This is a genomic window from Lysinibacillus sp. JNUCC-52 (genome assembly GCF_015999545.1).
Lineage (GTDB): Bacteria > Bacillota > Bacilli > Bacillales_A > Planococcaceae > Lysinibacillus.
On sequence record NZ_CP065546.1, the window covers coordinates 516,731 to 571,552 of the forward strand.

Consider the following 54,822-nt stretch of genomic DNA (forward strand, 5'->3'; position numbering starts at 1 on the left):
ATTCTATTTCTTCATCTTTTTCACCGAACGTTTTAATATCCATAATTCACCTCACTTTCTATTAGAACGAGAGCTGACTGGAAAAGCAGAAAATTTTATTTATCACATGAAAAGATTAAAAAGAGTGGAATCCTCATTCTTCGTTGATATTCACTTTCACTGCTAAATTTCTCGACTTTTGGTTTTCCTTCTCGAATATCATTAATTTTGAATCCAGCTAGCTTTAAAAGTTGAAAATATTCTTCAACTGTCCGATGATACTTAACAACTTTTTTATCAACCCAAGGTTCTACTCTTTTGCCACTATAAAAATAATCATCTACAATCCAATCTGTCTTAGTAGTTGAAGCTGCTGCACTTTTTATTGATGAAGTTAATACTGGATGCTGAACACTAAAAATAAATTTTCCGTTCGAAGCTAAGGATTTATGAATTTCCATAAAGATACTCTTTAAATCTGCTATATAATGTAGAGCTAATCGTGAAACAACTAAATTATAATGTTCTTTTGGAAAATCCCATGCTTCCATTGAAGAAAGATACACATTCCCCTTTGTTTCATTAAGATTTTTAGTAGCTTCTTTTACCATATTTTCAGAGCCTTCAACACCGTCATATTGGATACATCCTTTTTGTAAAAGTTCAACACCAAACTGAGCGTCACCGCATCCTAAATCTAACACCGTTTTCCCTTTTACATCACTCATAAGTTCTAACATTATCGGGTTTTCGATCATATTGTTCGGGCTTTCTACACGATTTCTTCTTGTTAAGTATTCGTTGAAAAATGTTGCATCGTCGTAAGCTGCTACACCAATGTATTCCATGCGATTCACTCCTTGTAGATTTTCACTAATCATCATACCTTACAATAGGTAAATATTGTTTAATAAATCAAAAATAAAAAGAGCACAAATTAGTCCTCGCTAATATGTGCCCCACTATTTTATTTCGCTAATGATTTTGCTTCTCTTTATCCTTTCTAATTTTCATCATTATTAAGGTCATAATAAAACCAACAAAAATGACAATCCAATTATCAATAGCAGAAAAAGAAAATATTTTTGAAATGATAAAAAATACAACAAAATATGTGGTAATTATAAATGAACCATGCTCTGTAATAAATGAACCGAAATCTTTTCTTTTTTTCATAAGAAAAAACTCCCACATCCTTTATTTACAAACCAACATTTTAAATCATTTGTCACTAAACTTCTATGTTAATATTCATGTAATTTTGGGTAAAATAATCCCTATTTCCATAATCATTTTTATAAATCTTATATATTACTTCTTTAGTATCAATTATTTTATCTTTATATATTAATTGGAATATCCATTTTCCCTCAATTAAAAGTGGTGTGATTTTTAACGCTGCATAATAAATTCGTCTACCATTAACTTTATTTTTCTTTAGGCACTCAAAATCCAAAAAATGCAATTCTCCTTTTGGGTTTATTATTTGAAAAAGAATTATAGAATCCTCAGTAATATTTTTCAAGTTTACCTTATAACAAATGGCTATGTCTAAATTTGAAAAAACACTGGTTTTGTCAATAATATCAAAAGTATTTATTTGAAAATCTTTACCTGTGTTAGATGATTCTATTTCTATATACTTTACTTTGTTATCTAATTTAATTTCAGCTTTAGAAAACAGCATATTATTAACTTTGTAGATAGAATTACAATTAGGATCACAAATGCAAAAACTTTTATTTATAATAAATGCATACAAATCAAGATTCTTTTCTATTTTTTGATGCATAGACAAAGGTATCATCCATTGTAACCCATTTTCACTAATAAGCTCCAATTTTTGTTTATTATTCTTTTGGTCTAGATATACTAATAATACAGAATCTAATTTTATTAGACTATTATATTTAATATCCATTTCCTTAGTCCCTTGTAATTTAAATTATCTATGAAAGTAACAAGTTGAATTACATTCAACTTGTTACTTATTCTTACTATTTAGATCCTCGAATTACATCGTTATAAATATTAGTAGCTGATCTAAGACCAAATTCTAAAAGCATACCAGTCCCAGCACCTTTTACAGCACTTTTAAGTCCGCCGCTAAATAACCCTTTTATGGCACCTCCGGCAGTTCCATAAGGTGTTTCAATATTTCCATAGACAGTTTGTTGAGCTGCCTTATTAATCGCTTTTCCATAATCAACAAATACGTTTCCTATTTTTTTCGCCGCACTATTAAATGTTTGCCCGACCTTTGAGTTATTTAATGCCTCTCCTAGCTTTACCCGTATTATATGCGTCTGTACGAATTGCCATTGAAATCACACTCCATTTTAAAATTTATAATTTCCAACAGATTTTAAATTAAATGAGTTGAATGTACCTAGTGATTTTAAAATAAAATGCAAAGCATATATTACATAACTTCTTGAATCAAAAAAATTTTCCACGTGGTATTAATTATGTTAATACTCCATAAAAAAACTTGTCAATACTTTTTTCTCAATTTTTTAATGGCAAGTATCTAAATTTTATAAAATTTTTGAAGATAGGTATATAGCAGAAAGTTACTCACTATCTTAAAAAATAGGGGAGTTCCGTTATAAAAAGTTATTCATCTCATCATTCAAATAAAAAACTATCTCCCCCCACTAACATTAATGATTTCACCTAATATATAATTCGAAGCATCGGATGCAAGAAAAGCTATTGTTTCTGCAATTTCAATTGGTTGTGCTACTCTTTTAATAGGTATAGTTGCAGACATGCGAGAAAGTCGATCCTCATTTGGCGCAAACTTTTCATGGAAAGGCGTTTCAACCATCCCTGGGGCTATGCCATTGACAATGATTCCGTATTCGATTAGTTCTTTGGCCATGCCAATCGTCATTGTATTTAATGCCCCCTTGGAAGCAGCGTAATGAATGCTTTCACCAGCACCTCCAATGCGAGCAGCAGTTGAAGATATATTGATTATCTTGCCTTCTTTTCTTGGAATCATATGTGTTAATACGGCTTGTGAACATAAAAGAACACTATTGATGTTTAGTCTGTATGTTTCTTCCCACAATTCTTCACTTGCATCCATAAACGTACTTTGTCGGATACCACCAGCCGCATTATTAATTAGAATATCAATTTTCCCAAAGGATGCCAGAGCCTGTTCCACCATTGCATTCACTTGCTCTTTAATTGTGACATCAGCTTGAATAATGATCGCATCTCCACCATTTTTTTGAATGCGCTGTACTGTTTCTATAGCACCTTTTTTATTCGAAAGATAGTTAACAATAATTTTTGCACCTTTTGATGAAAGTAACTCCGCCGCAGCCCGTCCAATTCCCGAGCTTGCCCCTGTTATTAAAACTACTTTTCCATGTAAACTTTCCATAGTTTCCCCCTAATATTTGTTATGAATATAACTTAGCATTTTAAATTTCATTTGTAAGGAATTTTATCTAATAAAACTTATATGTAACAAAAATTAAATTACAATTTTCAAAAAAATAGAATTGATTACTAGTGATACTAAAAGACGGAAAAAATTAATCTTTTCACCTACGATACCACCTATTCCACATTATCGTAGTACGCACGTTAGGAATTCTTTCTGACTTTTAGCGTTATTTAACAGGACGGAAAAAAGCACCCAAATTGGGTGCCCTTTGTAAGTATTTAGTTTTCATTAAACATTTAAACTGGGATTGGACATGCCTTTCCAGGAACACATGTTGGAGGCTTAGAAGGATACCCTCCGCTGCTACCTCCTCCTTGATCGTTTGTCGCACTTGCACTCGCACCAAATGATAAAGTTGCTACTAGAAGCGTTGCAGCAGCCACAGACCATATTGTCTTTTTCTTTTTCATTATTACATTCACTCCTTCATCAATTTTTTGTACTACAATTACTATATTAGACATTATTTGTAAAAATCCTTCTAGTTTTTTAAATTTTTTTAATTTAAGGGACAAATCTTTTACACCACTCTGGATATTTAAAATTCTCACTAATTTAATACAATTTATTGCATAAAACACTCAACCTCTGAGAGGCATCGAGAATCAATCATCTGTACCGTTGCCCAACTCGTTTACTCTCACGACGCATAATAAAAAACCCTCCACAGGTGCTTGTGGAGGGTAAATATTATTAATTTAATTCTAAAACAAAAAGATTAATAAAAATTAATTTGTTACATTAAGTTTCATCACTTTAGTTACGCCATTTATTGTGAATTTAATATCAAATGTTCCTTCTGTTACTAGAGTCTTAGTACCAAACTTCATCATGAACCAAAATGGTTGATCTGGATATGTCATAATATTTACGTTTGGAATTGTGATTGTTTGACCATTATTTGAAATCATTCCTGCTGTTAAATTAATTCCTGAGCCATTATTTGAAAATGCATATTTGTCATTAATATCAGCAGTAAATGCTCCGTCTAAATCAATAGTAACCGTTGCATTAATAATCGGTTTTTCAGTACGTACTGTTGGCCATAAACTATTTAAAGCTCCATTATTTATATTCGTCCCTAGTGGGAATGAATATGAGGTACTTCCTATATTATCCTCTAAAGAAAAGGATAATCCCAATACTTGTGGTGTTGCTAGACTTAATACTGGATTTCCTGATGGTACCCCAGATTGTGCTACTGGTGTTACTTCAAAGAAGATATATTTATCTACATCTGCTCCCGTTAAAGTATACATATTAGCATTCGCACCACTAATTGCTACCTTATTTGTCCCAGTCACATCATCCGCAGTGTACCATTGATAAGTTGAAGTGCCTTCTAAATCATTTTCTTTGTCAGTATAATCATAGTTTCCTATTAAAACTTGTCCTTCTTTCGCTGTTCCACTAATATTTACATTTGATACTTTTGGTGCTTCATTACTTACACTATTCTCGCCTTATGCACTTTGGCGCTTTATAACGAGCCTTCACCGTACGTGCGACTTTCATCGCATACGGCGATCCGTCAACAATAATTTTTAACTTATTTCCCCGTCAACATCTTAAATATATTTAGAATATAAATCAATAGTATTCTGACAAGGTAAAGAATTCTTAACCTTACTCTAGAAGTCCAGTTTACTTACAATTAAATTTAAATGGATTATAGTTTTTAGGTTCAATTGAAATACTATAGGGGTACAAATTAAATTTGTACCCCTCATACCTTGCTATATAAGCATGTATCACTCTATCGAAATATATTATGTTCATAGAGATAATCATAAGAAAGATCGACGAATAAGTATTCGTGTTCATTGATGGCAATGGAAAACGTTCGCGTAATTTCCCCTGTTTCAATATCTCGATACAGTTCTGAAATTTCCCCATTTTGATCATTACGCATTTTAATAATCGTTTGTAGGAAATACGGCCGCCAGCTCCAATTTTTATTAATTGCATTTGGCTGTAGTTCCCATTTCCCTTCGTAACGCATGACGTTTGGTGTTAATTGGAAACCATCCTCATTGCAAATATATAATCGGAATGAATAATGATCTAAAAGCTCTGCTAAATGCTCTAATTGTGAGATATTATCGCTAGAAGGTTTGATACGATGAACAATTGCCTCTAGCTCCTCTCTTAATTTCTTTAACTCAAAATATTGTGCCTCAAGCATTTTCTTTTCCGAAGTAATAAATTGCTGACATTCTTCTTTAAAACGTTCCTTTAATATATCTTTCTCTACAAATGTCCTTGCAGCATTAGCTAAATAAGAACCTTGATAGAAGCGTCCTCCATTTTTCCAAGCGAATTGCAATTGATATACTGTGCCAATTCCTTCAAACAATAGGTTTGCACCTATCTTATATGCCAAACTTCCAATTGCAGAAATCATATCGGATTGAGCAGACCATGAATCATAATTTAAATCGCGTATATTTACCTTTAAAATTTGCGGTGATAATAATGCGATATGCTCTAAATGACTTTCAGCTCCTACTTCCTGTACAGCAATTTTCACACCAAAAGTTGTGAAATAACGTAGTGCATGGTGTAATTTATTGATATCACCTAAAAACCGATGCTCGGAAACCACCAGTACGATGCGGTGTAGGTCTTCTTCATCTATATATTGTTGAATAATATTAAAGTGACTTTCACCGAAATCTTGCATTAACAAATTCGGGTTACTCGGAATATAAATATCAATGTCGGCTGCTATTGTATCTATTTGGGTTAGCGCTGCGTGTAAAATTTTATGTTCCATATCAATACGATATTCTTCTGGAATATCTTCATTATTAACAAAGTCCTTTAAGTTGATTTGCTGTCCTTCTATTTGTAACTGACCGGAAATTTCGTAGGCAATCACCGTATGCGCATCAGCGCTAAATATAGGTTGAAAATACCCATGTATTTGATCTAAATTAGTTAACACTTCAATTGCGTCCATTGTCGAAACCTCCATACTTGAATAATTTATTATTATTCAAAAATAACATTACATCTACAGTTCATTTTATGAAAAAGCTCTCTGACTGTATAATAGTGTGTTTATAGGAATTTCGCAACTTCACCTGCATATTTTTTTGGCTAAATGCCAATCACTTTATATGGTCACTAATTCTTTTTCTCGCTGTTTTGGTACGACAAGTTCTGGCAGACGCACCCAGCTTAATCCTAGTGTACCCTCTCCTGCATGCACACCAACACAAGCACTTAATGGCAGAACTTGAAAAGTAATAAGAGGATAAGCTTTCTCTAAAGCTGATTTCCAACTAATTGCGCCTTCTTCATTATTGCAGTGGATAACTGCTACTTCTGGGATAATACTTGATTCTAAATCCTTACTTAGAAGGGTTTCCACATATGCTTTTGCCTTTGTTGCTGCACGTACTTTTTCTTTCATAACAACTTTTCCATTTTCAAAGGAAATCACGACTTTTATATTTAAAAGATGGCTCAAAAACGCCTGTGTTCCTGAAACGCGACCACTTTTATGCAATTGTGATAAGCTTGCCGGGATAAAAGATAGCTCACTATGATCAGCTAGTTCATTAATCTTTTCAACGATTTGATCTGGTTCGAAACCATCACGTTCTAATTGCTGACCTAGTTCAATCATTTTCATCATTGGAAATGAGCCGATTTTTGAATCGACTGGATAGACGTCAAATTGTGCTTGTTGTGCTGCTGTGAAAGCGCTTAAATAAGTGCCCGACAAATGTTGCGAAGTATGAATAGCAATAGCACAGGCATAGCCCTGCTGCTTTAACGATTTATATAACGCTACCACTTCACCAATGGCAGGTTGTGATGTCTTTGGATGTGTTTTAGTCGTTCGAAGTTTGTCATAAAATTCATCATGTGTCATATCAACAGTTTCTCGTAATACCCCTTCATCAAAAACAATATTAAGTGGTAAAACGTGAATTTGATTGTCCTGTATGAATTTTTCATCTAACAATGCTGCTGTATCTGTAACCCATGCTATTTTCTTATTCATTAAATGCTGTGCTCCTCGTCTATTGTAAAATATTATTATCCTTATAGCTTATGCAACTATACATAGACAGAACCGTGATGAATAGTGACATTTATCATAATCAGAAAATTTATTTACATCGTTCGACATCATTCCGACAATATTCGCAATAAAAAAACAGCATTCCAAAAGCATGAAGAGTGAGCACACTTTTAGAATACTGCTATTTGTTAAGATTCATTCATAAAGAAATATAAAATTACAGCTAATACCATCAATGATAAAAGTACTGCAATCGTAACCCGTAGTGGTGAAATCGGTGCATTTCCTCCGACACGACCTGTTTGACCATTCACCATGAATCTAAAAATTTTATCTTTATATCGGAAAGAAGAAAGCCAAATTGGCAACATTAAATATTTATATGTAATGTCATCATGTGTTGTAGAGAAGCGCACATTGGAAACAACATCTGCAAACTTTTCTAGACGAATTTTTGAAGTGATTTGTGCCTGTAAGTGATTATGAATTTCTCTCTTTGCTTGACTCCAACCATCCTGTAATCCAATGCTATATCGTTCTGATAGAAAACCTGCCACATATTCTGGCTTATAGGATTTATTATTTAGTAAGTTAAAGGGTTCAATTTTACGCATCATTTGACGATCATAACGAGTCGTTGCACTAATTAAATGATCATCAATAAACTCCTGGTAAAAACCACTTGTAGAATACCAATCTGTTACAGTCTTTTGATTGCCATCTTTGTCAGTAACCGTACGATGTTTGCCATAGCTTGCTGAGTAACGAGAGCTTGTTTTAGTATCAAATGTCCAATAAGGTAGATACACACCTTTAAATGAATCTGGCTTTGCACTTATTTTAGCTGCTTTCGGCGTAAACCATCTTCCTTTAATCCATTTTTGAAAATTTTCGCCCGCTTGTTTGTCTGTTATTTCGAAAGCACAGACGCCATTAGGTGCAAGTGTGTTTTCAGCACTTGCTTCCATTACTTGATTGGAACCGCAATACGGACAGCTATCCGCCACTTGTAATGCATCGTAAATTGTTTCTGCTGCACAAGCTTTACAAATAACGGTTTTTTTCTCTACGCCCCAGTTAAAGTTCCCTCGTTCCTCAGCTTTAGCAAAATCCATTTCCTGCGCCACTTTTTCTTGTTCCATTTCAGGTGTCGCAATCTCTGTTTCAAAGCCACAGTAAGGACAAGTTAACTTGCCCGTAGATGGGTTAAATTCAATTGATGCACTGCATGATGGACATTCAGCATCGAATTCTAGCTTTGCCTCTTTGACGTTTTCCGCTTCTTGCGTCGTCATCATCAGTCATCTCCTTACTTCATATCATTATCATCAAAAATATCGCCACATTCAGGACAAAATTTTGGAGGAGTTGCAGGGTTTTCTGGTTCCCAACCACATTTATCACATGCATATTGCAATGCTCCTGTTGGTTTTTTTGCTCCACATTCACTACAGAATTTTCCTTTATTGCTCATGCCACAAGCACATGTCCAGCCCACTTCTACGGGCTTTGATGTTCCACAATTTGAACAAAATTTACTTGTATTGTCTTGCCCACATGTACATGTCCAAGCATTTGATGGACTTGCTTGTACATTTGTAGTTGCTTGTGTCTGCTTATTTTGCTCACTCATTTGAAATAGCTGACTTGCATTGACGCCACCTGATTGTGTTGCCATGTTCATGCCCATGAACCCTGCCATCGCTCCACCATCGTTGTGTGCAGCTGCTATCATTGCTTCAGCCTGTGCTCCTGTTAAATGAGCCGCGGCCATACCTGGATCACGCATGACTGCATTACGCTGTAGTTGTTTAATCATCGCTTCATCTTCTTCAGATGCTTTTAATGAACTAATTCCAAAAGATACGACTGCTAAACCGCGTGTTGCTAGCCATTTTTCTGATAGCACTTTGTTAAGGGCATCGGCTAGAGCCACTGTATGTGCAGGTATTTCACTATAACGTACGCCACTTGCAGAAATATGAGCAAATGCTGGTTGTAGGGCGGTCATAAGCTCTGTCTTCAATTGACTATCAATTGAATCACGAGTATATTCGCTCTCCACATTACCACAGACATTTGTATAAAATAATAATGGGTCTACTATTTTATAGGAATACTCGCCATGACAACGAATGGCAATATCAATATCTAGACCGATATTGCGATCAATGACACGGAAAGGAATCGGTGCAGGTGTTCCGTACTTATTACCAACGATTTCTTTCTTATTAAAATAATACACACGCTGATCTTTTCCTGGCTCGCCACCAAATGTGAAACGCTTTCCAATTTGCTTGAATGTCTCTGTGATATTTGATGAAAGGTCATCGCCATACATAATAGTTGGCTCAGTAGATGTGTCATAAACATACTCGCCAGATTCGGAAGAAAACTCCACCACTTTGCCCTGCTCAACAATCATCATACATTGACCTTCATTGATTGCAATGATAGAACCATTACTTATAATATTGCTTTGTCCTTTATTTGAGCCACGTTTAGATGTGCGTTTTACACCTTTAGTAACAAGAACATCTGCTGATAAAGACTCACAGTAGAAATATTCTCGCCATTGATCTTCTAATACACCTGTTAAGGCACCAATACCTGCTTTTAATAAACCCATTTCATTTCCCACCTTTAATTAAATACTTCAAACTATTTTATCATTAAAATTATTGAACTCACTATTGTATTACGCAGGAAAGGACAATTTGTTTCAAAATTTTTGCTTTAGCATGGAAAGACCTCTATAACAGGCTGCTAGTAAAACTAATTATTTCCCTACTGAAAAACCGTCAAAATATTTTCCTCCGAATGGCTCAAGTACATTGTTCACTAATTGGATAATGTGTTGTTTATTGCCTGTTTTATAAAATATATCGAATGCCTGAATAAAATGAAGTGTGAATGCCTCATCATGTTGTAGTAATGCACGTACTACCCATTTCGAATGACCGATCCATTGGCGGTTTGTTCTTAATACAAATTCGCTTACTAATTCAGCAAGAGCATTCGCAATAAATAATTCTTCTGCTTTATTGGAACAACCTATAAAATCATCTAGTGCATCGGTGATAAAATATTGCTTTATTTTAACTGTTTGTTCAGTCCATTCTTCTGGGCCTTTATCTAAAAGTAGTTTCGCTTCATTTTTAATGCCATCGAGAATACCGTTATCTTTTAAAACGATACCTTCTGAAACCATTCTTGGCATGGATGGTCTTGCTCTTTTATAATCTTCGTGAAAATACTGCTTATAAGATGTTAAATTATGTACAAACACTTCTATAGCCCAACCGAACGCTACTATAGATTCTCGATAAGAGGCCATTCGAGTATGATCAAAGACAACAATATCTAAGTCAGATGTTTCTGTTGCTTCGCCTCGAACGACACTTCCAGCTAATAACGCCCCATCGCAATGTGGGAAATATTGTGCAATAAACTGCTGCGCTGCCTCGATTGCATTGCCCTTTTTTAAATCATTCACTTTTACCACCTCAGCTTATTAAATGCTATACGAAACATTCTACATTTAAGATCATATTCCTTTAAAAAAGGCCAAACTAATAATTACCTCTTCTTTAGAATAATATTGTAATTAATAACAAATTGTTTAAATGATGTATAATAAAGATGGAACCTATTTAGCCTAAAGTTACTGTGGTATGGTTAATTTTCCAACGGGAAGGAGCTATAACATGAAGCAACAAGAAATTTTAACGATTACGAATTTGACAAAGAGTTATGGTAGTAAGGAAATATTAAAAGGAATCGACTTACGTGTTTCAAGAGGAGAAATTATTGGTTATATTGGTCCAAACGGTGCTGGTAAAAGTACTACTGTTAAAATTATTTTAGGAATCGAAGGCGAATATGCTGGAGAAATTAAGCTATTTGGAGAAGATATAAGGCAAAATAATATTGAATATAAACGTAATGTTGGTTATGTACCAGAAATAGCCGATGTTTATGATAATTTAACTGGTTATGAATATTTGACGTTTATCGGCCAGCTTTATGGATTAAATTTTGATTTCGCTGCCGCAAAATCAAAAACGCTAATGGAATTGTTTGGTGTTGGAGAAGCCTATCATGCTAGAATATCCTCTTATTCAAAAGGCATGAGACAGAAGCTATTAATTATCGCTAGCCTTATACATAATCCCGATTTACTGTTCTTGGATGAACCTATTAATGGCTTGGATGCGAATAGTGTCATGATCTTTAAGGAGATTTTAACGCAACTAGCAGGCCAAGGTAAAACAATATTTTATTCCTCTCATATCATGGATGTTGTCGAAAAAATTAGTAGTCGCATCATTTTATTGAATGATGGCAAAATCGCTGCAGACGGAACATTTGCCCAACTACAAACCGCTAATACAGCAGGAACTTTAGAAGGGATTTTTAATCAGCTTACAGGTTTCCATAATCATAAGGAAATTGGTGAACAATTCGTATCGGTAGTTCAGGAGGTGTAGATATGAAAGATTTCAAAATCCTGCAACTGCTTGATAAATTGCATTTTATTTTTCGTAAAATGGGTATTGATTATCAGATGATGAGGCAAATCCTCCATATTAAATTAACAATGGATGAACGAAAAGTACCAACTATTTTCAACCAAAACAAAAAAGATCAGAAAAATAGTTACATCAAGTCTTTATGGATTTATGCACTATACGGTCTTGTTTTAATTCCATTTATCGTCTTTGGCCAAAACTATCATTTTCAGATGAGCATTGCTTTTGGCATGATTATTTTTATTATTATGACAACATTAATTTCAGACTTTTCTTCTGTATTGCTGGATGTACGTGATCGAAGCATCCTCTCAACGAAGCCTATCACCGCTAAAACAGTGAACGCCGCCAAATGTATGCATATACTCATCTATTTAACGTATTTAACAATTGCCTTAACAGCGATTCCGCTTGTAGTCGGCCTATTTACACAAGGAATAGTATTCTTTCTATTAACTGTGCTAGAACTTATTTTCATTAATATTTTCATTGTCGTTTTAACATCGATTTTATATATTGTAATTTTAAGATTTTTTGATGGAGAAAAACTAAAGGATATCATCAATTATGTACAAATCGGTTTATCGTTAGTATTAATGATTGGATATCAAGTGCTAATTAGATCCTTTGAATTTGTCGATTTTAATATTGTCGTAACGTTTAATTGGTGGAGTATTTTCATCATTCCGATGTGGTTTGCTGCACCGTATGAGCTAATTCTTAATGGGAATCACTCATTATTTACTATTGTAGGCACAATTTTCTCTGTCATTATACCACTCATATCAATATGGCTGTATATAAAGCTAATCCCAACATTTGAACGGAATCTACAAAAGTTATTAGGAACAAGCAAAGCAAAAAAAGAAAAGAAAAGTCGCCTAAAAGATTATTTATTAACAATCATTTGCCGAACAACGGAGGAAAGAGCCTTTTACCGCTTCGCCTCCCTTATGATGAAACAAGAGCGAGAATTTAAATTGAAGGTCTACCCATCTTTAGGCTTTTCTTTCGTCATTCCTTTTATTTTTATATTTAATGTAATTCGTTCAGAAGATGCTGATTTTTCTGTCAGTATAAGTTATTTAAATATTTATTTTAGTATGCTAATTATCCCGTCAGCTGTGATTATGCTAGGCCATTCAGCAAAATTTAAAGCAGCGTGGATATATAAAGTCTTCCCAATTAAAGACTATACAGACTTACAAAAAGGTAGTCTAAAAGCTTTTCTACTAAAGTTATATATTCCATTGTATATTGTCCTCAGCATAGTATTTTGCTTTATTTATGGTTTGCGAATCATTCCAGATTTAATGACTGTTTTAGTAGCAAGCTGCTTATATACAATAATTTGTTATGTAGGCTTTGGAAGCAAGATTCCTTTTACGAAGCCCATTGATGAAATCGGTGATGGTCAGAGCTGGAAATCCCTAGTATTATTTATTCCATTAGCTATACTAGCGGGGCTACACTATTTCATGGCTACACGCATACACTATGGCACAATTATTTATTTAATTTTACTTCTTATCACGAATTATATTTCTTGGAAGCTTATATTTAAACGCTCAAAGTATCAGTAAAGAGTACTTCCAATACGCAATATTGTATTCCTAAATAATAAAACCCCCTTGCATGTTTCCACTAATGCAAGCGGGTATTTTAAATGTAGTAGTATCCTTTTAAAATAGTCCTTTGTTATGCTACTTTACAACTCATAACTCATTACGATTAATTCCCCTTTTATCCCCATCACTCTTTCACCTTTATCGATATAACCACACTTCTTGTAAAGTCCTTGTGCAGCTTCATTCTTTACATTTACTGCTAATACAATTTCATTTATTCCACTAAAGTGCTCTTTCACAAACTCAGGTAATAGCATTAAAGCCTTTTTGGCATAACCTTTCCCTTGATGACGATTATCTGTTGAAAAAGCTCTTATTAAAATCGCATTTTCATTATTAGAATATGGCTTTACACCCTCATTTCGATGTAAGACAAAGAAAACAACAAGCTTTCCTTCATCAATTGCTAAAATTGAATGACGATTGGCATCCGCTTTCGCAAGTTCAAGACATTCCTGTGGTGTTCCCGTAAATTTAAGTTGTTCTTCAGTTAATTGATACTGTTCAATTAATTGCATAAAGTTGTCTTCAAATATGTATAATTGCATAGTTTCTCCCCCTCAGCTAGAACGTTTGTTCTAATTGTATCAATGTTATAGGTAACATTCAAGATAATTATGGTACAGAAACCAATTTCCTGTGCCATCTATTTAGAAGAAATTAGTTTTGCAACTAACAAAAGACAGCACCAGTTGTTCTGATACTGCCTTTTGTAAATGATATTTTTATTAAATGTTTATACGTACGCTTCTATTTCGTTTCAACAGCAATTTCTTTATATTTCGCATCCCAAGCGGGGTCAATTTTACTTAAAGAAACTGGGCGTAATGTTTCTTTGTGCGCTAGAATATGTACGGATTGTGCTGTAGCAGCAATCGTGCCATCTTCATGTAAAATTTCATAACCATATGTTGTACGTAGTCGATCATGCTTTTCTACCCAAGTACGAACAGTTGCTACTTGGCCATAGTGCATCGCTGCCTTATAAGAAATCGATAAATCCATCACTGGCGATACATAACCGTCTTTTTCTAGTGCTGCGTACTCAAATCCTACATCGCTCACTAACTGTGTACGTCCAATCTCCATCCAAATGATGTAGTTTGCGTGGTAGACGACGCCCATTTGGTCTGTCTCCGCATATCGAATCTCAATCTGTTTTTCACTCACAAACATTTTCTTCACCTCGTCCTACATTATAGCGTAAAAATGCTGAATTGGCGGGGTTTAAGCACTAGAGATGAAAAATAAACAAAAATTTAAATTTACAAAATTTAGAAATATAATTTTTATTTTTATTTAGGTAAAAAATGGTAGTATCCGTTTTCACCCTATGTACCCCACTTATTTGGGGTACAAATTGGGGTACATTGGGGTACACAAAATAAATAACTACACTGGGCAGGTGCTAAGGTTAAATACAAAAAAGTCACTCATTATCTTTCTAATGAGTGGCTTTCTTTATTGCTAACTTTTTCTTTTGTCAACATTTCATCTTCACCAGTTATAATGTTTCTTAATTTTAATAATTGGTTAATTACTACATCTAAACTTTCTACTTTATTAAAGCCAAGTGTTACAGGAGCATCATTTAAACTTAACATTTCACTCGTTTCTAATTCTGCACCAATTGGTAAGGGATCAATTCTACTAAATTGAATGGCCCCTGTTTTTAGCTTCTTATTTCCAACTATCCGAACACCTACATCTCCATCTCCAAATAATATTTGAACAGAACTAGTTTTTAGTATTGGCATTATAATTCTCCTTTAGGTAGTTAAATATCAAATTTTCCACTTGTGTTTTTAATGCTTGTTTTGCGTACCTAAGTACTACATCTTCTCCAGGCGTTTTAATAACAACATCACTAAAATATTGATCTATATGAATCCACTTCACTACTACGATTTTTTGTTTAGCTAACATTCGTTTTTGATTGAAATAATCACTTCTTATATCTTTTAATAGGTCATCAACTATTTTTATATATACCTCTGACATTTTAAGGTTTTTTAGTTTATCGTAATCATTCTGCAACGATTTTACTGCCATATCTAAAAGGATAAATTCATGTACATTTCTGCGCTCATCTGGCTTAATCATCAATATCTACCAGTGACGCTTTTTGTATCATATCAAAGGTAATATGCTTGATTGATAAATCAGTATCTAGAAGTAACTCCTTTTTATAAATATCCGTTCCGGTAATCTTTCCAATTTCATCATATAATTTTTTATTCTTCCAAAGTGTGAGCTTAATTAGCTTTTGCATTTTGAAAGCTCTCTGAATTGTTTGCTCTATGTCTTCAAGTTCCCATTCAGTCAACTCACGCTTTTTATCGTAATACTGCTCCTTTTTCCACTCCTTTAACTTAACTAAATGTTCAGGTAGCATCAATGATGTCCATTTCATATTTCCACGATCATTTATCATTACAATCACTCTCCACGATTATTCAACGTCAGATACTTTTAAAATATCTAGAAAATGTATCTTATGGATGCCCATATATCTGTCTTTTATGTGGATTAATTTAGTGTTTGCATCCATTTTTACGACTGTACCCTCTAACAGCTCATCATGTTTGTAAATTGTGTATGTATAAACTTTATTTTCTTTCATCGATTCTGTTAAGGTATATGCGATTTCCTCAAGGTCAAATTCATCACGATCTAAATGCTTAGGTTCTTTCTTTTTTGCTGGTGTTTTTGTTTTAGCAGCCATATCAACTCTCCTAATAAGAACATTTGTTTGTTTTATTATAGAACTAACGTTCTCTTTTGACAATATATTTATTTGGATTTATGGGAAATAAATAGTAAAATAGGTTGACTTTCAATACTAGTACTAGTATAATTAAAGTATAGAAAGGAGGTGAACAAGTGGAATACTTAGGAACAATAATAGCCCTAGTGTTCATTGCATTACAACTTCAATCAAAATGGCTCGACAACCAAAAAAAGAAGTTAGAAAATGAACAACTAAGGCTACAAAACAGAAGAACAAGAAGAGGGGGTTAACCCCTCCTTGTTTCCTAAAGTATACCATGAGCCCATGAAAATATTAAATATTATACTCATTGTCTTACTTATTGCCTTGCTTGCGTTATATGTAAGAGGTTACTTCTTAAAACGTGAGCAAAGAAGATTATTGAAGGAACGTGATGAAAGTGTCAAAAAATCCTCAAACGGAAGCAAATAAACGGTGGCAAGAAAAGAATAAAGAGCGTGCGAAATACACAAGTGCCCGATCTAGGGCACGTAGCTTTATCAAAAATTCAGCTTTAGAAGAAGATTTAGATGAGTTTATGGAATTGATATTGGAGCGTAAACAAATGTTGAATGATATGGAAAAAGACCAAGATGGCATTTAGCTTTCTTGGTCTTTTTCTTTCCTATAAAGTTCGCTTTACAACTGAAATCAGCAAACCTAACGCCTCGCCATCTGTCATTGAGCCCACTTTTTCGCTATGGTCCACCTTTAAGATTCCTTTTTGGTATGTCTCTTTTAACAAGCATTTCAAATCCTCTTTAGCAGTTGATGTTAGTGTGTTAGTCACTTTTGCTTCCTCCTTTTGTTGGATAGTTATTTTTGGTTTCATAGCTTCTTCAATTCGTTTTAAGAAGCTAAACCATCGGTTTTCACTTAAAATACGATGCGGACAGTATTTTCCGTTCCAGTCTTGATGCTTTTTAACTCGTTCAATTCCCCATTCATATTGTTTTAGTAACGAGGCTATATACTGCACTGCATTTTCCTCAGCAGCAGTATAACGCGCTCCTCCACTTTTGCTGTAGCAAATTTCAACACCAATGGATTTACGATTACCGTTACCTTGACCATCACCACAATGCCAGCCGTTGCGATTATATGGAATGGCTTGGATAACTTCTACATCATCAACAGCAACATGATAAGAAACTTGATTGTCGTTAGTTATCATGTATTTAATCTCATTGGCTGCAGAAGCATCATTTGCTGTGTTGTGTACACTAATATACTGAGGTGTCATAGTGTAAGGCGATTTTATTGAATACTTACTAGATGGCAATAAGTTTTGTTTAAAAACGTAAGCCATTATTGCTCACCTTCTTTTTTAGCAGCCTTTAATAAATCAAAAGTTCCCGAAGCTGTTAGACCAGCCACAAAGCCAGCCATCAACATCACATATGCTGGATACTCTGATAACGGCCAACAAACTATGCCAATAAAAATACCAATCACTACCGACGTGATTGGCATGTATTGCGTATTAATTTTAAATGTCTTTTTCAGTACTTCCGAAACAGCTAATACGATAGCCACCATCACCATTGCAATCATAAAAATGTTTGTTAAATCCATTATTCATCATCCTTTTCAGTAGTTTTGTTTTTAAGTGAGTGTTTTTCAATACGGTCCACCCGACCTTCCAATACGTTCAGCGATCGGTTCATACCTTCGAGTGCAATTGCCGTTCTTTCTTGTGACTCATTAGACCGTTCTAAGTGGTCCATTAATTTATTTTCGCGTTCTTCTGCTCGGTTCATTAGATTATCGTTTTTGCTAATTAAATAGCGAAATGCCCCAAACGCTATAATTAAACAAGCTATCGCCCATACTGCTTGGCTTGTAGCAATTTCATTTACTGCAGCTACATCCATTCCATCACCAATCCTTTGCCCTATTCAATAAAAATAAAAAGCCATGAGAAGCATCGAGATTCAGTAACATGTACCGTTGCGCATCTCAATTGCTTTCAGAGTGCTAATTAATGCAAAATAAAAAGCACCTCGTTGAGAGTGCTTTGTTTAATGTTTCTTTTTTAATAACTTTATTGGCTTATTAGTTGATACTGCCCAAAATCCCTCCGGCTCAAAAGTAAAATTCGCATCAATAAACCCATCTTTTTGTAATTCATGAACTGCTTCGAAAAACAACTCAAATTGCTCCTCTTTGAAGCTGTTAGTAAAAAGTGCTTCCTCCAATTGCTTAAAGGATACATCACCTTCTCCTAATATATCCAAAACCTTCTCTTTCATATCTTGCTTTATTACATTGAATTCTATCTCTTTTGATTCTTTAAGTAAGTCCATGAAAGAGTCCTTTAATTCTTCTCTACTAATATTATCAAAAGCTAACTTTTTTACTTGTTCTGTAACTAAATCGTCAATCTGCTTATTTATTTCATGGGATTGCTCGTTAACATCTGTATTTCTATCCACTTGTTTCCTCATATGTGTAACAGTTTCTTTTACCATAGTGAAAGTATCTGCATACATTGTATCAAACATTTTTTCTAACTTTTCCACATTTGAATTTATTTTATTAGTTGAATCCTTCATTTCCTTAGCTGAAACATCAGACATTTTATAAAATGTTATTGATAACCAAATTGCAAGTCCTGCCATTACTAGAGACGCGGCCCCAGAAAATATAGCAATTACATCAACCCATCCTAACGAGACTTCAATTACTGAATTTACTTTACTTGGTTCTATAGACATATGTCCCTTCCTTTCGTCTGCACTCTCTAATATACGACAAAAGGAATGTAATTCCAATGAAAATTTTCATACACATTATTAGTCTTTTGAATGCGTAAATTATTTGTTACTAAACAATATGGGACATTACATCACCAATCCTTTGCCCATTTCATTAAAAAAGCCATGAGAAGTATCGAGAATCAGTACAGTGTACCGTTGCCCATCTCAATTGCTCTCATAACATAAATCTAATGACTATAAAAAAACGCACCCATTGGATGCGCATTGCTAATTCATATTATTAAGCCTGTATTCCTTTAAAATATTTTCAATCTCAGTTAATATCTTGTCAAAAATTAATAACAATTGGTCATTTTGTTCTCTTTCTATTTCTTCGAAGAAGTCTGCTGCCATGATTATCCTATCCATTTCTCGTACATTATAGGCAATTTCTTGATCTAACAAATGATACTTCGAAAAGAAAATTGGTCTAAAATTTTCTCGATAATTTTTTATATTAAACTCGGTGAAACCTCCACCTGCATAAAACTGCATTTGAAATTCACCATCTAGTTTCAATATATCGTTGTAAATTAGAAATTTCTCTATCCTTTGAGATTCCTTTTCCTTTTCAGAATCTCTCCTCATTTGTTTATTTAATGTATTATTTTGAGTAAGAAATGTTATTCCGCCACCTACTATTACACCTAGTAGTGGTAATACTCCAACAAAAATTTGATACCAGTTCATAAATCCACTTCCCTTCAAACTTCTCATATTAACTAAGGAATGGATTCTCCTTCAATATTTTTAAATTACATAATCATTGGACAAAAGAAGACATAACTCAACTGTTTTATAAAATTTAGTTTACTCGTTGATAAAATTTAACAACTCTATCCCTAACGGTGAGATCTCAGTCTTATCTGAATAACTTATAGCTGCACCTTTAGTGTCGCCTACCAATTTACCGCGATAAGCAATATGGATTAATCCAATACCTTCAAGTTTATCTTCAATGAATGTAATAATATTTGCGCTGGCATTTACTCCAGGTAGAAATTCTATTCCATCTCGTAAAGATTTTAAATAGTCTATTTCAATAAATCTTAACTTATCCAGTATATCAAATATTAATATCAATTGAGATTCATCTAATGTATCCACTTCTATAAATCTTTTGATAGAGTTCACTACAAACTTTAATTTCTGTTCCTCATCTTCTTCTAATAATTTTTGCAAAAAGATAGGTAACACAAAATCTTTCATTTGCTCAACCTTCTCTTGATTCGGTGTTGCAGAAATTAAATCTCTAATTTGGTTAATTTCTGCCTCTACAGAGGTTAACCTTTTTGCAAGCCTTCTTATTTTTAGGTTAGTAAGAAAGCTCCCTAATACAGGAGTCATATCTGCTGCGCTTTCACTAATTACTTCTGCTATATCTAATTTTTCAAAATCAGCTAAATCTTTAAGTGCGTTCATTATATTATGCACAATTCATTCCCCCTTCAGAACATAATTCTATTTATCTTAGGGGAAACCCTTTAAAAATATTTTGACTCTAACTTTTCATAGAGGATTTTCATTTCTTTTACTGCTTGTAATGTTAAGCTATCCAAACTATCTTTACCGTTTTTATCAATAAATATATTAAACCCGTTCATTGTATATTGCAAAGATGTCATTATTACTGATAACTCATCATCTGTTAGCTCTATATTATTCAAATACCTCCGTCCCTTCTGACACTTTTGTGTTATCAATTTATATTTATTCTATCCAATTATCTCGGCTTTTACTGAACTAAATGGGAAGATTATTCACCATAAACAGTGCCAATTAATGCAACTAGCGATTGAAATTCATCATCAGATAATAACAGCCCAATCATTGATACACGTTTAGTAGCTGTATCCTTTGTGTAAACCTTTCCTTTAATCATTTTTTCCCATAACTCATATGTGCTCATATTACGCGCCTCCAGACGAATTTAATTCTAACAACATCGTTTGATATTGATTTTCTGCTAATATTTTTTCTTCAATCGTTGGTTGAGTTTCGACTGGTTCAGGAATGATATGTGCTGTAAATTCATCAGCTTCGGAATTGTATAAAAACCCTTCTTCTATTCCTTCTCGTCCAGTAATGTCTAAAAAGTCCTCTGGATTAGGGTAAGGCGGTAATTCTTCTGCCTCGAATATCCAATATGCTGCATTATCTACAATTTGAACAAACTTTTTCATGTTCTTTGGCTCCTTTAATATTCAATAATTACAATTCCGTTCCCACCAGAATCTGCTGCAACATTAAAGCTTGCTCCACTTCCAGCTCCAATGCCTACCACAGTTGTAGTTGATGAAATCTTGCCATTTCCACCATCTCCATAACCAGCACCGCCACCACCTAAATTGAGCGTTGTAGCTCCTGTAGCACTTGTATTTTTCCCAGGTCGCCCAAAAGGAGTAGTATATAGAGCGAAATCTGTGGCGTTATAACCAATGTCAATAATTGCAGGTTCAGTACCTTTTGTAACCAATGGATGACTAGGCTCTTTGGGTGATGACCAACTAGAAGTTGCTCCACCTAAGCAAATGATCCCGAAAGCCGAACTTGAACCTCCAGCTTGCCCTGGAGCCACTGTTTTTCCAGAAGGTGTAACGCCAGCTCCACCTTTACCAACAACGATCTGATAAGTTGTCCCTGGTACTACTTGAACAGCCTTCCTATTAACATAGAAACCTCCATCACCTCCGTAAACATTTCTTACGTAATCATATTGATTTGTAACTGATTGACCAGCGGCTCCCCCACCAAACATAGTTAAAATAATGGCAGTTACACCATCTGGACATTTCCATGTATAAGTACCAGGCTTATCAAAAATCGCAATGTTTTGTTTTAACGCTCCATTTTGGATTTTGAGCAAAAGTGAATCTTGTTTAGTATTTAAATTATCTACACCTTGTTTGATTTGGTCTGATTTACCTTTAATTTCACCAACACCTTGATTAATGCCATCAAGTTTAGTATCAATAGCAGTTAAATCTTCTTGTGTCACACCGCTTGCAACTTCTCCGGCAAGTGTCTTTAAAGCGTTATCAATTTTATCCATATTGCCATTTTGTACATTAACGTCATAAAATTCATCTTGATTAGGTTTTTCTAAATTGTAATTAGGTGTGTTTGTTGACATTATGGCATCACTTCCTCTCGTAATTGTTGATGTGTAAACGCTGCTAGTTGAGCGTGTGTGTAGCGAGCAATTGTACTGTGTTGGTTGTATCGTAATTGGACGGTTAAAACCATGTTTTGAGGTGTAATACGTTCAAGCATAATTGCAACCGCATCAAACATGCCTTTAACTGTCAACTCGATTTTCACGCTTAGTGTCTTTGCTGCCACATCACGTTGCAACTCATATTGCCCCTTGCCTAAAAGGCTATCAAGCAATTGTTTTAACACTCGATTAGTATAAGGTGCTTGCTCTTGGTAACGAGTTAAAATACGAAATCTACGTGTCTCGATGGAGTCAGATGCTGGAACGCTTAGTTTTAGCATTTTTTCGTATCGACTAGCACCCTTTCCATCAGACGTTACGACAAATTGATTATTTAAGGTGTTTTCAATTTCTTGCCACAATGCTTCTAATACAGGCTTTTCAACGTTTGCAATACCAACGATTTCTTTAATTTCATGCAGAACGGATGGTAAATAACTAATGATGTCTACTTCTCTAGCCACTTACAACACCTCGTTTTGGAATAGATTCAACATCTAATGCGATATTGGATTGACTGTCATTTAATTGCGTATTTGCTATATCAAGTACACCTGTTATACCTAGCAATCGATACTCAATTTGGGATACACGAACAACCACACCTGCATGATCTTCCTCATAACTATTAGCCATTGCCCATTCTTCTGCTAACTCTTTGAAATAATCATCGATTACCTTCTGTACTTGATTCTCAATGTCAGCCCATGCCCATCCTGCTTGATACGTAATATTCAATGTAATATTAATGACTGTTTCGCCTACTCCAAACGCAGTTACTATATGATCTATAGGAGCTGTTCCTATGCCTTCTCCCTGATTCTCCAATGGATCAACAGCCTTTTGTACTTCTTCTATTAATGTTGGTGTAGGTTTTTCGTATTGAGAGTTAATAATGACTAATTTAACCGTCCCTCCACCATTCCAAGCGCGATAAACGCGTACTCCACCGACACCAGGTAATTTCCCTATCTTTTCTTTGTAGTCGGCTCTATTGCCTCCAAATGCTGTTGATTCAAAGCTATTGAAGTAGCGTGTGCGGAATGCTTCGGTTTCTTCTTCGTCGTCTCCTGGTATTAATACATCGGTTAACATCGCTGTCTCTAAATTGTTAATATAGTTAATCGGAATAAGTTGCCCTGAAAACAAATTACCTATGTTGCCTGCCGTTTCACATCTCAATATGAATTGCCCCTGTGTAATACGTTCGATAACTTCATAATTCAAATCGTCCAAACTGAAACGACTGCCGATTGGTACATCAATGTTAAATACGCCTTTTCGCTTTGCGTAAGTGGCTTCATACGGCTTTAACCCACGTTCTGCAGCACGTCGAATTAAGTAATCACGCGGTGCTGTATCAGCAAATACCATATCGATAAAATTCTTTAATGTGAAAAGCATTTGAACTGTTTCAACACTATTTGCAGCAGTTGCGTTATACACTAATGACGTTACCTCACGCTTATCAAGAGAATCATCGATACCTGCAAGTTTCCGAGCCATCAATTCTTCAAATGTCATATCTAAATTAAACGGTTCGGCCATTAGTATTCCACCTCTTTCTCTAGCGTTAACTCACCAAAAATAGTGTGCGCTGTGTATGCTACGTGCACTTTGTTTTTCTTTGTTGTCACTACAAATGAATCCACTTCTTTAATGCGGTTATCTTGTAGCAAACATTCTCGTATACGTCGCGGTACCTCACTCGCTACATAAGAAGTAGGTTTTCCGAATAAATCTTTTGATTCGAAACCCGCATTCCATGTATAAATTATGTGATCGTAACGCTCAACAGAGAGCATTAAAAAAATCGCCTGTTTCATGGCTTCTAATTCATCAATAAAGCCAACACAGCGATTCTTATCATGTATTAATTTATAGTTCTTGGATGGATCAATGACTTCCTCAAAATCGAGTGTCAGACCATCGTTTTCAACCTGTGGAATCATTAAACCACCTCTTTATCAATAATTAAGTATTGTTGCCCACCATGTGCCCGTATCATGGTTACTTTGTCGCCATCGACTAAACCATTATGAATTTTAAACTTTTTGCGTCCTTTGTATTCGTGTGTATGACTAGCAGGGCCATTGCCAACTTCTGTTTCATGTTCAACTGTCATGTCTACCTCATAATCTCTGACTGCACGCATAAGCTTTAATTGCTCTTTTTTCAGCGTTAGTTTTTGGTCAACATACACTTCTAATGGCTCTACACTAACAACAGTACCGTATACAATAGTACAAAGCTTTTGAGCGTTTAATACTCCTTTAATCATCTTTTGAATCTCAATTAAAATATCTTCCATACTACGCAACGAAATCACCGCCAATCAGTTTTAAGTCCATTCGATGGTCAGATTCTTTGAAAGTGTGTTTTACCGATTCGACCAACATAAAATTAGCGACAGTTAAATCGCCTAAATACATTTGCACCCCTAATGTAGTACCTCCACGTACCGTTGGATCACCAAATACTTTATTAATGTGTAGCTTCCTTGATTTACGATTGTAGAGAGCTAACATGCCGTCAGCTTTCGCTTTACCGTTTTCTTTTTCATCGAGTTTATCTGTCATTTGCAATATGCCCCATTCGTTCATTTTGGAGCTATCTTGAGCAATGTATATTTCCCGTTTACCTGTTTCTTTGTTTTCTCGTACTAACTTGATTTTGTTGTACGTGTTTTCGTCAATCGAGGTTGTGTATTCAAACGATTCTCCCGATTCTTCGTCAATGAGTAAATCAGATTTAAGCATCTTAATATTACGTAGGTTTAACGCGCCGTAATCGTCATACAGTACATATAAATCACCAGTGTTAAGTGTCGTTTCAGATAGTGCGTTATCCATAATGGTAAATAACTCTTGGTTATCTTCTACTCTTGATGCAATGACATGTTTCGTATTAGCGACAATACCCGTCTTTAGCCTAAAGTCCTCTGCAATCATTTGGAGCACTTGAGCGGCCGTTTTATTGGCATATACGTATGTGTCTTTGTTTTTGAAATAACGTAGTTGGTCATAACAAGTAACGCTGATAAGACGGTTGTTGTTTCGCTTTTTTGTGAATACAAAGCCGAAAAATATTTTGTGGCCATCATAATCAAAGCGAACTGCATCACCTTCATGGAAGCCTAGCACTTCATCTTTAATGATGTTAAACGTTAGCTTTCCTGGTGAGCCCTTACGATGCGTTTCCCACTCAACACCTTCTTCTACCGCACATTCGAAAATACGCCCTTTGCTCATGATATACAGCTGTGTTTTAGCCAAGTTTTATCACCTGCCCAACTTTAATTTCATTTGGATTGCTAATGTTATTGAGCTTTGCAAGTTCGGTGGACTTAGAACCATCACCTAAATACTTTTTAGCAATTGCCCACAATGTATCACCCTTGACGACAGTATGTGTTTTTGGTGTATCCTTGCTTGTTGTTGGACGTTTTTGTTCTACAACTGCCGTTTGTGTAGTCGGTGTACTTGAAGCGTTACTGGATGCAGTAGCAGGCTTTGTGACAAGTCGCTTATTCCCATATGCTCTATATTGCTTCAAACGGATATTTACCATGACGTCAAAGCCATTTTCAGCGGATTCTTTAATTTCGTAATCCTCAATTGATACAGTCATGTTCGTGTCAAAGAGTAGGTTTCCATTCGGCATCATACGGTTAACTATGAATTGAAAAGGTTTTTCAGATACCTTTAATTTTTCAAGCTTATCCAGATAATAAGTAGGTGGCTGAAAGCCGTTTGGATAAACAGAAAACGGATATTTGACGTTTGGGAGCAATACCTCAAACTCAATATCCGTTAAACCTGTTTTCTTTATGATGTTTACTTCTCCGTCATTCATCAGCACAATCGTTTCATTACGACCATTAATTTTCGTGGTCAGTTCAGAAGGAGCGACAGGGAAATGTACTCCATCTACGAAAAAGTTATACATTATCTGTCGGACCTCCTTCTGCTAACATAGCAACTGTTTCTTCTACTTTTTCACCGAATTTATCAATAACACCATCAATGTCCATTTCACTATTGATGTGATTTTCATTTTTCATATCGACTGTGATTTCTGCCGTAGTATATCGGTTGATTGCCTCACGTTCAGCAATGTCACGAAGATACTTTAAATCCTCATTAAGCATCTTTATGCCATCAGCTGCTTTCTTTGTATTGTCGGCCGTTTTCTTTCCTGCATCATTGCCTTTATCGAGTTTGTCACCAATACCTAAGGCATCGTTAATCGACTTCATGAGTGCATCTGAATTGCCGACTTTACCATCATCAGTATTAAATAAATTGGCGCCCCAATTGTAACCCGTGTCCCAAGCATTACCTAAAGACTTCATTTCCATCTTAGGTGCTTCCCAATAATCAGCAGGTACTTCCCCGACCCAATCTTTTAATCCTGCTTTGATACCCTGTAAGTCACTTGTGAATGATTCTCTATGGTTATAAGAACTCTTTTGTTCCCAACCAAGTTTTGTAGTGAGGCCATCTGGTAACATACTAATGAACCAATTCCAAGCTTCAATGGCACGGTTAACGCCATCGATAATAGCATTGGCAAAGCTCGTAGCAAATTTATCCCAACCACTGGTCATAGCAATAGCTTGATCTAAAACGTTACTAGCGAGATTGTAAAATAATTTTTTAATTGTATACGTCTTATCCTTAGAAATGTTTGCGAAAAATTCCCAAAACGAGGCAAAAATATTCCACCAGAAAGCAACGATGTTGTAAACATGTGTTCCTAGAACCGTAAATACACCCGCGATAATTCCTGTTGCGCTAATTGATGTACCTGCGAAATGATTAATTACAGCAACAGCAAGATAAAACAAACTAATTAAAACAACAATAGCACCAATTAACCATCCGATTGGATTTGCTGCTATTGCGAGACTCAAAGCAGCCATAGCAGCAGCGAAACCATATGTTACCCAAGTTGATAAAACAGTTGTTGCAACATACCACAAATTCCGTATTCCGGCCGTTAGAGTCATCAATGCATTAATCGCTATTTCCCTATTAGTCCACGCCCACGCGGCTGCGTTGATAATAAGTGCAGCTGTCACTCCTCCAATCACTGGAGCAATAAATGACCAGTTATCGTAAACAAAACTACCTACAATTGACATAGCGGCTAAAGAAATATTTATTGCATCTGCAATCGTGTATATAGCTTCTGTTGCACTAGCAACAAACTCCTTAAATCGGTCACTATTTGCAACTTCATTTATTTTTTGTAATACTGGTCCGAATGCTCGTAAGGCTTCATTTTTGAAATATGTCCACATTTGAGACCATGTAACTGGCATACTATCGAACTTTTTATTTATTTCGTCTGTTGCCGCAAACATTGCGTTTTTTACAATACTCGCAGTAATCTTACCATCTGCTGCTAATTCACGAATCTTACCTAATGGCTCACCCATATAATCAGCAATTGTTGAGATAAGGTTTGGTGCTTGTTCAAAAATAGAATTTAGTTCGTCACCACGTAAGACACCTGATGCCAACGCTTGTGACAATTGAATGGTAGCATTACTTGCTTCTACAGCACTTGCTCCAGCGATACCGAATTGTTTTTGTACAAGCTCTGTAAATGCAACCACTTCACCTACATTTCCAAATGCATCACGAGCATTAGTACCAATCCTTGCAACCATATCAGCAGTATCTTTAAATGATGAATACGAACGTTGGGCAGCGTCATGTATAAGTTGTTGCGCAAGTTCTACGTCACTCATATCACCAAGTCCGAAATCAACTTTAGCCAGTTGATCCGGGATTACAGGCATATCTTCTACCAGTAGTTGTATACGAGCTTTAGTATTAGTTAATTCGTCCGAAATCTCAATTACTTTACCTAAACCTTGCAAAGTTAAATAGGCGCCAATTAAAGCACCTACTTTCTTGAGTAATCCATTCATTTTATCTGTACCATCTCGTATTCGGTTGTTTAAACCCCTTTGTGCGTTATCAGCAGAACGAATTTCTTCTTGAATTTGATTCATAGAACTCGCTGCCGTAGCTAATTCTCTTCGCATTAACGCTATTGTAGAAGTATCGAACATAGTTCCAGAAGCAGTATGCATCGCCTCCATTTGATTGACCATCATTGATACTGCACTGTGCATGGCTCTCATCGGTTGACTCAAACGATCTTGAATTTGAATTGCAGTACGAATTGTAGCCATAATTTCACCTCTTTTTGACAAAATAAAGCACCCCTAAAGGGTGCTTTATTTCATATATTCTTTACCATCCATGATTAAAGAAACAACATTATCATTTTCAATAATAAACTGGAATTCAGAGCGAATCATAGCTCCAAACCCATTTTGAGAGTCAACATAACTTTGTACAACTGTTTGACCATTTTCCTTCCAAATTTTCCAATCTGAAACTCCTGCAAATTTGGCTGTTGAAGGTGCTTTTAATATAGATTTCAAGGCTTTTTCACACCTAGTTTGTAATTGAGCCTTTTCCATTGATGTCACAATATACTCATTTAATTTTGAGATAACTTTATCTTTTGTATACAGATCATTATCACCGTATCTAATATTATAGATAGTTCCGTCTGTATTCATGTATAAAATAATATTTGATGCATCTCGATTAGATAGTCTATAGCCTTTTTCACCTTCAAAATGGGCGTTATCTAAAATCTCGTCATGTTTGATAGTAACATCCTCATTTATTCCAACAGACGCTAGTGTTTTAATAACGACCCCTCCCTGTTCAGACGTAATATTTAACTCTCTAGTAATCTTATCTTTAGGGGCGGTATTATATTTCTCTGGATTTTTTGCCATATTACTAACTAGTATTATTGTTCCTATGATAACAACAATTGCTGCCACAATGAAAATTAAACAACCTTTTCGACAGCCTTTATTGTTAGTTGGAACACTACTGTTTATATTACCTTGCCCTGGGGCAGAAGAAGTTGATGTTTTAAACATTGCTTGAAGTAATGCTTTATAAACATTCCCATCTATTTCCATCAAACTTTTTTTACCATCTTTAAATTCAATAGAAACAACATGTGTACCTTTTTTATGATCTTCCGACTTATGTTCATAACTTTCTACTGTTGTTTGGTCTAAATTCACAATTTTCCCAAACCCTAAAAGGATACCAATTACTCCATTAGCTCCAATTACTTTTTTTTGCTGATAGTCACCTGCTATAACTTGATTTTTAGCCATATTCGCCCTCCTTATGTATATAACCAATATACATGGATAATAGAGGGAATTCTAATGTTTTTTCATATTCTTACCTTTTTCGCTTACCTTTTCCTCCTCGTTTCGCCTCACGTTCTTGCTTTTTATCCTCCTCAATCTTGACTTGGACAGAAGCGATAATACACGCCTTATCAAAAATAGGTAATGTCATATACTCAGACGGTAGACGACGCTGTTTTTGTATCCACCAGTGCATAATATTCGCGTCGCCATCACCGTCCTCGATTAGTTTTTTACTTCTTCCACCAAGTCCTCAAGTTCTGCTTCATATCCGTTGACTTCTTGGGCAGCCGCTGAGGCATCCGCCATTTCGCCAATTGTAAGCATTTTCCCCAGTAATGCTTCTTCACCCTTTACGCCATATGAATCCTGTAACTCTTTATCCTTTAAATTTGGATAAACAATTGATTCAACCGTTAGCAAACGTTGATATTTAAAGTGATCAAAATCTGTATTAAATTGCCCTTTACGCTTTCCTTGTGTAATCATAGAACGTTTTGTTGATTCTGATTTTAATTCTGTATCACGTTCTGGAGAGACAGGTGCAAATTCCCATTCAATAGGATCACCTTGTTCATCTAGGAATTTCTTTGAAATAGATCGCTTAATATTTTCATTCTGTTTTTTGTTATGCGCAAAAAATGCTGTTAAATTTGACATATAATAATCACCTTCACCTTATTGTTTTTAATTAAAAAGAGCCCAACTATGTGAGCTCTAGTATTATTGCATTTCTTGTAATACAGAAAATTCTTCCGGCATTTCGAACCGTTCGAAAGTGAAATCGAATGAATCCTCTAAGTACTCTGCGTCAGCATCCAATAATGCAACGATGCCACCATCTAAATTACAATCAACTAAAATAGTAGTTTGTCGTCCAACTTGAGAAGAACCATCTTCATTTGTAACTTGAATGTCAAAATAAGTGTCCTCTCCAGTGTCTTGGTAGTGTTTCAACATTTTTCGGAATATAGATGTATTAAAATGGAATGTTGCGCTACCGCTATATTCTACGCCGGTAGCCTTATTTCCCTTCGCCACTTGACCCATGATTGGAATTTTAGTTTTTGTTTTATCTGATCGTGCCTCTAAATTGATTAGTTGGGCAAATTTATAACGGTTTCCATCAAGTGTTACCCATGCGACGCCTTGCGCTCCATGGATGGCATCACGAGAGTGCATAGTAGCTTCTGCAAAATACTGTAAATTAAGTGGAATTAATATTTTGTTATTATCCACGTAAATCCCCTCCTTTAAGCTACCGTAGTAGTGATATAAAGCTGTGACATTGCAACTGTTGGAATAACAAACTCATTCACAACAACAGATTTTTTTGAATTCCCTTGATCTACTGTTAGGTCATCCTTGTTATAATTTTGGATTGCACGAATACGTTGCATTTCCATACGATGTGCACCAATATCATTCCATAATGAAATTTGGCCATCCTTATCATTCGGTACTTTACCGAGATAACGATTGTTAAAGAGTTGAGCCGTATCAATAGCAATTTGATCTAACACACGAATTACTTGGTTCATAGAGAAATCTTCGTTTTTTTCTCCTGTAAATGACGTGAACGTATTTACATCTTCAAGAATACGAATTTCCTCACCAACACGATGGAACGCTAATTTTCCGCCTTTTAATAAGTTTGTTAACTGTGCTTGTGTCTTTGTCTCAGACATATCAAGGGTGTGCTCACCATCGTATTTCTTATTTGTATTGGATTTATTAACTGCTACGCCTGCTTCAGCGCCAGTTAACCAATAAACTGCTCCAAACAATTCTTCACCTTCGCCAATAGCGTCGTTTGGTGTATCAATGATTCCCTCATGATCTTTAGCACCTAATTTATGCCCAATCAGTTGAAATTTGCCGCCTACTTGGTCACGAATCCTTTTTGTGTATTCCACATACAAATCTTTAATTGTCTGTTCGTTAGATAGGCAACCTAAAGTATTAAAGCCGTATGCTTCTAAATCATCCAAAGCTAATTGATGGGGTGTACCAGCCGTCAATGCAGTAGCCCCGTTAGCACCACCAGAAAGAGTAGTACCAGCAGTTACAGCTAAAGTTGCATCACTTTTAAATGATACAAAATCATTTGCTGTTAGTTCGGCCGCTGTAGTAACTGTTTGTTCGTCAACTAGAATCGCTTCTAGATATGTTTTTACATCGAATTTAGAAGGCTCATCTACGTTTGCTTGAATGACGTTTTTTAAATCATTACCGCGAATACCCTTATACTTTGCTTTTGCATAAATATTTTCTGCGGCTGAACCACCTAAATTAAGTTTTGCAAAAAATACTGTAATAGCATTCTTGAAAATGTCTCGAATACCCTTTAATTTTGGGTGGGTATAATCATAGCCAAAAAGCTTTAATGAATCCTTTTGTAAATCTTCAAGGTTCACCGTTAGAACCCCATCATCTTGCCCCCAATCTAAAGCTATTGGTAATGCAGCGTAACCACGATCTGATAGATTTACGAATGCACGAGCTTTACTAATGAAGTTTTGGTACACACCTGGTAGTACCTTATTTTGTGATAAAAATGGACCTCCACCTAATGCCACGTTATTTACCTCCCTTATCGAATTTCTTTAGAATCTCATCCACTTCGGTAAATGAGTATGACTTGTCGTCCTCTAGCAACGCATTTAAAGCATCACGACGATGGACATACTTTTCACTTTGAACTAACTGAACCTTTGTGAATTTTGGAAGAGCAGACGATAGTGCACCACGTACAGCTTCACTTGTCACAGGCTCAACTTTATTTTGAATATCGTTAGTTTTCGCCACTAGGAATCACCCTTTGCTTGTTGATGTATTGCTCTAATGAGCCCATGAAAATCTTCTCTTCCACTTCTTGCAAGAAGAAATTGAAACGAATGAAATTATGTCCGATGCCATCTACTATCTCGCTGTTAGCGCCAGTACCTAACATCAGTGAGCCGTTTAACAGTGTTATTTCTTTTAGTGCTTGTTGTATTTTCAATGTCATACTTGAAGCCTCAGATGTGCCGTTTTTAGGGAAATACTGCACGTTAAACAGTGTTGTTACTTTCCATCGACCACCGATTTGTCTAATATGCTCTAAGTTCAAAAATTGAATTAAAAAAGCAGGCGTCTTAAACCCCTGCGGTACTTCATCAATATATTTTTTGTATGCTTCTCCAAATGCTTTATGAAGCTTAACGGATATTGCATTTTGAATATCATTAATCTCCATTGAAAGCCTCCTTTAGCATTTTCATGAGTTTCTTTTCTAGTATCGCAGGAGCCTGTTGGTCAATTTGATCTGCACTTATTGTCATCATAAAGCGCCCGTTTACCCAACCTTGATGGTTACTAGTACGATGGCCAAACTCAACGTACTGAGCATATTCAGTATTGTTTATTACTTTGATTTCGTAGGCTGTACCACTTTTTTTGACTTGCCCGATTGTCCATCCGCGCCTTAAAGTGCCTTCATCAACAGGCGTACGACGAATTACTTTACCCAACAACCTGGCAGCTAACTCCTTCGCACAATCCTCACAAAACTTTTCGTAATCAGCAGTTGCTAACTTGGCCAACTTTCGCTCAAATGCCTTCAACTGCCTTAAATCAACACGACCACCTCTACCCATTATGCGTACCCCCTAAATAGTTCTAAAACTATTTCTTGATGGTCCATATAAACAGCAGGTTCACCACTTCTTGTGTATTCCGTTGTTTTACCATGCTGAGTCACAATAATTTTAGAGCCTGCTGGTATGACCAACTCAGGAGCAATAAATAGCTTGATAGACTGTGAAATTACGACCGGCCCCCCAGTAGGTGTTGCTGACGTTTGCTTTTCGTATGATAGCTTGCACTTTTGATCAGACAGCAATGTGACTTCATCTTGTTTAGTCACATGAGTAATTGGATCTTCAACATCTTGCCATACCTTAACAGTGCATAATCCTCTGTACAACAACTCTATAGCCCTTCGACGTGTGCTCACCATGTTAGTACCCTGTACTTTATAAAGTCTGTATTGCCGTGTTGTAGATACGCAATAAAGGCATTAAACTGAGCTTCAGGAGTGCTATTAGCTTCAACAGCAAATGATACGTTTGTATCGCCATCCTGCACTTGCTTGGCAACAGTATCGAAGTTCAATGTTTCTACATCCAATAAGCCCATAGCTTTTTTAGTAAGTAAGAACTCTCCTATAACCATATCAATAGCTATTTCTCTTAAACCTTTTGGAACTGCTGATAAATTTGTTTGGTTTTTAATGTGGCTAGTTACTTTATCAATAGCATGTTTCAACAACATATCGTCTGAACTACTTGGAGCGCTAGATAAATTCACTCCAAGAGCAGATAGACGCATTACTACATCTAAATACATACGAATCACTCGCTTTCAGCCGTTTTACTTGGTTGCGCAGCTTTCTTTGGTTCTTCTAATCGTTCCATCATTGATTCGTTTAAATGTTTTTCATCAATTGTCAATTCTTCATCAACTAAATAACGCTCTCCCTTATAACGTATAGGGAAAGCGCCGTTTTTCACTTTTACTTTAATGTTCGCCATTTCAAATAGCCTCCTTATGCAATTGGTTGCGCTTGGAATACATTCTGCGCTTCCGGGAATGATGGAATCGCTGTAGCTGCTGCTTTTGCCCATGTTGAAACAGGATCTTTCCCTTCTTCGTACACCATTCCAATAACCTTACCAATGGTAGTCATTTCAACATCTGAACCACTACGGACAAGGCGTGATTCTTCAGGAGTCGGACCGTATAACGATTCACCAAGTGGGCCATCACCAAACATTACAAATTTATTGTCTGGGAAGTAACTCTTTGTTGTATAAGTGCCATCTGCGTTTTGCTCACGATATTTCGTGTTTGAATTTGATTCATATACAGCAATAGTAGGTAAGCCTTGTTGTGTAAAGAAAGCATTTAAATCCGTTAGATTTGCTACACGAGCAGAACCAGCGCCATATAGGTAACCGATAATCTTTGGATTACGTAAAATAAGGGCTGCTATCTTTTTAGATGTTAATGCACGAGTTGGCGTAATATCTAGTGAACCAGACCAACGTTCTAAATCCCCTAAAATATCCTCAGTACCAGAACCCCATTGATCAGTTCCAGCAAGTGCTTCTTTATGATCTGCTGGTACTCCGTATCCAACAGTAAGAGTCTTTGGTGTGCCACCTGTTGTATTTAAAGCTAATTTCAATTCACCTGTACTCAATGCTTGCATACGCATTAATTCAACGCTAGCACGAACATCATTTGCTGCTTTGTCGATTAAATTAAATACTCGTTGCATCAAGTATTGTTGCTCCTGTGCTGTTCGTGGGAATTGCAATGCAATTAAATCCTTTTCAGTAATTTGATACTTTTTCTTGATATAAGCAGCCTCTAACACTTGTTTAGCTGCATCTAATGAGCCGATTTCTGCTTCTGTATCAAATGAGTGTACCTTTGCAATAACAGGTAATTCATTCGCTCCTACTAGATATTCAAACTCCAGCGTGTTGTGTTTAACTTCTGGAAAAAGAGCTTCTCCCACGCCATAGCTTTGATATTTTCGTTCCTTCATGTAATCTAATACTGTTTTTTGACCAAATAGTTCTAAAATGTCTGGCATATTGTTTTCCCTCCACTTATCGGAATTTAATTTCTTTTAATGCTGTTTTGGCTGCTACATCTGGAGCAGTTGGTAGACGATCCTCTAAAACGTAAGCTTCAACAATCAATGAACCTGGTTGTGGTCCGTTTGACACATCGACATCGGTATATAGGATACCTTCTGCGGTAGCATCATTTTTAGGTAAGATTGTTCCTGCCTTAACAATTTTCTTTCCGTTTGCATCAGGAGTTACACCGACATCACTCACTAAATAGGTAAATGCCTGCACCTTAGATGATGCTAAGAAATTTACACGTTGAAATTTTTCAATTGGTTTTACATATGGCATATAAAGCCCTCCTTATTGTTTAGTCCCACGGGTTGTTTTTTGTATCACTTGAACCCTTCTCATTCGCTATTTTTGCGAAGTTAGAACCTACATCACTTGTGTCTGTTCCACTGTCTGCGCCACCAGCAGGATTCCACCCTCTAAAAGTTGGTTGTTGCTTTTCTGGCACAAATAAAAAGGACTTTGATTCTTGCAACGATTTAAGTTGCTCATCAAGTCCTTTAGTGACTTTTCCATCTTCACTTAATTCGATTGTTGTTTTATCAATGAGGCCAGTTACTAAATCAACATCATGTACTTTTCTGTGTAACGACAATTTCAGTGCTGCGCTCATGCGTTCATCTTTCAATTGCTGCTCATACTCCGTTTTGGCCGTTTCATTAGCCTGCTGCAAATCAGTGATTGTCTTTTGTAGCTCATCATTACCTTTTGCTTTGTCTTGCAAATCCTTCAACTGAGTTTCGTGGTTTTTCACTTGATCTTCAAGCGTTTTCTTCACCTTGTTGACCTCATCAAAGCGTTCTTTAGGAATCATTGTTCCATATTTTCCAATAACAGCATCAGCTTGTTCCTCACTTAATCCCATTGCAATTAGTTCTTCTTTTTTCATTTGTGTTGTTTCCTCCTTTTTATAACCAGTATGACACTGTAAAGTTAGACCACTTATTCTTTAACGCCTGTAAGCAAGTCCATAAAAAGGCGAATATTCTATGGAATATTCAAATCTACCTAAATTTGCTATATTTATTTTGAGGAGGTGATACATATGATAGAAAGGTGCAATTTGTATAGTTTAGAAATTGAAACAATCGGACAATATACAAGTAAGATTTCAAGTGAAGCTGCCTTTTTCCGTTGTGATACTAGAATTACTGTTGAGTACTCAACCGGAGAAACAAGAGTTATTCAAGGTAATTTAACTCAAAAAGATATCAAGGCTTTAAATTTTGTACTAACAAAAATCTTTGGTTATGTCGAAAGTAAAGAACATCTGAAATACAATGGAAAAAGTATCATTATGGATCTTGATACTGCAAATCCCAAAAAATCCACATATACTTTTGAATAGTAATATATGTTCCAACCTTAATAACCACGGTATGTTTAAATACTGTGGTTATTTAATGTAAATATTTCTCCACTCCTTATAATGAATATTGCTTGGCACATAATACGTTTTCCCATCTAAATCACGAGCTATCCGTTGGCTGTAGTCATCTTCAAAGCACGGAGCTGTTGTGGACCTGCATCTTGGATGAAATGGATTAGCAGTTATACCAGGTTCAAAGTCTGCCATCTTAAATACTTTGCCATCCATCGACTGACAGATGCTACTCGTTTTATGATCTAAAGTTGCGATTATTTCATAACGCTCAACATCTAGCTCTTGGTAAACATCCTTATGTGCAACAGCACTAAAAAACGCTGACTCAGTCATAACTAGACGAGCAGCGTTTGAGCGTGAAGTATTCATTTTTCTTGTGATTGCTGAAATCATACGATTAGGAGCTTCACCTCGTGCCATTGATTGGATAAGCTCTGTATGCAGCGTATCTAACAACATATTTCGGTCTCGCCATATCTTTTGGCTAAATGTTCGACCATCAGCAGTCCACGGCTTGCTAATTATTTTTGTAAGCTTGGTTTCATCCAGTGCTTGTAAAGTAAAGCCTATTTCGAAAGCCTTTTGCACCTCAAATGCTGTTTGATAGTATTGCGTCTGATAAGTATCTTTTATCAATTGCTCAAAGCCTTCTATTTGCCCACCATACAGTTTTTCTACATGTTGTTGTAATTGTAACTGCAAACTCTCTAAACGGCTTATATGGACACGAGAAGAAGCATTTTCAAGTTGTTTCATCCATTGCTGATTAATAGCATTCTTTTTGCCATATTCAATGTATTCCTCAACCGTCCAACGAAACTCACGTAGCTCATCACTTTTTAATAAACGTTTGGCTTCATCCAAAGTAATATCATTGTTTTTAGCAAACCGCTGATACCATCGTGCAATATCCTTTTCCATTTCTTGCATAGTTTGAATATACGCTTTTTCAAGGTCTTTATAGTATGTTGCTGATTTCTTATGCTGTGCTTGTTCCAACATCTCGAAACGCTTTTGCCAATAACTACGCGTCGGCTTGGTCATCTACATCACCTTGCTTTTGTTGGAAGGTCGTTTCATAATTGTCCATCATATTCATTTGATCTTGCTGTTCTTTCTTCTTGCGTTCTAATTCTAGTTGCACATCTTTTACATATGGATGTTGAGCAATCTTTGTTTCTTCAGATAAGTAAGGTGATTTCTCTAACACCTCAACGACTTCTTTTTCATTGACCAAGATGTCGCGATTAAACACAATATTAACCTGTTCACCTTCAAAGTCTCCTTGACCTGTATTGGCTAAATGTTGATTAACAAACCATAATAATTCCTCAAAGGATGCTTGGAATTCAGTCTCAATACCATTTGCATCAAGTTCGATATCACTGTACATAGACTGGATGTTCATTTGGTTGGGATTGTTGGCCATACGTTCGTCTTTAGCGTCATAACCACGGCCATTTTCAATGAGTGCTTTCTTAAACAATGAAAGAATAGATTTATAATTATCTGCATTGACCTCGATTGTTAAAGTCTCAACGCCACCCTTGACACCATCACCAGAACGTACTTTAACAGCACCATACTGAGCCAGATTACGCCTGAATTGGCCTAAATCCTGCCCATCATAGTTATGAAGTACAAGAATAGTGTTTCGAGCATCTTCTTGCATGTTGTTTTCAAAATCACTAAGCATGATATTAATTCCATCTTGTAACGATTTAACACGTTTGATTAAAGGTATTTCCTTACTGTTAAATTTAAAAGGTATTAACGGTACACGTTGCCAGTTCATACCCATCTCATTACCCTCATTATCAACTACCGTTAAGTATGGAGCAGAGGGATTTTCCACATCAACCACCAGTTGTCCGTTAAACCAAACATAACGTTTAACTCCATCGGTACTGTAGATTTCAACCTTTTCCGTAGTGACCTCTTTATCCCCTTCATATCCAAAAACAGTGTACATTCGTACCGCATAATCTAGTACTGTGCGTTCAGCATCTTGCCAAAATGGTAATATCTCGTGACTTGGAAAACGTTTGAATGTAAACTCACCATACTCGTTGTAATACGGAAATAACCAAGCGATACCCGCATTCAATGCGTCATAACCAATGTTTCGGAAAGTACGGTGGAAACGTTTATCAAATATACCTTGCAACAAATTCAGATACGTCTCATTTTCGGTTTCAATAGTTAGTGGCTTGCCAAGTTGGAAGTTAACCTTCTGATCTACTAGTTTTGCATACTGATTATCTAATATTTTGTTATTCGGAAGGTTTTCAGCAATCTCTAACAGCCCACCCTTACCGATAATTTTACGTTTACGTTTTAAGATATCTTGCTCACCTTCATAATAAGCTTCACCAATACGCATCCATTTTAATTGTTCAGATGATTTAAACTTACTAATCTGTCTTTCTAATACTCTAAGGTTGCTCAAAATAGAAGATGAACCGTTGTTAATAATGTTATTGAGTCTATCCGTATCAGTTCCGGCACCCTGGAATGGAAAGTATCCTGTCATGTTCTCACCTCTTTCTAGTCAAAGCTGTAAGTGCTACCACGCATATCCTCTTCGAATGCATAGCGAGTACTATCAATAGTGTGGTTATCCTTATCCTCTAGTCTCGGAATTGGATTACCGTCTTTATCAGTTTGATAATCTATATTTTCAAACTCTCTGGCAATGTTAGGGGTACGGTTAGGATCAATACAAATGAAATCTAAATCATCCAGCCATTCTTCGCCATATTCCACGCTGTCAGGACCCTTTTTCACGCCATAAATACGTTTTATTCCTAATTCATCACGCAATTCATCAATTGATTTAGGCTCCGCTGATTCTGCGGCTATACGGTCTGATTGATACCCTTTAGTTTTCAGCTTTTCAGCAAATTTACGGTTACTGATTTTCACACCATAAATTTCATCAATAGCGTAGATACCATTTTTCTTTTTATCATAATGCCAACGGACAAAAGCTAATGGATCGGTTGCATACCCAAAGTCAACACCGTTACGGATATTGTCAAAGGACGCCACCATTTCATCAGTGATAGAACCTTTTTCAATTTGTAAGTTATCAAACGGCACAACACCACTCCCTATCGCTTCACCGAGGTATTCCCAACGGTAACGTAATTCATTACGTTCTTTAGCTGCCTCTGCTTCCTCGATAAACTGTTTTGAGATAAAAGGGTTATCAAGGTAAGTAGACTTATGAACGAACGTGTTATCAGGTTGAAATGAGCTTTCATACTTCTTATTCACCCAAGATTGTTTACGCTTCGGTGGGTTATATGTGTAAAAGAACTTATAAAAAAGACCATTTCCAAGCTCACCACGTAGTAATGAGTTGGTAATGGTCGTTACTTCTTCTTCCGTCTTAAACTCAGCTAATTCTTCAAGCCACGCAAGGGCAAAAGGGAAATTGGCACTCTTTAATGATTTAATTCGTGTAGGATCTTGTGCACCACGGAAAATCATGTAGTTACCCCGTGGAATGTAAGTTATCCTCATCGGTGACTTATTGATTTTAAATAGGTGCGACACCCCTTGTTCGTTTATGGCCCACTTCATTTGCTCGAATATGGATGTCTCGATGGTGTTATCCACTTTTCGTATACCAACAGCATTTACAGCAAACCGCATAAGTAACTGCGTGATGATATGAGCTATATCTGATGATTTACCAGAACCACGACCGCCCTTACTTACCACGTTTAAGATATCAGTTGCAATGGATGCACGCCAAACCGAATGAAATGCTGGTGGTAATAATTCAGATAGTTTTTTAACTGTCATTGCTATCACCACTTATGTCATCCACGAAAACAGGCGTAACAGTCGCGTTAATCTCTTGTTTATCAATCCATAGGCCATGTCGTTTCCCTATTAGTTCAGCAGCTCTTATTCGCTCTGTCATTGTAGGAGGCATATTTTCTTCAATCTTTTGTACACCAACATCAATGCTTCTTAATGTTGCAGCAGTTGCATCACCACGGAGAATCGCTGTTAATGTCTCTAATACTTCTTGTTGGTCTGCTACACGCTCGGATTTCAATTCCTCCATGCGTTCGTCTATATAAGCTTTAACGTTAGCATTTGTTAGCAGTCTGCTTCCGTTAGCCCTAGCAGTCGCTTCCTTCTTCACGTTTGGGTATGCCCTTAAATAAGCTTCTGTGGCATTCCCTAGCTCAATATATAAATCAGCAAACGCTTGTTGCTTTACTGTTAATTTACGTTCAATCAATGGCATCACCCCATTATGCTAGTTGCTTCGTGAAATAAAAAATGACGCCGAAATGACGTCAATTAAATCAATCATATAAAAGTTTTATTGCTTCCAAAGGACTTGATGCTAATATCTTTTTAACTGTGTTCTCAACAGCTTTTTCAAGAGTCTCGCCACTTCCAATTCCGATTCTATCAGGGTAACCTAAATAATTCACTTGGACTCTAACTTCTTTCGAAAATGGAATTTTTTCGATTTCGGCATATTCAAAATCATGTCCATATAAATTTATTTGTTTAATTGAATCATCAATCATTGTCTCATCCTCCTTTAACAAATATTATAAGTTAATTGGAAATGAATTGTAATGTGTATTTCACACTCAAAAGTAAGTACCGGTAGTTCAGCAGTAGAGGAGGACTGCTCGATACTCACTTTTCAGGGCAAAATAAAAACACCCTGAAGGGTGCTTATCTCACTTTAAATATAGGTGCATACTTTGCTAATAATCTTTTTTTACCTATCGGATCATTAAATTGGACATCTACTTCAGTAGAATCACCATCTCCCTTGACATCAATAACCTTTCCTACTCCCCATTTATTATGCATTACTTCATCACCAATATTGTAAGACGGTACATAATGCACAGGTTTTGGGCTATTTATATTTTCTATTACTGAATTAAGTTCTAACTTCAATTGGTTTAATTCATCTTTATATCTTTCTTCAATTTCTTCAGCGCTAATTTCAATATCATTATTTTCACTTATATCTGTTATTACATTATCAATCTTTTGTTGTAACGCTCGAGAAAGTACATCTGGGTCTATTTTGTTAACTTTTTCATCTACACTTTTTAATTTTTCATTCATTATAGCCATAGTTGTTTTTAGATGTGTTGAAAGTTCTTCATTATCTCTAGATTGATTTAATGCGATTAAAATTGCAACTAATGCTAATGCGATTGATACAGCACTAGATATGAAGGAGAACAAATTTACAACATCCATATTATCTCCTAATCTAAAAGTTAAAATTAGAATAATAATGCCAATTAAAATTCCTATTAGCCATTTAAGATCTCTTTCATCCATTCGTTTCTTTTTCTTCTCAATCTCTTTTTCTTCTATCATTTCTGTCACCTCTAACCAAATGATAGTTCAAAATTTTAGATTATGGAACAATTTTCTACAATTTCACTCTCAAAACCACACCAAACTCTACCCTCTCGACACAAAGCGTTTTGGCTGTTTGATGCAGTTTTCAAAGCAAAATAAAAACCCCTCGAATCCGCTCAAGGGGTCTTGCATTCGTCTATTATTCTATTGTGGTAAGACTGTCGAGTTAGCTCACTTTTAGAACTGTGGTAGAGCTACACCACGTTATTATTGCAAGTGAATTGTGTTCGTGCATTTCCGTGCACGTTTAGTAAGTTTGACTGATCAAAATGGAAAGTGGACGAAGTTCACATGATAACCACTCCTTATTCCGTTTTTTAGCCTTTTATATTAATTAAGATACCTAATCTTTTTAAATATATAGGCCGACCATGTATGTCTTGCCTCGAACGAGTTTATGAGGCGCTGGTCGGTCGTCGGTCTGTCTTTTCCCAATATTTAGGAATTTATAAATACCAAGTGAGGAAACCTTTACCGCACCGAACCTACCTCCGATTTTACAAGATAACTTTTTAAATACCTAATGTGTAACGTATATAACATTTGTAACATCTATCACATTTGTAACATGTCTTCATATTCAATCTAAGACTTTTTACTTTGCAGCAGAATCAGCACCCACAACTATCAGAAAGATTACTATTTTGAGAGGAATCTGAAACAGGAAAGTTCATTTCATTCCATGCCGCAATCCCTCCGGTCAACTCTTTCACTTTATAGCCACGTTCTAATAAAAACTTTGCAACTTTGGCAGCTGTGTTACACCATACATCCCAACAGTAAACAATAATTTCTTTATCCATAGGTATTTCATTCAAACGATCTGCCAGCTCTTGCTGTGGAATGATATTTGCATCCTTAATTGTTAAACTTCTTACATGATTAGGACCGTTTCTAACATCAATTAAAAAGTATTTATCAGGATCGTTTTGTTCCGATTTCAAATAATCCATAGGGCTTATTGTTCCTTCTAAACGTGCATTAAAATAATCAAGTGCGTTCATAAATGTATTACCTCCAATTTTTAAAGTACAGACCAAATTTTAATAAGGAAATCCTTGAGCAATATTCTTTCTTGATGATCTAAAGGGGCTAAAACTTCTAATTCTGTATTAATTAAAAATTCCCAACATGAATCCAAGACATCGTTTCCTTTTGGTGTAATCAAAAGGCTATAGGACCTCCTATCTTTAGGATTCCGTGTCCTCTTAACAAATCCTAGACTTTCTAAGTGATCGATATGGCTTACCATTGTTGTCCTATCAATTTGTAGATTTTCAGATATATCTTTTTGAGATGAGTACGGGTTTCCATGAATAAATAAAAGAACCCCGTATTGTCTAGAGTTAATTTCATATGGAGCAAGTCCTTCTGCGAACTTAGTTTCCATTTGCTGAAGAACTTTCCCAAGTAAAAAACCGTAAGATTGATTCCATTTTTCCAATTGTAATATTCACCTCCGAAGATAATCACTCAACAATATAATCAGTTTACCTGATTATATTTATAAATTCAAGGTTTATTCTCTTTTTTTAAAATGAATAAAAATTAAACACCTTTAAAAAGCCTTGCTACAATTAAATATAGCAAGGCTCTTATATTTCTAACTTAAAATAATAACAGTGGGGGACAAGGCCCTTATCATGTAATCATTTGTTTTACAATGTTATCCTTAATACGTTTAATGCTAGTTGCTGATAAAGCCATGTGTTGACCTATCCAACGTTGTGATTTACCGTCTAGCATCCAGTTGAGAACTTGTACCTCTCTATCCCCATCAACTCTTTCAATTAGCTTTTGCACCTCTAGTAGCTTCTTCTCGTAATCTGCAACACGCTTAATATTTTTCGAACGTCTAATAGCTTCCTGCATAATCGGATCACCTACACCGCCTGCAGCCTTTGGTAGTGTAGCCTCGATACCGTATTGAGCTGTTTTTGCCCCAATAACCATTTCTGCACGCATTTCTTTGATGGCGTTAACCATCCAGTGGTAGTCTGTAATCATTGAATCTAAAGCATCTGGTGTAATAATTAATGTTCTCTCTTTTAACATAGATTTGCCCCCTATGATATAATGCTTGTATGACTAAGCAATTAAAGGGCATAACCAATTCGAGCTGTAGCGTGTGACGACGCTGCGGCTTTTTCTTATCTCTATTTACTGACCATTTTACTCAAAATGTGCAATAAATTAATGTTTATAAATTAATAGAGCCGATTGCCCTTAACTCCATTTTTCACACGAATAAACTACTACAAATGGAGGTGGAAATATGGATAATTGTAGTAACTGTAATAAACATTCCTGTTTATGTGGACAACAAACAAGACCTTTTACTGCTGTGGAGCTCTGTGGAATGACTGGTATTACTCCGGTAACACCACCTTCACCCTGTAGCGGTTTATGTGAATATGGATATATTTACAATCTAAGTGCAGGAGTTGTAGCTATAGAAGCTGATATTCTTTTCGATTCAACAGGCTTAGTTACACCTGGAATTACGCATGTACCTGGAACCTCTCAAATTTTTGTTACCACTCCAGGAGTCTACGAAGTTACTTTCATCGTATCAGGTGTGGAACCTAACCAATTCACACTGTTTTTAAATGGTGCACCTGTTACCCAAGCAGTCTATGGTTCAGGAGCAGGCACTCAACAAAACACTGGCCAGGCATTAGTTTTAATATCATCCGGAGGGATTCTTACACTTAGAAATCATTCGTCTGCCGCAGCAGTTACCCTACAAACTTTGGCTGGAGGCACACAAATAAACGTAAATGCTTCTATTATCCTTAAATTGTTAAGTCCAATTGTTTAAAGATAAAATACTTAGTAAAAATAGTCAGGAGTAAGTTTCCTTCGACAAGGGATTTACTCCTTTTTTCTATTCAGATTTTTTCATTCATATCAGTTAATTAATAACCCGTGTTCTCACTTGCTTACCGAACAATATCTTTGGGTTTTTTTTGTTACTCATTTTCCTCAAATTAATCTGTAACCCAATTTTTTTATGAATTAATTTTCTGATTTCAACCATACTATCCTTGTTTGAAAAATTGCAATAAAACAGAAAAGGATGTGTAAGTATGGGTATTCTTGGAGGAAATCCAAAAGATGAACCATTGCATTATGGTGAAGTATTTAGTGTTTGGACAGGTTTAATGACAGACTACGGCATGATTGCTGGCTATCAAACGTTCTATAATCATGCAGGTGACGAAGATCTAAAAAAAATTATTGAAGATATAATCGAACTTTGTAGAGACGAAGTAAAACAATTAGAAAAAATACTAAAAACTAATGGTATTGGTTTACCTCCTGCTCCACCTGAAAGACCTGTAGCAAGATTGGAAGATATTCCTGCAGGCGCAAAGTTTAATGATCCCGAAATTAGTGCTGCACTGTCAGTAGACCTAGCTGCTGGATTAGTTGCATGCAGTCAGGCAATGGGTACTTCCACTCGTGAAGATATCGCATTAATGTATGGTCAATTCCATGCAGCAAAAGCTCTAATTGGTGCCAAACTATTACGTCTTAATAAAACTAAAGGTTGGTTAGTTCCACCACCATTACATGTAGATTATCCAGAAAAATAATATTTATTTACCTGACAAACCGTCTCCCCAGTATCAAACTGGGGTTTTATTTTTGTCGTACTCAAACGAACCTCCATAGCCTCACTCTTTTTTAAACAATAACCTACCGCCTAAACTATTCACTTTTTAATACATAAAATAAAGTGTCCTGTAATTTGCTTGAGAGATATATCACTCTAACTAATCCTTTAGAAATTGGCACTTCCTGTTGATCACTTCCTTAATTGAAGTGATCCTTTTTTATTGCTAATGTATAAATTTCAACACAACTTGGAAAAAAATAGATCTGTCACTATCACACACTTTACTTGGGCTATGACGACCTCGCCGTTATAGCCTTTTTTATATCTTTTTTAAAGGCTATGAACTATACAAACATAGTTATCCAATCATATAAATAGTAGTGTTAAGCTAGTTTCTTAGTTTGACACCTCTTGATTTGTTGGTTTAGGGTCACTCTGGTCCAGTGGCTCTTTTAATATTCTTTTCTCGCATACTTATAGTTAGAATAATATTTAACTCCAATACATAATTTAGTTCTGGGATGGCAAGCATCGCCCCATGATGTTTTAATAATGCTATCCCTTTACTTCAACTCTTCACTTAAGCCACCTACGCAAACGACTAATCTGCTCAAGCTCTTTCCCAATGCTTCTCAATTGCCTATACGTTTTGCATCCTCTACATTTCTTAGTAGGATCATAAGCCTTACGTTTTGGACACCCTTTGCATTTGAGAAAAGCCATGTGGTCCTGCTGGTTGATTAGGCGGGCTCTCCGTTGTTTAACTTCCTTGCGTACTACATTCACTTCTGGCACCCCATTCAATCGTCACCTCTGCTCTCGGATTATCCGAATACAACTTACGAGCAACCAACTCTGTCACTTGACTATCGTCATGCCATATAACCTTGCTAAGACCGTCTTTGATGCCCTTTGCGAGATTGTCGATGTCTGGTTTAGTTGTTGGCCTTAATGCACCCTCTACGGCTTGCTGATGCTTCTTTTTGCTAAATGATTTTGGAATCTTTCGATAAACATCAATTCTTAGCCTTATTTCCTCGGTAATAAGTGTATCTGGCGCAACTTGTGAGGCTACCAATCTCACGAATGATTTATAGTCTTTGGATTCCTTCGGATCACGTACAGACACGTTATTTCCGAAACGACTAAACTTCGGCCGCTGTTGTGCCTGCACGTCACCAGGTATTTCAATTTTGAGTACGTTCATGTTTGCCCTCCTTATTCACATAACCCATACTGACTCGAGCACACTGGAACTTCCTCCATCAGTTTTAATAGGTCGTATTGTACTCCGCCATAAGTTGTTTTCGACCATTCAACAACATCATGGATTCCATGGCCTCTGTCATCACTCGTAAAGAATGTTGCAGATCCACGCTTAGATGCTTTTGAAACAATTTCTTCCCAGCGTTCCACCCTTTTGATTTCTTCAGGGAATCGTCTAGCAATCTCATACAATTCTTCTTTTTTGCTATTAATACATGGCATACAACCAACTCGTCCCATTCCCTGTTTATACAATGGATTCGGCTTTATTCCATGCTTATCATGTTGTTTAAAAACGTCGTATACATCCCAATCGAGTATTGGACGATAGATTGTGTACCCTTCTGGCGTTTCCTCTGTCTCAGCCATTTTAGATCGGCTCAAACTTTCATTCGCTCTTATACCCTGCCAACTCACAACATGGTTTCCTGCCTCGATAATCGGTACATACACCTGGTCAAACATTGGTCTTACTTTTAATTCGACCGTGCAAAATCGTGCCATCGTTGATGGGAAACGACCTTTCCACATACATAAGTCCAAAAATGGATTGCCTGTAGGATGCAACACTTCTAAAGCTTGTTGGATAATCGTTTCTGATACGCCTTCTTTTCGCCATTTAGTGTCTACCACTTCACGTTTACGCAAGATCTGCTGGCTAAAGTCAGGTTTAATTCTTGTGATCGGTCCTAACTCTTTTTCAAGATAATCGATATATTTATAAGTTTCTGGATGCTCATGTCCAACATCGCTAAAAACCACTTTTAAGTTTGGTGTATCTCTTTCGAGTGCCAGGAGCCACATCGCTGTACTGTCTTTGCCACCGCTGATTGAAATTACATTTATGTCTTTCATCGTTCCACATCCTTATTAGCACTCTATTTTGTCTGCTGATAAAACAACGTAATGCCGTTCTACCAGCAGCGTATATTTATTTACATCTACTTTTTGCATACTTCTTGCAAGCTTTATATTTCAGCCTTATATCAGGTCCGCATCCGGTACCAGTCCTTTGCAGCGAACACTTATACCAATGTGTTTTGGGGTCACGTTCATGTTGTTTTTTCACCAAGTAGTAACATGTTTTACATGTTGCATCCTCTGGTCCATAACCATATTTACGACACATAATGTTAGGTTCGATTTGTTTATTCTGCGGTGGTTCCTCTGGTAATCCTAGGTCAAATTCGATTTGCTCCATCAGCTCACCTCAATTTCGATATTCCTTAAAATGGTAAATCATCTTCTGATACCTCAATCGGCCCCTTACTATTAGCAAATGGATCTTCATCCACTCTCGCATAACTTGGCTGGTTATTATTACCGCCATAATTGCCCTGTGGTGGCGTTTGATTCGTTCCACCTATATTTGTACTAGATTGATAGTTCGGCGCGCTCTGTGCACCTCCTGTGCTGTTTCTTGGCTCTAAGAATTGAATGCTGTCAGCTACTACATCAGTCGTATAAATTTTCTTCCCATCCTGCCCTTCATAGCTGCCTGTTTGGATTTTGCCCTCCAAACCAATTAAATTACCTTTCTTCATGAAGTTTGCTAGATTCTCGGCTTGTTTTCTCCAAGCTACACATGAGATAAAGTCTGCCTGTTGTTCACCTTCATTTTTAAATGGTCGATTGACAGCCACTCGGAACTTACATGAGGCAATTCCGTTCGGTGTATACCGTAACTCTGGATCAGCTACTAGCCTGCCGACCAATACAACTCGATTTATCAACTAATATCAAACTCCTTTAATTTGTTATAAATAGTCTTTCTTGCAACACCTAATTTTTTTGCTGCTTCAGTAGGTCCAAATTGTTTTACCAAGCTTAAAAGTTCATCTTTTTCGATATGTTTATAGGAAGGATGATTACTTTTATCCTTTAATCGTTCTTTAGCCCATTTCGACATTTTATTTTTAGTCTCATTGCTTCTTTTAGCACCTGTATGATGCATTACAGTGTGTTCAGCGTGTTGCATTAAATCTAAGTTACCTATACGATTGTCGTGTTTTATTTCATTTACATGATGTACAACTTCACCTGGAATTAAATATCTTCCTAACTGCATTTCCACAACAACTCGATGTTCAAAAATATAACCATTCACTTTGTCGCTATGTGGATGTGATTTTATACAAAGTACTACATAACCTTGAGGCGTTCGTTTTCTACCAGTAACATCATGAAAGTTTTCTCCAATGCGTATTGTGTAAAATGTTTGTTTTGCTTTCGGTGCTGGCATATTTTTCACCTCCAACTAATACGACTCGGTTAATCATCTATATCCTCCTTAATAATGAATTTTTGACCGTCAAACCAATTTGCGAAATTCCAAACGAACAATCCTAAATCTATAAATGGTTCGTCATCATATGGTTTAAATGTGTTGATTTCATCGTTAGAATAGCCTAATGAACGAATCTTCTCGCGATTTTCTTCATTATCTTCAATGTTGGCAAACAACAACGTGCCGTCATCCGTTTCATAATCATCAATTTCAATCGAATTAATAATTTCTAGCGCCTTTTGTTTATCTATTGATCTCATGCAATCATTTCCTTTCTCTGTTCTGGATAGTAAACCTTCGGCTCATACTGGTGATAAAAGCCCTTAGGATTATCATGCATTGCCAGTGCCACTTGTAATTCGAGTTCATCGAAGCATATTGTTTTTGACTTAGCCCCATCCCCATCACGCCAAATGATGACTGCATAAGGTGTTACTCCAAAGCCTAGAAATATTGGATTCATCACTCATTCACTCCCACTAATTCGTATTCAACTTTCAACACTTCCGCTAAAATTGGAGCGACTTTTTCGCAAAACACTCGACAACGCCAATCCTCGTTATATGAAATAAACTCTTCAAACCAAGGTTCGTTGGAGAAAATCTCTTGTTTAATCGCACATTCGAACCAATTTGACCATTCACTATAAAGATGATTTTGTGTTATTTCATCGTTTCCTCTGAAATATTCGATTTCTTCCCAAATTTCACGTGCTTGTTCTTCATCTATCTGGTTGTATCGACGAGCTTGCAGCAACAAAACCTTCATTGCTTTTGCTGTTTTCTCTGTATCAACATAATCACGCTTTGAGTAATCCTCTAACTTTCCGAATAAATAATCGTTATTTTTGCTAAAGGTATCAATTAAGAACTGAATAAAATCGTTACCTGGCGCACCCCAACTGAATGAATAAGTTTCATTACACAAACGAGCTGTAAATCCATTTCTTGATTCATCTACTATCAATTCACAATAATCATGGCCGTTTGTATATTTTGGCTCTAATTCAACCATTAAACTTTTGATTGTCTTTGCCTCAACAGAAATAACTCCTTGGATATCCATCCCTTCGCCCTCCAATCAAGGGGCTATTCGCCCCTCTATCTATGTTCAAATACTTTGCGTAATCGGTAATTTACTTTCATGTCTTTCGGAATTGTTACTGTGAAATCTTGAGCCATTTCAAACAGCCTGCTTGTTAATGCCTCGTCAATATAAAGCATGTCGTCCAGTGATAATTCACTAGATATTAGTAACGGCTTGTTGTTTAAATAGCGATAGTTGACCACTTCAAAGATGACCTCGGTCTGCCACGGTTTCACATCGACTTTTCCACCAATCGGTTTAAACAAATCGTCTATGAACAGGACTTCAACCTCTTTCATCCGATCCATAATTTCGTTCTTACGTTCAAAGTTGTTAGAAGCGATATTGTTCATGCCATCTTTATATGGGAAGTACAGAACTTGCACTTGCTTTGCATGCATTAGATAGTTGGATATTGCGGTTAATAGATGCGTCTTGCCACAACCAGGTTGTCCGATAAGCATGATGCTGTTCTGTCTGAAACCTCTAATTTCATCAAAGGCTGCATAGTACTGATTCGCTTTGCTTTTCATTTCAACAACTTTAGGATGGACATCATCAGTGGAGAAGTTTTTAAAGCTCATTTTCTGAAACTCTTCTGTAATGGCACTAGATTTGATCAAGCGATTTAGCTGACGTATTTTAGCGCACTCACATTGCTGCCATTCTTCGGTGTCGTACTGCAAAATAACTTCTGTGCCATTTTGTAATAGTGTTGTTTCACCAGCTTTCTTTCGAACAAGATAACCACCTTCATCCTTACACTTAGGACAGTTGTAATTAGGCTCCTCAGCTACTGTAGTCTCCGAACACAATTGGCTTCGTGCGTGTAGTTCCTCCATTACTGCTGCCATTCTGTCGCCCGTTTTTTGCATCTATCTTCACCTGCCAATCTGCGTATGTGTTAACTCCTTTTTCAATGGACCAGTTACGTAGTATTCCTTCGATGTACTCGACACTTGATTTACCTAAATCAGCAGTAAGCTTAATAGCTTCGATAATCAGTAAGTGGTCTGAATACAAGTCGAGAAGTTTGTCCATTTTTCGATGATCCGTAAAGTTACTGATTCGAATGATGGAATCAAAGGAATTTTTAATTTCCAAGAACGGATTGACCGACTGACTCTCTTTTCTCTCTTTCAGTACTTGGTTATTATCAGTATTTGGTTTATTCAATACTTGGTTATTATCAATACTTAGTAGTGTTCGATTTTCTACTTCTTGAAAACCTACTTCTTGGTTTTCTATTTCTTGCTTTTCTACTTCTTGAAAATCGGTAAGTAGAGAATTTATAGGTACTTCATGAACAACCGTTTCCCATTCTTTAATTCTTTGCCCTTCACGAATAGGTTTTCGTTCGATGTAGCCACATGTCTTTAACTCATTGAAACCAGCTCTAAATGACGCTTTACCATCAGTTGAGTGTGTCATTAATTCGTCCAAGTAAAACACCCAATCATCTGGCATTGAAAGCATATATGCCATTATGCCTTTAGCTTTCCAAGATAGCCGGTTGTCGTTTAATGCAGTTCGATTCATCACTACATAGTTGTTGTTCTTAGCCACTCGGATGATGCCCATTTGCCCTGACCCCTCCTATTTGCTTTTTCGATGTGTTAAACGCTTCATTCGTTTAACTCGTCTACGTTCTTTCTGTAAAGCTTGATTGAAGTGATTCTCTGCATGATTCCACATGCTTTTGATAGCCTTATAATTCAAAGAACGAACCTTAGTAACCTTTTGATAGAAACCTCTTGTTTTGAACTCAATTGACAGCCCGTACGTTTTAATTGACCAACAACCATTTGTGCAATGCTTAGTTTCGTAACCTGTATCATGCCACTCTGAATAATCAATCACCTCAGCACCGCACACTTTACACGTTTTATCTTTATAGCCCCAAGAATACTGGTCATACGCTTCTGATTTACCGAACTCCCTACAAAGCGCAGAAAATATCGCACGTTTTCGTTCTCTGTATATTCCAGCCATTTGCCCTCGCCTCTCCTTATGTCGCAATATTCAAATTTTTAATTACAGACTTAATGTTTCAAAGGACTTCTCTATAGTTTCGATGTTTTCAATCGAATAAAAACTAGGGTGATATTCATGTTTTTCAATCCACTCACTTAATACCAAATTGATTTTTTCCTCTAATTCTTCCCGTGCATCTTTTGGAACATGGTTTAAATAATCATCCGCATAGTCTCCACCAACCCAAGAAGCATTTTCAGCGATTTCATCTAAGACAGTATCAACATTTATAGACGGCACAAATTCTTGACATTTGCCTACGTAAATAGTTACACCTGTTTGTTCAGGATCTGACTCTTCCCCTATTTCATCTAGCCAGTTATTAAGCAATGGGATTGTGCCAGTTTCGTTTATGAAAGCAATTGCTTCTTCCTTTGAATCAAATTCGCCGAAATTATTTGCTTCCCATTTTTCTTCATCAAAAGTGATAATCCATTTTCCATCTAATTTCATTTTCTCGTCCCCCTACGGAATAAAAATCATCTTGCCTGTTGCCCTTGCTACTGATTTAAAGATGCGCTCCATGTTGCTATTGCCATCTGATAAATGCAGTAAATGTATTTCTTCGACCTTTGATAAGTCGTTAGCTTTAAAGAACTCTAAAAGGTTTTCTAAGCTAAAATGTGACTTCATAACCCTTTTACGCATTGCTGGATGAATACGGCCACTCTCTACGTTGTCGTCCAATGTTTGTTGGTCGTAATTACACTCAATCATGATGTGAGTTAGCCCTGAGAATCGGTATTTCACATAGTAAGTATCTGTTGCGAATAAAAGCTTTCCGCCGTTGTCTGACTGTAGTAAAAACCCTAATGGCTCATTTACATCATGCTGAACATCAAACGGCAATATCGTCCAAGTACCTACTCTGAATTGCTTCTTGCTTTCGACTGTATTAATACGGTGGTGCTGTAGTTGCAATGCCTCTTGAGTACCTTTTGACATGTAAACATCTAACCCTCGATTTAACACCGATTCCACGCCTTTACAGTGGTCTTTGTGCTCATGGGTAACAAGTACACCACCAAGGTTCGAAGTCTCGAAATTAACGCCCTGCTGTATCTGTTTGAAGCTGATACCACACTCTAGGAGTAGAGGGGTGCTACCATCTGTAATGTGATAACAATTCCCCTTACTTCCTGTTGCTAGAGTCTTGATTTCAATCATTAGAAACCTGGTCCATCAGTAAATGAAGCTTGTTGTTGCTGTACTGGCTTTTTAGTTTCAACAACTACTGTTGCCTCAACTTTTTCAGCAGGTTCATTAGTAAAATCAATTACTTCTGAGTTAGCATTTTGTTCAATTTCTCGCTTCACTTCTTCAATGTCACCCATATCTTTGACTGTTGGCTCAAACTCATTTTCAGTTGTGCGATTAACAGATTCTATTAATAGATCACTATCATCGGATGTATTAATAAAGGCTTTCGAAGCACGGTTGATAACTGTACGTTTCGCCATTTCTTGCGGATACTTATTTTGGACATTTTGCGTTTTAGCTGTTGACCATGCTGTTGCAATTTCATCCATTGTCATAACCGTTAAGAACTGTTTGCCGTCCTCGCGCTCAATAATGCAATAAGCACCTTCGATATCCTCTTTTTTACCTGTGGCAGCTTTCCAATTTACTTTGTGAGCTTTGAAAGCTAGTTGACCTCGTTCGTTATATTCGACCTCAAACTCTTCGCCTTTCCAGATAACGTTTGCCCAAATATCTTTTACGCCATTCAATCTTTTAAGGACTGCTTGGGTACCATGATAAGAGCGTAAGAACTGCAATTTGTCACCGTATGGCACGAAATAACCCTGCTTTTTAGCTACAGATAACCCTTGGATTGCCATGTCTTGGAGAGCAAAGGCTACTGATTCAGGAGTTACTTTATCAATCAATGCTTTGTTACTACCGAAATCTACGGCTGTCAGCGTGAAATAAGCTGCTTGTAAGGCATTAACTGCAGAATAGTTATCTGGCAAGTTAATTTGACCTTGTTGTTTCATTTCCTCAATCTTTTTCGCTACTTGTGTAACAAAAGCGTTTTGTTTTTCTTTTGGAGCTACTTGGTTTTGTTGTTGTGCTAATTGATTTGTCATTAATGAACATCCCCTTTAACCTTCGATAATTGGTTTTCGCCAACAAAAACTGGTTCATTTAAATCATCTAAAAATACTGCATACTCCATACCAGGCTCTCTAAAATCGTTGTAATTATAAATTGTCCCTGTGTATGTTTCAGTGCCATCATTATTTGTAACTTTCACTTTCTCTCCCACATCGAAAGTCATGTTACATTGCCTCCAATACTTTAAGTTTTAACGCTTCTTTATCAAAAGAATCGAAGCTTTCCATGTGTAAAAAAATTACTTTACCTTGGCAATT

The 54,822-nt window shown here is 36.2% G+C and carries 79 protein-coding genes and 1 pseudogene (2 of these 80 only partly in view); 7 read left to right on the forward strand and 73 right to left on the reverse strand.

What is annotated here, in order from left to right; genetic code table 11:
- The 12 genes from JNUCC52_RS02725 to JNUCC52_RS02780 form a co-directional block, all read right to left on the reverse strand.
- Positions 1–43, reverse strand: partial view of an NUDIX hydrolase gene (locus tag JNUCC52_RS02725; protein WP_337981299.1) — the beginning only. 131 nt of this gene lie to the left of the window's left edge; only the first 43 of its 174 coding nucleotides appear in the window; it begins with the start codon at positions 41–43; its stop codon lies off the left edge, out of view.
- 52 nt (positions 44–95) lie between these two features.
- Positions 96–827, reverse strand: coding sequence for a class I SAM-dependent DNA methyltransferase (locus tag JNUCC52_RS02730; RefSeq protein ID WP_172771388.1), 732 nt, complete (start codon positions 825–827; stop codon positions 96–98).
- A gap of 127 nt (positions 828–954) precedes the next feature.
- Positions 955–1,155, reverse strand: a complete 201-nt coding sequence (locus tag JNUCC52_RS02735; protein ID WP_172771387.1) for a hypothetical protein — start codon at positions 1,153–1,155, stop codon at positions 955–957.
- A 55-nt stretch (positions 1,156–1,210) separates the two neighbouring features.
- Positions 1,211–1,900 (reverse strand): hypothetical protein, encoded by a 690-nt coding sequence (locus JNUCC52_RS02740; protein WP_172771386.1) that lies wholly within the window; start codon positions 1,898–1,900, stop codon positions 1,211–1,213.
- 723 nt (positions 1,901–2,623) lie between these two features.
- Entirely contained in the window at positions 2,624–3,376 is a 753-nt protein-coding gene (locus JNUCC52_RS02745) for an SDR family NAD(P)-dependent oxidoreductase (RefSeq protein WP_337981300.1), read from the reverse strand.
- A gap of 302 nt (positions 3,377–3,678) precedes the next feature.
- Positions 3,679–3,852, reverse strand: a complete 174-nt coding sequence (locus tag JNUCC52_RS02750) for a hypothetical protein (RefSeq protein ID WP_172771383.1) — start codon at positions 3,850–3,852, stop codon at positions 3,679–3,681.
- 318 nt (positions 3,853–4,170) lie between these two features.
- The gene (locus JNUCC52_RS02755; RefSeq protein ID WP_443136917.1) at positions 4,171–4,857 is read right to left on the reverse strand and encodes a hypothetical protein; all 687 of its coding nucleotides are present in this window, start codon (positions 4,855–4,857) and stop codon (positions 4,171–4,173) included.
- Between the two features lie 341 nt (positions 4,858–5,198).
- A complete protein-coding gene (locus JNUCC52_RS02760; RefSeq protein ID WP_337981302.1) occupies positions 5,199–6,404 on the reverse strand; it encodes an EAL-associated domain-containing protein in 1,206 nt (401 codons plus the stop codon).
- 156 nt (positions 6,405–6,560) lie between these two features.
- Complete coding sequence (locus JNUCC52_RS02765) at positions 6,561–7,457, reverse strand: DegV family protein (protein WP_337981303.1); 897 nt, start codon at positions 7,455–7,457, stop codon at positions 6,561–6,563.
- Positions 7,458–7,666: 209 nt separating this feature from the next.
- Positions 7,667–8,773, reverse strand: a complete 1,107-nt coding sequence (locus JNUCC52_RS02770) for a TFIIB-type zinc ribbon-containing protein (protein WP_337982173.1) — start codon at positions 8,771–8,773, stop codon at positions 7,667–7,669.
- 14 nt (positions 8,774–8,787) lie between these two features.
- Positions 8,788–10,107: an SPFH domain-containing protein gene (locus tag JNUCC52_RS02775; RefSeq protein WP_337981304.1), complete on the reverse strand. Its 1,320-nt coding sequence runs from the start codon at positions 10,105–10,107 to the stop codon at positions 8,788–8,790.
- A gap of 150 nt (positions 10,108–10,257) precedes the next feature.
- Entirely contained in the window at positions 10,258–10,974 is a 717-nt protein-coding gene (locus tag JNUCC52_RS02780) for a nucleotidyltransferase domain-containing protein (RefSeq protein ID WP_337981305.1), read from the reverse strand.
- A gap of 211 nt (positions 10,975–11,185) precedes the next feature.
- Between JNUCC52_RS02780 and JNUCC52_RS02785 the strand changes: the two genes are divergently transcribed.
- On the forward strand, positions 11,186–11,968 hold the full coding sequence (locus tag JNUCC52_RS02785; protein ID WP_337981306.1) for an ABC transporter ATP-binding protein: 783 nt from the start codon (positions 11,186–11,188) through the stop codon (positions 11,966–11,968).
- A 2-nt stretch (positions 11,969–11,970) separates the two neighbouring features.
- Complete coding sequence (locus JNUCC52_RS02790; RefSeq protein ID WP_337981307.1) at positions 11,971–13,593, forward strand: hypothetical protein; 1,623 nt, start codon at positions 11,971–11,973, stop codon at positions 13,591–13,593.
- Positions 13,594–13,718: 125 nt separating this feature from the next.
- On the opposite strand, the gene JNUCC52_RS02795 is transcribed toward JNUCC52_RS02790, so the two are convergent.
- The 6 genes from JNUCC52_RS02795 to JNUCC52_RS02820 all read right to left on the reverse strand — a co-directional run bounded on the left by JNUCC52_RS02795 (position 13,719) and on the right by JNUCC52_RS02820 (position 16,363).
- The gene (locus JNUCC52_RS02795; RefSeq protein ID WP_337981308.1) at positions 13,719–14,186 is read right to left on the reverse strand and encodes a GNAT family N-acetyltransferase; all 468 of its coding nucleotides are present in this window, start codon (positions 14,184–14,186) and stop codon (positions 13,719–13,721) included.
- A gap of 202 nt (positions 14,187–14,388) precedes the next feature.
- On the reverse strand, positions 14,389–14,814 hold the full coding sequence (locus JNUCC52_RS02800) for an acyl-CoA thioesterase (protein ID WP_172771373.1): 426 nt from the start codon (positions 14,812–14,814) through the stop codon (positions 14,389–14,391).
- A gap of 260 nt (positions 14,815–15,074) precedes the next feature.
- A complete protein-coding gene (locus JNUCC52_RS02805) occupies positions 15,075–15,395 on the reverse strand; it encodes a hypothetical protein (RefSeq protein ID WP_337981309.1) in 321 nt (106 codons plus the stop codon).
- Positions 15,376–15,741: a YhjD family protein gene (locus JNUCC52_RS02810; protein WP_337981310.1), complete on the reverse strand. Its 366-nt coding sequence runs from the start codon at positions 15,739–15,741 to the stop codon at positions 15,376–15,378. The genes JNUCC52_RS02805 and JNUCC52_RS02810 overlap by 20 nt, the downstream gene beginning before the upstream one ends.
- Positions 15,734–16,072: a YolD-like family protein gene (locus JNUCC52_RS02815; RefSeq protein ID WP_337981311.1), complete on the reverse strand. Its 339-nt coding sequence runs from the start codon at positions 16,070–16,072 to the stop codon at positions 15,734–15,736. Before JNUCC52_RS02815 ends, JNUCC52_RS02810 begins: the two co-directional genes overlap by 8 nt.
- An 18-nt stretch (positions 16,073–16,090) precedes the next feature.
- A complete protein-coding gene (locus tag JNUCC52_RS02820; protein ID WP_337981312.1) occupies positions 16,091–16,363 on the reverse strand; it encodes a YolD-like family protein in 273 nt (90 codons plus the stop codon).
- Between the two features lie 158 nt (positions 16,364–16,521).
- Between JNUCC52_RS02820 and JNUCC52_RS02825 the strand changes: the two genes are divergently transcribed.
- Both JNUCC52_RS02825 and JNUCC52_RS02830 read left to right on the forward strand, forming a co-directional pair.
- A complete protein-coding gene (locus JNUCC52_RS02825; protein ID WP_337981313.1) occupies positions 16,522–16,659 on the forward strand; it encodes a hypothetical protein in 138 nt (45 codons plus the stop codon).
- 143 nt (positions 16,660–16,802) lie between these two features.
- Positions 16,803–17,012: a hypothetical protein gene (locus tag JNUCC52_RS02830; protein ID WP_337981314.1), complete on the forward strand. Its 210-nt coding sequence runs from the start codon at positions 16,803–16,805 to the stop codon at positions 17,010–17,012.
- A 21-nt stretch (positions 17,013–17,033) separates the two neighbouring features.
- On the opposite strand, the gene JNUCC52_RS02835 is transcribed toward JNUCC52_RS02830, so the two are convergent.
- From JNUCC52_RS02835 to JNUCC52_RS02985, 31 genes are all read right to left on the reverse strand, one after another.
- Positions 17,034–17,717 carry a peptidoglycan recognition protein family protein gene (locus tag JNUCC52_RS02835; protein WP_443136909.1) on the reverse strand — a complete coding sequence of 228 codons (684 nt, stop codon included), beginning with the start codon at positions 17,715–17,717 and terminating at the stop codon, positions 17,034–17,036.
- Positions 17,717–17,983 (reverse strand): holin, encoded by a 267-nt coding sequence (locus JNUCC52_RS02840; RefSeq protein ID WP_205444757.1) that lies wholly within the window; start codon positions 17,981–17,983, stop codon positions 17,717–17,719. The genes JNUCC52_RS02835 and JNUCC52_RS02840 overlap by 1 nt, the downstream gene beginning before the upstream one ends.
- Positions 17,983–18,282, reverse strand: a complete 300-nt coding sequence (locus JNUCC52_RS02845; protein WP_337981315.1) for a hypothetical protein — start codon at positions 18,280–18,282, stop codon at positions 17,983–17,985. The genes JNUCC52_RS02840 and JNUCC52_RS02845 overlap by 1 nt, the downstream gene beginning before the upstream one ends.
- 147 nt (positions 18,283–18,429) lie before the next feature.
- On the reverse strand, positions 18,430–19,125 hold the full coding sequence (locus JNUCC52_RS02850) for a hypothetical protein (protein WP_337981316.1): 696 nt from the start codon (positions 19,123–19,125) through the stop codon (positions 18,430–18,432).
- Between the two features lie 270 nt (positions 19,126–19,395).
- Positions 19,396–19,857 (reverse strand): hypothetical protein, encoded by a 462-nt coding sequence (locus JNUCC52_RS02855; protein WP_337981317.1) that lies wholly within the window; start codon positions 19,855–19,857, stop codon positions 19,396–19,398.
- A gap of 120 nt (positions 19,858–19,977) precedes the next feature.
- Positions 19,978–20,601 carry a hypothetical protein gene (locus tag JNUCC52_RS02860; RefSeq protein ID WP_337981318.1) on the reverse strand — a complete coding sequence of 208 codons (624 nt, stop codon included), beginning with the start codon at positions 20,599–20,601 and terminating at the stop codon, positions 19,978–19,980.
- A gap of 50 nt (positions 20,602–20,651) precedes the next feature.
- On the reverse strand, positions 20,652–20,834 hold the full coding sequence (locus JNUCC52_RS02865; protein ID WP_337981319.1) for a hypothetical protein: 183 nt from the start codon (positions 20,832–20,834) through the stop codon (positions 20,652–20,654).
- An 89-nt stretch (positions 20,835–20,923) separates the two neighbouring features.
- Positions 20,924–21,076, reverse strand: a complete 153-nt coding sequence (locus JNUCC52_RS02870; protein WP_337981320.1) for a hypothetical protein — start codon at positions 21,074–21,076, stop codon at positions 20,924–20,926.
- Position 21,077: 1 nt separating this feature from the next.
- Positions 21,078–21,350, reverse strand: a complete 273-nt coding sequence (locus JNUCC52_RS02875; RefSeq protein WP_337981321.1) for a hypothetical protein — start codon at positions 21,348–21,350, stop codon at positions 21,078–21,080.
- 14 nt (positions 21,351–21,364) lie between these two features.
- Complete coding sequence (locus tag JNUCC52_RS02880) at positions 21,365–22,300, reverse strand: glycine-rich domain-containing protein (RefSeq protein ID WP_337981322.1); 936 nt, start codon at positions 22,298–22,300, stop codon at positions 21,365–21,367.
- Entirely contained in the window at positions 22,300–22,848 is a 549-nt protein-coding gene (locus JNUCC52_RS02885; protein ID WP_337981323.1) for a putative phage tail protein, read from the reverse strand. Before JNUCC52_RS02885 ends, JNUCC52_RS02880 begins: the two co-directional genes overlap by 1 nt.
- Positions 22,841–23,932: a baseplate J/gp47 family protein gene (locus JNUCC52_RS02890; RefSeq protein ID WP_337981324.1), complete on the reverse strand. Its 1,092-nt coding sequence runs from the start codon at positions 23,930–23,932 to the stop codon at positions 22,841–22,843. The genes JNUCC52_RS02885 and JNUCC52_RS02890 overlap by 8 nt, the downstream gene beginning before the upstream one ends.
- On the reverse strand, positions 23,932–24,336 hold the full coding sequence (locus JNUCC52_RS02895; protein WP_337981325.1) for a DUF2634 domain-containing protein: 405 nt from the start codon (positions 24,334–24,336) through the stop codon (positions 23,932–23,934). Before JNUCC52_RS02895 ends, JNUCC52_RS02890 begins: the two co-directional genes overlap by 1 nt.
- Positions 24,336–24,695, reverse strand: a complete 360-nt coding sequence (locus JNUCC52_RS02900) for a DUF2577 domain-containing protein (RefSeq protein WP_337982174.1) — start codon at positions 24,693–24,695, stop codon at positions 24,336–24,338. Before JNUCC52_RS02900 ends, JNUCC52_RS02895 begins: the two co-directional genes overlap by 1 nt.
- 1 nt (position 24,696) lies before the next feature.
- Positions 24,697–25,659: an XkdQ/YqbQ family protein gene (locus JNUCC52_RS02905; RefSeq protein ID WP_337981326.1), complete on the reverse strand. Its 963-nt coding sequence runs from the start codon at positions 25,657–25,659 to the stop codon at positions 24,697–24,699.
- Complete coding sequence (locus tag JNUCC52_RS02910; protein WP_337981327.1) at positions 25,652–26,332, reverse strand: LysM peptidoglycan-binding domain-containing protein; 681 nt, start codon at positions 26,330–26,332, stop codon at positions 25,652–25,654. Before JNUCC52_RS02910 ends, JNUCC52_RS02905 begins: the two co-directional genes overlap by 8 nt.
- Positions 26,325–28,613 (reverse strand): tape measure protein, encoded by a 2,289-nt coding sequence (locus JNUCC52_RS02915; RefSeq protein ID WP_337981328.1) that lies wholly within the window; start codon positions 28,611–28,613, stop codon positions 26,325–26,327. The genes JNUCC52_RS02910 and JNUCC52_RS02915 overlap by 8 nt, the downstream gene beginning before the upstream one ends.
- A gap of 24 nt (positions 28,614–28,637) precedes the next feature.
- Positions 28,638–29,609 carry a hypothetical protein gene (locus JNUCC52_RS02920; RefSeq protein ID WP_337981329.1) on the reverse strand — a complete coding sequence of 324 codons (972 nt, stop codon included), beginning with the start codon at positions 29,607–29,609 and terminating at the stop codon, positions 28,638–28,640.
- Between the two features lie 70 nt (positions 29,610–29,679).
- Positions 29,680–29,844 (reverse strand): hypothetical protein, encoded by a 165-nt coding sequence (locus tag JNUCC52_RS02925; protein ID WP_337981330.1) that lies wholly within the window; start codon positions 29,842–29,844, stop codon positions 29,680–29,682.
- Between the two features lie 29 nt (positions 29,845–29,873).
- Positions 29,874–30,308, reverse strand: a complete 435-nt coding sequence (locus tag JNUCC52_RS02930) for a phage tail assembly chaperone (RefSeq protein WP_337981331.1) — start codon at positions 30,306–30,308, stop codon at positions 29,874–29,876.
- A 63-nt stretch (positions 30,309–30,371) separates the two neighbouring features.
- Complete coding sequence (locus JNUCC52_RS02935) at positions 30,372–30,887, reverse strand: phage tail tube protein (protein ID WP_337981332.1); 516 nt, start codon at positions 30,885–30,887, stop codon at positions 30,372–30,374.
- 14 nt (positions 30,888–30,901) lie between these two features.
- Positions 30,902–32,227, reverse strand: a complete 1,326-nt coding sequence (locus JNUCC52_RS02940) for a phage tail sheath C-terminal domain-containing protein (protein WP_337981333.1) — start codon at positions 32,225–32,227, stop codon at positions 30,902–30,904.
- Between the two features lies 1 nt (position 32,228).
- On the reverse strand, positions 32,229–32,456 hold the full coding sequence (locus tag JNUCC52_RS02945) for a hypothetical protein (RefSeq protein ID WP_337981334.1): 228 nt from the start codon (positions 32,454–32,456) through the stop codon (positions 32,229–32,231).
- On the reverse strand, positions 32,443–32,886 hold the full coding sequence (locus tag JNUCC52_RS02950; RefSeq protein WP_337981335.1) for a phage tail terminator family protein: 444 nt from the start codon (positions 32,884–32,886) through the stop codon (positions 32,443–32,445). Before JNUCC52_RS02950 ends, JNUCC52_RS02945 begins: the two co-directional genes overlap by 14 nt.
- Complete coding sequence (locus tag JNUCC52_RS02955; protein WP_337981336.1) at positions 32,876–33,286, reverse strand: HK97 gp10 family phage protein; 411 nt, start codon at positions 33,284–33,286, stop codon at positions 32,876–32,878. The genes JNUCC52_RS02950 and JNUCC52_RS02955 overlap by 11 nt, the downstream gene beginning before the upstream one ends.
- Positions 33,286–33,618, reverse strand: a complete 333-nt coding sequence (locus tag JNUCC52_RS02960; protein WP_337981337.1) for a hypothetical protein — start codon at positions 33,616–33,618, stop codon at positions 33,286–33,288. Before JNUCC52_RS02960 ends, JNUCC52_RS02955 begins: the two co-directional genes overlap by 1 nt.
- Before the next feature lie 23 nt (positions 33,619–33,641).
- Positions 33,642–34,037 carry a hypothetical protein gene (locus tag JNUCC52_RS02965; RefSeq protein WP_337981338.1) on the reverse strand — a complete coding sequence of 132 codons (396 nt, stop codon included), beginning with the start codon at positions 34,035–34,037 and terminating at the stop codon, positions 33,642–33,644.
- A gap of 5 nt (positions 34,038–34,042) precedes the next feature.
- Positions 34,043–34,222, reverse strand: coding sequence for a hypothetical protein (locus tag JNUCC52_RS02970; RefSeq protein ID WP_337981339.1), 180 nt, complete (start codon positions 34,220–34,222; stop codon positions 34,043–34,045).
- Positions 34,223–34,236: 14 nt separating this feature from the next.
- A complete protein-coding gene (locus JNUCC52_RS02975; RefSeq protein ID WP_337981340.1) occupies positions 34,237–35,292 on the reverse strand; it encodes a major capsid protein in 1,056 nt (351 codons plus the stop codon).
- A 16-nt stretch (positions 35,293–35,308) separates the two neighbouring features.
- Positions 35,309–35,623: a hypothetical protein gene (locus tag JNUCC52_RS02980; RefSeq protein ID WP_337981341.1), complete on the reverse strand. Its 315-nt coding sequence runs from the start codon at positions 35,621–35,623 to the stop codon at positions 35,309–35,311.
- Between the two features lie 19 nt (positions 35,624–35,642).
- A complete protein-coding gene (locus JNUCC52_RS02985; RefSeq protein WP_337981342.1) occupies positions 35,643–36,233 on the reverse strand; it encodes a phage scaffolding protein in 591 nt (196 codons plus the stop codon).
- Positions 36,234–36,389: 156 nt separating this feature from the next.
- Between JNUCC52_RS02985 and JNUCC52_RS02990 the strand changes: the two genes are divergently transcribed.
- Positions 36,390–36,692, forward strand: coding sequence for a hypothetical protein (locus JNUCC52_RS02990; RefSeq protein ID WP_337981343.1), 303 nt, complete (start codon positions 36,390–36,392; stop codon positions 36,690–36,692).
- Positions 36,693–36,740: 48 nt separating this feature from the next.
- Here the strand turns inward: JNUCC52_RS02990 and JNUCC52_RS02995 are convergent, their stop codons facing one another.
- The 9 genes and pseudogenes from JNUCC52_RS02995 to JNUCC52_RS03035 all read right to left on the reverse strand — a co-directional run bounded on the left by JNUCC52_RS02995 (position 36,741) and on the right by JNUCC52_RS03035 (position 44,207).
- Positions 36,741–37,772, reverse strand: coding sequence for a minor capsid protein (locus JNUCC52_RS02995; RefSeq protein ID WP_337981344.1), 1,032 nt, complete (start codon positions 37,770–37,772; stop codon positions 36,741–36,743).
- On the reverse strand, positions 37,753–39,261 hold the full coding sequence (locus JNUCC52_RS03000; protein ID WP_337981345.1) for a phage portal protein: 1,509 nt from the start codon (positions 39,259–39,261) through the stop codon (positions 37,753–37,755). The genes JNUCC52_RS02995 and JNUCC52_RS03000 overlap by 20 nt, the downstream gene beginning before the upstream one ends.
- A 14-nt stretch (positions 39,262–39,275) precedes the next feature.
- Entirely contained in the window at positions 39,276–40,541 is a 1,266-nt protein-coding gene (locus JNUCC52_RS03005; protein ID WP_337981346.1) for a PBSX family phage terminase large subunit, read from the reverse strand.
- Positions 40,531–40,989 carry a terminase small subunit gene (locus JNUCC52_RS03010; RefSeq protein ID WP_337981347.1) on the reverse strand — a complete coding sequence of 153 codons (459 nt, stop codon included), beginning with the start codon at positions 40,987–40,989 and terminating at the stop codon, positions 40,531–40,533. Before JNUCC52_RS03010 ends, JNUCC52_RS03005 begins: the two co-directional genes overlap by 11 nt.
- 67 nt (positions 40,990–41,056) lie before the next feature.
- A complete protein-coding gene (locus JNUCC52_RS03015; RefSeq protein ID WP_337981348.1) occupies positions 41,057–41,287 on the reverse strand; it encodes a hypothetical protein in 231 nt (76 codons plus the stop codon).
- A gap of 154 nt (positions 41,288–41,441) precedes the next feature.
- Positions 41,442–41,603 (reverse strand): annotated as a pseudogene (locus tag JNUCC52_RS23235) (hypothetical protein); the annotation flags it as partial.
- 1,160 nt (positions 41,604–42,763) lie between these two features.
- Positions 42,764–43,156, reverse strand: coding sequence for a rhodanese-like domain-containing protein (locus JNUCC52_RS03025; RefSeq protein WP_337981350.1), 393 nt, complete (start codon positions 43,154–43,156; stop codon positions 42,764–42,766).
- 20 nt (positions 43,157–43,176) lie between these two features.
- A complete protein-coding gene (locus JNUCC52_RS03030; RefSeq protein WP_337981351.1) occupies positions 43,177–43,596 on the reverse strand; it encodes a MarR family winged helix-turn-helix transcriptional regulator in 420 nt (139 codons plus the stop codon).
- Between the two features lie 197 nt (positions 43,597–43,793).
- Positions 43,794–44,207, reverse strand: coding sequence for a LuxR C-terminal-related transcriptional regulator (locus JNUCC52_RS03035; RefSeq protein WP_337981352.1), 414 nt, complete (start codon positions 44,205–44,207; stop codon positions 43,794–43,796).
- Positions 44,208–44,511: 304 nt separating this feature from the next.
- Between JNUCC52_RS03035 and JNUCC52_RS03040 the strand changes: the two genes are divergently transcribed.
- Positions 44,512–44,973, forward strand: coding sequence for a collagen-like protein (locus tag JNUCC52_RS03040; RefSeq protein WP_337981353.1), 462 nt, complete (start codon positions 44,512–44,514; stop codon positions 44,971–44,973).
- Positions 44,974–45,241: 268 nt separating this feature from the next.
- Complete coding sequence (locus JNUCC52_RS03045) at positions 45,242–45,751, forward strand: DUF3231 family protein (RefSeq protein ID WP_337981354.1); 510 nt, start codon at positions 45,242–45,244, stop codon at positions 45,749–45,751.
- 783 nt (positions 45,752–46,534) lie between these two features.
- On the opposite strand, the gene JNUCC52_RS03050 is transcribed toward JNUCC52_RS03045, so the two are convergent.
- The 15 genes from JNUCC52_RS03050 to JNUCC52_RS03120 all read right to left on the reverse strand — a co-directional run.
- The gene (locus JNUCC52_RS03050) at positions 46,535–46,981 is read right to left on the reverse strand and encodes a RusA family crossover junction endodeoxyribonuclease (protein WP_337981355.1); all 447 of its coding nucleotides are present in this window, start codon (positions 46,979–46,981) and stop codon (positions 46,535–46,537) included.
- Between the two features lie 11 nt (positions 46,982–46,992).
- On the reverse strand, positions 46,993–47,895 hold the full coding sequence (locus tag JNUCC52_RS03055) for a phosphoadenosine phosphosulfate reductase domain-containing protein (protein WP_337981356.1): 903 nt from the start codon (positions 47,893–47,895) through the stop codon (positions 46,993–46,995).
- Positions 47,896–48,266: 371 nt separating this feature from the next.
- The gene (ssb, locus tag JNUCC52_RS03060) at positions 48,267–48,773 is read right to left on the reverse strand and encodes a single-stranded DNA-binding protein (protein WP_337981357.1); all 507 of its coding nucleotides are present in this window, start codon (positions 48,771–48,773) and stop codon (positions 48,267–48,269) included.
- The gene (locus JNUCC52_RS03065) at positions 48,770–49,282 is read right to left on the reverse strand and encodes an HNH endonuclease (RefSeq protein ID WP_337981358.1); all 513 of its coding nucleotides are present in this window, start codon (positions 49,280–49,282) and stop codon (positions 48,770–48,772) included. The genes ssb and JNUCC52_RS03065 overlap by 4 nt, the downstream gene beginning before the upstream one ends.
- Before the next feature lie 29 nt (positions 49,283–49,311).
- Positions 49,312–49,587: a hypothetical protein gene (locus tag JNUCC52_RS03070; protein ID WP_337981359.1), complete on the reverse strand. Its 276-nt coding sequence runs from the start codon at positions 49,585–49,587 to the stop codon at positions 49,312–49,314.
- Positions 49,584–49,790, reverse strand: coding sequence for a hypothetical protein (locus JNUCC52_RS03075; RefSeq protein ID WP_337981360.1), 207 nt, complete (start codon positions 49,788–49,790; stop codon positions 49,584–49,586). Before JNUCC52_RS03075 ends, JNUCC52_RS03070 begins: the two co-directional genes overlap by 4 nt.
- Positions 49,790–50,392, reverse strand: coding sequence for a phiTE_072 family protein (locus JNUCC52_RS03080; RefSeq protein ID WP_337981361.1), 603 nt, complete (start codon positions 50,390–50,392; stop codon positions 49,790–49,792). Before JNUCC52_RS03080 ends, JNUCC52_RS03075 begins: the two co-directional genes overlap by 1 nt.
- 35 nt (positions 50,393–50,427) lie before the next feature.
- Positions 50,428–51,228 (reverse strand): DnaA ATPase domain-containing protein, encoded by an 801-nt coding sequence (locus JNUCC52_RS03085; RefSeq protein WP_337981362.1) that lies wholly within the window; start codon positions 51,226–51,228, stop codon positions 50,428–50,430.
- A complete protein-coding gene (locus JNUCC52_RS03090; protein ID WP_337981363.1) occupies positions 51,203–51,994 on the reverse strand; it encodes a DnaD domain-containing protein in 792 nt (263 codons plus the stop codon). Before JNUCC52_RS03090 ends, JNUCC52_RS03085 begins: the two co-directional genes overlap by 26 nt.
- Positions 51,995–52,009: 15 nt before the next feature.
- Positions 52,010–52,405, reverse strand: a complete 396-nt coding sequence (locus tag JNUCC52_RS03095; RefSeq protein ID WP_337981364.1) for a hypothetical protein — start codon at positions 52,403–52,405, stop codon at positions 52,010–52,012.
- A gap of 42 nt (positions 52,406–52,447) precedes the next feature.
- Positions 52,448–52,900 (reverse strand): hypothetical protein, encoded by a 453-nt coding sequence (locus tag JNUCC52_RS03100; protein WP_337981365.1) that lies wholly within the window; start codon positions 52,898–52,900, stop codon positions 52,448–52,450.
- 12 nt (positions 52,901–52,912) lie between these two features.
- A complete protein-coding gene (locus JNUCC52_RS03105) occupies positions 52,913–53,614 on the reverse strand; it encodes an MBL fold metallo-hydrolase (protein WP_337981366.1) in 702 nt (233 codons plus the stop codon).
- Positions 53,614–54,537 (reverse strand): RecT family recombinase, encoded by a 924-nt coding sequence (locus JNUCC52_RS03110; RefSeq protein WP_337981367.1) that lies wholly within the window; start codon positions 54,535–54,537, stop codon positions 53,614–53,616. Before JNUCC52_RS03110 ends, JNUCC52_RS03105 begins: the two co-directional genes overlap by 1 nt.
- Positions 54,537–54,728, reverse strand: a complete 192-nt coding sequence (locus JNUCC52_RS03115; RefSeq protein WP_173478016.1) for a hypothetical protein — start codon at positions 54,726–54,728, stop codon at positions 54,537–54,539. Before JNUCC52_RS03115 ends, JNUCC52_RS03110 begins: the two co-directional genes overlap by 1 nt.
- Before the next feature lies 1 nt (position 54,729).
- Positions 54,730–54,822 carry the final stretch of a hypothetical protein gene (locus tag JNUCC52_RS03120; RefSeq protein ID WP_173478017.1) on the reverse strand. It continues 144 nt past the right edge of the window, so 93 of the gene's 237 nt are visible here — the last part of the coding sequence; its start codon lies beyond the right edge, outside the window — the gene reads right to left on this strand; the stop codon is at positions 54,730–54,732.

Coding starts and splice junctions, on each gene's coding strand:
- JNUCC52_RS02730 (WP_172771388.1), bottom strand. CDS start 827: ATGGAATACATTGGTGTAGCAGCTTACGACGATGCAACATTTTTCAAC.
- JNUCC52_RS02735 (WP_172771387.1), bottom strand. CDS start 1,155: ATGAAAAAAAGAAAAGATTTCGGTTCATTTATTACAGAGCATGGTTCA.
- JNUCC52_RS02740 (WP_172771386.1), bottom strand. CDS start 1,900: ATGGATATTAAATATAATAGTCTAATAAAATTAGATTCTGTATTATTA.
- JNUCC52_RS02745 (WP_337981300.1), bottom strand. CDS start 3,376: ATGGAAAGTTTACATGGAAAAGTAGTTTTAATAACAGGGGCAAGCTCG.
- JNUCC52_RS02750 (WP_172771383.1), bottom strand. CDS start 3,852: ATGAAAAAGAAAAAGACAATATGGTCTGTGGCTGCTGCAACGCTTCTA.
- JNUCC52_RS02760 (WP_337981302.1), bottom strand. CDS start 6,404: ATGGACGCAATTGAAGTGTTAACTAATTTAGATCAAATACATGGGTAT.
- JNUCC52_RS02765 (WP_337981303.1), bottom strand. CDS start 7,457: ATGAATAAGAAAATAGCATGGGTTACAGATACAGCAGCATTGTTAGAT.
- JNUCC52_RS02770 (WP_337982173.1), bottom strand. CDS start 8,773: ATGACGACGCAAGAAGCGGAAAACGTCAAAGAGGCAAAGCTAGAATTC.
- JNUCC52_RS02775 (WP_337981304.1), bottom strand. CDS start 10,107: ATGGGTTTATTAAAAGCAGGTATTGGTGCCTTAACAGGTGTATTAGAA.
- JNUCC52_RS02785 (WP_337981306.1), top strand. CDS start 11,186: ATGAAGCAACAAGAAATTTTAACGATTACGAATTTGACAAAGAGTTAT.
- JNUCC52_RS02790 (WP_337981307.1), top strand. CDS start 11,971: ATGAAAGATTTCAAAATCCTGCAACTGCTTGATAAATTGCATTTTATT.
- JNUCC52_RS02795 (WP_337981308.1), bottom strand. CDS start 14,186: ATGCAATTATACATATTTGAAGACAACTTTATGCAATTAATTGAACAG.
- JNUCC52_RS02800 (WP_172771373.1), bottom strand. CDS start 14,814: ATGTTTGTGAGTGAAAAACAGATTGAGATTCGATATGCGGAGACAGAC.
- JNUCC52_RS02805 (WP_337981309.1), bottom strand. CDS start 15,395: ATGCCAATACTAAAAACTAGTTCTGTTCAAATATTATTTGGAGATGGA.
- JNUCC52_RS02810 (WP_337981310.1), bottom strand. CDS start 15,741: ATGATTAAGCCAGATGAGCGCAGAAATGTACATGAATTTATCCTTTTA.
- JNUCC52_RS02815 (WP_337981311.1), bottom strand. CDS start 16,072: ATGATAAATGATCGTGGAAATATGAAATGGACATCATTGATGCTACCT.
- JNUCC52_RS02820 (WP_337981312.1), bottom strand. CDS start 16,363: ATGGCTGCTAAAACAAAAACACCAGCAAAAAAGAAAGAACCTAAGCAT.
- JNUCC52_RS02830 (WP_337981314.1), top strand. CDS start 16,803: ATGAAAGTGTCAAAAAATCCTCAAACGGAAGCAAATAAACGGTGGCAA.
- JNUCC52_RS02835 (WP_443136909.1), bottom strand. CDS start 17,717: ATGGCTTACGTTTTTAAACAAAACTTATTGCCATCTAGTAAGTATTCA.
- JNUCC52_RS02840 (WP_205444757.1), bottom strand. CDS start 17,983: ATGGATTTAACAAACATTTTTATGATTGCAATGGTGATGGTGGCTATC.
- JNUCC52_RS02845 (WP_337981315.1), bottom strand. CDS start 18,282: ATGGATGTAGCTGCAGTAAATGAAATTGCTACAAGCCAAGCAGTATGG.
- JNUCC52_RS02850 (WP_337981316.1), bottom strand. CDS start 19,125: ATGTCTATAGAACCAAGTAAAGTAAATTCAGTAATTGAAGTCTCGTTA.
- JNUCC52_RS02855 (WP_337981317.1), bottom strand. CDS start 19,857: ATGAACTGGTATCAAATTTTTGTTGGAGTATTACCACTACTAGGTGTA.
- JNUCC52_RS02870 (WP_337981320.1), bottom strand. CDS start 21,076: ATGAGCACATATGAGTTATGGGAAAAAATGATTAAAGGAAAGGTTTAC.
- JNUCC52_RS02875 (WP_337981321.1), bottom strand. CDS start 21,350: ATGAAAAAGTTTGTTCAAATTGTAGATAATGCAGCATATTGGATATTC.
- JNUCC52_RS02880 (WP_337981322.1), bottom strand. CDS start 22,300: ATGTCAACAAACACACCTAATTACAATTTAGAAAAACCTAATCAAGAT.
- JNUCC52_RS02890 (WP_337981324.1), bottom strand. CDS start 23,932: ATGGCCGAACCGTTTAATTTAGATATGACATTTGAAGAATTGATGGCT.
- JNUCC52_RS02895 (WP_337981325.1), bottom strand. CDS start 24,336: ATGATTCCACAGGTTGAAAACGATGGTCTGACACTCGATTTTGAGGAA.
- JNUCC52_RS02900 (WP_337982174.1), bottom strand. CDS start 24,695: ATGGAAGATATTTTAATTGAGATTCAAAAGATGATTAAAGGAGTATTA.
- JNUCC52_RS02910 (WP_337981327.1), bottom strand. CDS start 26,332: ATGTATAACTTTTTCGTAGATGGAGTACATTTCCCTGTCGCTCCTTCT.
- JNUCC52_RS02920 (WP_337981329.1), bottom strand. CDS start 29,609: ATGGCTAAAAATCAAGTTATAGCAGGTGACTATCAGCAAAAAAAAGTA.
- JNUCC52_RS02925 (WP_337981330.1), bottom strand. CDS start 29,844: ATGCACTGGTGGATACAAAAACAGCGTCGTCTACCGTCTGAGTATATG.
- JNUCC52_RS02930 (WP_337981331.1), bottom strand. CDS start 30,308: ATGTCAAATTTAACAGCATTTTTTGCGCATAACAAAAAACAGAATGAA.
- JNUCC52_RS02950 (WP_337981335.1), bottom strand. CDS start 32,886: ATGGAGATTAATGATATTCAAAATGCAATATCCGTTAAGCTTCATAAA.
- JNUCC52_RS02955 (WP_337981336.1), bottom strand. CDS start 33,286: ATGGGTAGAGGTGGTCGTGTTGATTTAAGGCAGTTGAAGGCATTTGAG.
- JNUCC52_RS02965 (WP_337981338.1), bottom strand. CDS start 34,037: ATGTATTTAGATGTAGTAATGCGTCTATCTGCTCTTGGAGTGAATTTA.
- JNUCC52_RS02970 (WP_337981339.1), bottom strand. CDS start 34,222: ATGGCGAACATTAAAGTAAAAGTGAAAAACGGCGCTTTCCCTATACGT.
- JNUCC52_RS02975 (WP_337981340.1), bottom strand. CDS start 35,292: ATGCCAGACATTTTAGAACTATTTGGTCAAAAAACAGTATTAGATTAC.
- JNUCC52_RS02980 (WP_337981341.1), bottom strand. CDS start 35,623: ATGCCATATGTAAAACCAATTGAAAAATTTCAACGTGTAAATTTCTTA.
- JNUCC52_RS02985 (WP_337981342.1), bottom strand. CDS start 36,233: ATGAAAAAAGAAGAACTAATTGCAATGGGATTAAGTGAGGAACAAGCT.
- JNUCC52_RS02990 (WP_337981343.1), top strand. CDS start 36,390: ATGATAGAAAGGTGCAATTTGTATAGTTTAGAAATTGAAACAATCGGA.
- JNUCC52_RS02995 (WP_337981344.1), bottom strand. CDS start 37,772: ATGACCAAGCCGACGCGTAGTTATTGGCAAAAGCGTTTCGAGATGTTG.
- JNUCC52_RS03000 (WP_337981345.1), bottom strand. CDS start 39,261: ATGACAGGATACTTTCCATTCCAGGGTGCCGGAACTGATACGGATAGA.
- JNUCC52_RS03005 (WP_337981346.1), bottom strand. CDS start 40,541: ATGACAGTTAAAAAACTATCTGAATTATTACCACCAGCATTTCATTCG.
- JNUCC52_RS03015 (WP_337981348.1), bottom strand. CDS start 41,287: ATGATTGATGATTCAATTAAACAAATAAATTTATATGGACATGATTTT.
- JNUCC52_RS03025 (WP_337981350.1), bottom strand. CDS start 43,156: ATGAACGCACTTGATTATTTTAATGCACGTTTAGAAGGAACAATAAGC.
- JNUCC52_RS03035 (WP_337981352.1), bottom strand. CDS start 44,207: ATGTTAAAAGAGAGAACATTAATTATTACACCAGATGCTTTAGATTCA.
- JNUCC52_RS03040 (WP_337981353.1), top strand. CDS start 44,512: ATGACTGGTATTACTCCGGTAACACCACCTTCACCCTGTAGCGGTTTA.
- JNUCC52_RS03045 (WP_337981354.1), top strand. CDS start 45,242: ATGGGTATTCTTGGAGGAAATCCAAAAGATGAACCATTGCATTATGGT.
- JNUCC52_RS03050 (WP_337981355.1), bottom strand. CDS start 46,981: ATGAACGTACTCAAAATTGAAATACCTGGTGACGTGCAGGCACAACAG.
- JNUCC52_RS03055 (WP_337981356.1), bottom strand. CDS start 47,895: ATGAAAGACATAAATGTAATTTCAATCAGCGGTGGCAAAGACAGTACA.
- JNUCC52_RS03065 (WP_337981358.1), bottom strand. CDS start 49,282: ATGCCAGCACCGAAAGCAAAACAAACATTTTACACAATACGCATTGGA.
- JNUCC52_RS03070 (WP_337981359.1), bottom strand. CDS start 49,587: ATGAGATCAATAGATAAACAAAAGGCGCTAGAAATTATTAATTCGATT.
- JNUCC52_RS03075 (WP_337981360.1), bottom strand. CDS start 49,790: ATGAATCCAATATTTCTAGGCTTTGGAGTAACACCTTATGCAGTCATC.
- JNUCC52_RS03080 (WP_337981361.1), bottom strand. CDS start 50,392: ATGGATATCCAAGGAGTTATTTCTGTTGAGGCAAAGACAATCAAAAGT.
- JNUCC52_RS03090 (WP_337981363.1), bottom strand. CDS start 51,994: ATGGGCATCATCCGAGTGGCTAAGAACAACAACTATGTAGTGATGAAT.
- JNUCC52_RS03095 (WP_337981364.1), bottom strand. CDS start 52,405: ATGGCTGGAATATACAGAGAACGAAAACGTGCGATATTTTCTGCGCTT.
- JNUCC52_RS03100 (WP_337981365.1), bottom strand. CDS start 52,900: ATGAAATTAGATGGAAAATGGATTATCACTTTTGATGAAGAAAAATGG.
- JNUCC52_RS03105 (WP_337981366.1), bottom strand. CDS start 53,614: ATGATTGAAATCAAGACTCTAGCAACAGGAAGTAAGGGGAATTGTTAT.
- JNUCC52_RS03110 (WP_337981367.1), bottom strand. CDS start 54,537: ATGACAAATCAATTAGCACAACAACAAAACCAAGTAGCTCCAAAAGAA.
- JNUCC52_RS03115 (WP_173478016.1), bottom strand. CDS start 54,728: ATGACTTTCGATGTGGGAGAGAAAGTGAAAGTTACAAATAATGATGGC.